Origin of the sequence: Psychrobacter glacincola (assembly GCF_965118485.1) — a bacterium.
Lineage (GTDB): Bacteria > Pseudomonadota > Gammaproteobacteria > Pseudomonadales > Moraxellaceae > Psychrobacter > Psychrobacter glacincola_D.
This window is the reverse complement of sequence record NZ_CBCPJH010000001.1, coordinates 115,343-173,013: the sequence shown is the minus strand read 5'-3', so window position 1 is coordinate 173,013 and position 57,671 is coordinate 115,343. Positions and strand designations below refer to the sequence as shown.

The following is a 57,671-nucleotide window of genomic DNA, read 5'->3' as shown; positions in this document are numbered from 1 at the left end:
TTAATTATGACTATTGTGCCTGATGCGCAAAACCCAATAATGATTTAATAGCAGCTTATAAAAACGAAAAAGCCAGCATCGTATGCTGACTTTTTGAATGAATATTTAAGTATCTAGAAAATTTTATCAGATAAAAGTAACCATAGTAAAGCTAAAACAATCAATCCACCCAATACCGTTTGGATTAAGAAGAAGGCTTGATGCTGCCCTACTACTTTACCCAATGTCAGACCTAAGGTGTTATATTTGATAGGTTGAGAGTCAGTATCCATAGTAGTCTCCTGCGCTTCATAGTAGCCTTGTAGAATATCTAAAAATCCCTGCCAATCGCCTGCCTGCCAGTTATCTGGTCTAAAAGGCATAAAGGCTTTTAGTTTAGGCTCATTCATCATCCAGCGCTCAAGGGTGATCGAACGTAATGACCATCCTTCAAAGCGGCGCTCATCAATAGCTGAAAAATCTAATATTTTGATATCTTTGTGACGGTCATCTATCAACAAGCGGTTTTTTAGATTGGTCAACGCTTGCTCAGTACCCTCTATATATTGAAAAAAGTAACCATTGCCATAGCAAAGTATACCCGTAACATTATCAATTTTATTCAACTTATTCGACACTTCTGCGATGTCGTTAAGCGTACTAGCGTTGGTCAGACCAGTAGAAGTAATGTGGCTCAGATATACAAACTGGCAGAGATCTGGCGTTACTGGATTTGTCGAATCAGTTATTGGTGACAATCAGCTTCTCCCTATATTTAGGTAAATGTAGCTAAGACAACCATACTCATTTTGAAAAAACATAGAAGCAAGACGGTTCCAAACAACAAATCGGCTCGGTATATTATTGATTTTATAAATGTTTATATTAATTGTATTAAGTTGGTTACATCATAGGTTGTTTTCGTCATCAAAGCAATATATCTTTATCTTGGATAACAAATTTTCAATATCCAACAATATTTTAGAAATATTTGACTGATAGTAGTAAGAATTAAGATTTTATAGAGAAAAATCAACGCCTATTTAATTAGAAAAAATAATCTAATATTCCTAGAAAAACTAGGCTATCTATACTTAGATACGACTAAATGACGTTAGCAGAGACTGCAATATATAAGCCTTTATTGTTTTTGCAGATGATTATAAACCCTGTGTGAGATTTTTTTCTCATCACAAAGCATCATATTAGAGCGTTATAGAGCACTTATAAATGTCGGGAGAATTGAGCATTAAGGATGGCGGTCAGTAACATCGCATCATCAGGATAAGTAAGTTTTATATTTTGACGACTGCCCGCTACCAATCGAATCGGTAATTCTAAGTATTCAAAGGCGCTGGCTTCATCAGTAATAACAAGATTATGCTCAGCAACATAGGTCAGTACATTTTTTAATTGCCCAAGCCTAAATACTTGCGGGGTCTGCGCTTGCCATATATCACTACGGTCGATTGTTTTTTGTGCATAAGCATGAAGTACATTACCGCTACTTCGAGAGTTTCTAGGCTCAATCTGCATATTTAGATGGTTGTTATTTTGAAGTACTTGATTAGGCAGTGCTGTCTTTGCTATATACGATTGCTTTAGTGTATCAGCGACGGGTGTCGCTAAGATAGCACCGTAAGGTTCTTGCATAGCTGCTTGAATCACTGCATCAATATCATGAACAGGTACAGCAGGACGCGCTGCATCATGAATAACTACCAAATCAGACTCATCTGCACCGGCATTGATAATAGCATCAACGCCAGCTTTTACCGACTGCCAACGCTCAGCACCGCCGATTGTATAATGTATAGGAAGCGAGAAATTGAGCGTGTTAGCAGTATTATCATCTGCTGCTATAACCAATAGACACTTATCGATATAAATGCTATCAGCCAGACGTGCCACACTGTGCTGTAATAAGGTTTGATCTTGAAGTATTGTATATTGCTTAGCAATAGATGCCCCAAAGCGACTACCGCGACCAGCAGCGACAATCATTGCATGGATATGAGGTTTATTATTCATAAGGCAGGATTCAGAATTCGGAATTTATAGTGTAGTACGTATGGTTGATATCCATGACAGTATTGCGAGGGAAATGAATAATAAGAGAAGTAATATATTTGATATGAATCATGTTCGTATTATCAATAATAAAAGACGATTATTTTAGAAAAATAAGAATCATTAATAACGGCTGTGCGTCGTTGGCGCGGTTGAAACTTGTACAAAGGTCTCATTTGGCTTAATTAGACCTAAGTCCAAACGAGCATGCTCTTCTACTGCTTCCAGACCCGTCTTTAGATCATGTACATCGGTACGTAATAAGTTATTTGCTGCGACTTGGTTATCATTTAAGCGCTGTTGCTCTTCAACTTCGGTCAGAAGCTTATTGTGCTCAACGTGCCCGTTTTCACCCAGCCAGTACTGATATTGCAGTCCTGACAGTACGGCAACGGCTAAAGCAAGAAGTATAAATTGGCTAAAGTATTTCATAAAATGATAACGCCAAACAATAGAGAAATAATGTGATAAAACTGCTAACAACCGTTAGACGATATAATAAACGATATATCGTCTAACGGTTGTTAGATACCTAGCTTATTAACCACGCAGTCCGATAAACTCTTCGCGACCACGATAGCTTGCACGTACTTGCTGCTCAATACGAAGCAATTGGTTATACTTTGCAACGCGATCTGAGCGACATAGTGAGCCAGTTTTAATTTGACCAGCAGCTGTACCAACCGCTAAATCAGCAATGGTGCTGTCTTCGGTTTCGCCTGAACGATGAGAAATAATCGTGGCGTAGCCATTTTTCTTCGCCAGATAAATCGCATCTAGCGTTTCTGATAAAGTACCGATTTGGTTAAACTTAATCAAAATTGCATTGGCAATATGCTTATCAATCCCTTCTTGCAAGATAGCAGGATTAGTCACAAACAAATCATCACCGACCAATTGGACTTTATCACCGATTTGCTCAGTTAAATACTTCCAACCATCCCAATCTGACTCATCAAGACCGTCTTCGATAGAGATAATAGGATATTGACGTGCAAGACCTACTAGATAGTCTGAGAAGCCTTGGCTATCAAAAGCTTTATTGCCTTCGCCTGCCAAGATATATTTACCATCTTTGTAAAACTCAGTAGCAGCGCAATCTAAGGCTAGGTGAATGTCTTCGCCTGCTTTGTAACCGACTTGCTCAATCGCTTGCATAATAACGGTAATAGCTTCTTCATTACTACGCAAATTTGGCGCAAAGCCGCCTTCATCACCTACCGAAGTACTTAAACCTTGAGACTTCAGTACTGACTTTAAGCTGTGGAAAATCTCAGTACCAGCGCGCAAGGCTTCTGAGAAGCTGGTAAAACCAACCGGCTCAATCATAAACTCTTGGATATCAACGGTGTTATCCGCATGCTCGCCACCATTTAAGATGTTCATCATTGGCACAGGCATGGTCAATGACGTCTGGTTGCGCAAATCAGCGATATACTGGTGTAATGGCAGATTTTTTGACTTAGCGGCTGCTTTGGCAACGGCAAGTGAAACGGCAAGTATGGCATTAGCGCCAAGATTGTCTTTGTTTTCTGTACCGTCTAACGCAATCATTGCGTCATCAATGCCTTGCTGTTCGGTAACGTCTTTATCCATTAAAGCACTACGGATTTGGCTATTAACATTGGCAACTGCTTTTCTAACGCCTTTGCCCATATAGCGATCTTTGTCACCATCACGAATCTCAACGGCTTCGCGCGAACCGGTTGATGCGCCACTGGGTACTGCAGCGCGTCCGATAGTGCCATCTGCTAAGATAACATCGGCTTCAATCGTTGGGTTGCCGCGCGAGTCTAAAATTTCACGAGCACGGATGTCTTTAATTGCGGTGACGTTGTTGGTTTCTTCAGCGTACATAATGTCTGTTAATTCCTTTGGTCATGCCAAGTTTATGGGATAAATAACGGCAACTAGAATACAAAAAAGGTAAAACAAAATATCGTATAGCAGTACATCAAAAGCAGATTCAATAATGGATATCACGGACTAATTTTAACCACGATTAAAGCATTATCGAACTCTTTAGCCGTTAACTATAGTGCTTGGCATCATAGCATAAATTTCGCCAAACTGCCCTTATCTTACATCGAATAGCGCTCGTAAAATAGCTCATCGATAGTCAAATGGGCAGTCATCGATTTAGCTCAGTATCCATTCAATAGCTATGCTACCAAGCCAGTACCTATGCTATCAAACACCACATAGCTGTTATGTTTCTATTACACGTTCCGCTTTAAGATGAGAGGCTGACACCGTATTATCAAGCTCAACCTTGGTCTTAAAACGGGTTAAGCGCAGTGCGTTCATCAATACTGAAATAGAGCTGAGCGCCATCGCAGCGGCAGCAATCATAGGGTTTAAAAAACCAAAAGCGGCGAGCGGAATACCTAGGCAATTATAAATAAAAGCAAAGAAAAGGTTTTGCTTAATATTGCGCACGGTCGCATTGGCAATTTTTTGTGCCGCATCGATATGCATCAGCGACTCACCCATCAATCGTGCAGAGGCACTATGCTGAGCAACGTCAGTACCTTCAAACATGGCAAAACTGGCATCGGCAGTTGCCATCGCTGGCGCATCATTGACACCATCCCCTGCCATAGCTACTTTATGACCCGCTGTTTGCAGTAGAGCAATTTGGCTTGCCTTGTCACGTGGACTCATTTTGCCATAAGCTTGCTCGATGCCCAGCTGCCCTGCGACATGATCGACGACAGATTGTTTGTCACCACTCATCAAAATGACATTAATACCCGCATCTTGGAGCGCAGTAATAGCCTGCGGTGTATCTGCTTTTAAGTCATCTGCTAACGCAAAAGCACCTAATGCTTCATCGTTAATACTTATCGCAACCGTACTAGCAATTTGCCATACTTTTGGCATCAACTTAGGCAAATTCAAGTTTGCAAACTCTGCAGTACCAACCTTTATTAGTCCTAGCCCTTCTATCGTTGCTTGAATACCTGCGCCTTTAATCACGCTAATATCAGACACATTAAATAGAGCTAAACCGCGCGCTGCTGCTGCATTGACCAAAGCAGTTGCGAGCGGGTGGCTGGCATGGGCTTCAACACTGGCTGCTATCTGCAAAACATCATCAACCACTATTGATTTATCGACCATCACTTCATCGACGATAGTCGGTCTACCAATCGTTAATGTGCCTGTCTTATCTAAAACGACAGTGTCGATATTACCTGCAGCCTCTAAGCTTTGCGCATCTTTAAACCAAACACCGTGACGCGCTGCAACGCCCATACCTGCCATAATAGCGGCTGGCGTCGCTAAGCCAAGCGCACACGGACAAGCAATGACCAAGACAGATACTGCATGCATCAAGGCCGTATCAACCATGCCCGTCAGCCACCATGTTAGCGCAAAAGTAACCAAAGCAATCGTCACCACGACTGGCACAAAAATAGCGGTAACTTTATCAGCAAGCCGCGCCAAATTAGCCTTTGAGCCTTGGGCGTCGCTGAGCGCTTGTACCATATCTCCTAGCTTAGTATCGCTGCCTTTGGCCTTTACACGGTATAGTAAGCTACCATTTTCAACCAAAGCACCCGCTAATAATCCATCGCCTACTTCTTTTTTGAGCGGTACGGATTCACCGGTTAAATGACTCTCTACACACCAGCTTGCACCATCGGTAACGATTCCATCAGTCGCAACACGGCTGCCTTGCTTAGCGCGCAAGATATCACCTACTTGCACCTCTTTAAGCGCAACATTATGAAAGTCACCATTTGGCTGCTGCTGCTCAACTTCATCTGGTGTCAATGATAATAATAAATCAATACTATTTAAACTGTGCTTTTTGGTACGCTCTTCAAGATATTTTCCCGTACGCACAAAAGCAATAACCATCACACCTGCTTCAAAATATACTGCAGGACCATTATGAACGCCGTGACCATCCGCATGACCACTTTGCAATAAGCTATTTAACGTCCCATCGCCATGCGTCAGCCATAGATAAGTAGAATATGCCCAAATAGTCACCGTACCAATGACGACCAGTACGTCCATATTAGCCAGACCGCCTTTAATAGATGCCCAAGCGCTCTTATAAAACGGCAATGCAAAACCAAATTGGACAACCGTCGCTAGGATAAACTGTATCCAAATCGGTGGCATCCACGTCATACCCTGACCGACAACCATGCCTGCCATACCTACCAAAAACGGTAGCAAAAAAATCCATAATCCAATCAAGCGCCATGGATACTGGGTGCTTGTATGCTCATCCGTCTGCTCAAACAAACTATCAGCTGCCTGTAAGTTAGCAACAAAACCTGTTTTGTTGACCCATTCCGTTACTTGCTCTGGTGTCGTCTGTGTCGGATCATAATCGACATTGGCGGTCTCGCCTGCAAAGTTCACACTGACCTCATATACCGACGGCTTTTTATTCAGTACCTTCTCAATTCGAGACGCACAAGCCTGACAGGTCATACCCTGAATGGCTAATTGCAAATGCGCGAGCTCAGGAGCAAGCGGCGTATTCGATTGAATATTAGTCTCAACCTCATAGGCATTTTGATTGTGATTGATGGTATCAGTATGGGTAGAATCATTCATAGATAAAACTCGATATTGCATTTATAAAAAATATAGGATGTGAAAAAAAGCTGGATAAAAAGGGAAAGTATTTACTGCTATTTTATTCTTCAATGATAAGCTTATTTATTATACTTAAAAATATATTGATAACGAATACTAATTATATATAGTTTAACATTACTTTAGCGCAGCAACTAATTAGCTACTACTAATAACAACTATCAGCCATTAAAAAACCAGCTATAGCAGCTGGTTTTATTATAATTTAATTAATTTATGCGTTAGCGACCGTGGCATCGAATCCCGCTTCATCAATGGCAGCAGCGATTGTCTCTACACTGGTTTTACTGTCATCAAAAGTGACGGTTGCTTGATTATCAGCAAGCTCGATACTGATGTCGTCTAACCCATCGATATCGGCAGTAGCATTATGAACACTTGCCACGCATCCGCCACAAGTCATACCATCAATTTTAATAACACGTGTTTGATTTGCCATGTTAGGCTCCTTACTTTTATTTATGAATAAACGGTTTCTTCTTTCTCTTTCTACTCATACTGATTACGACAGTATTCAGTTAATATAAATTTTTTTAGCGCTCATAACAACAACATCTGGTTATCAACTTTCTAACCAAATTTAATCCTCATAATGTGGATTTTGCGGCGAATCGATCGGAAAAGGCTGGGTGACATAATCAACCATGCTAATTGCCGCTGTAAACGCATGGATACTGGTATCAGTATCATCATAACGTACAAGCGCCGTATGGCTATCGGTATTTAGCTCAATTTCGGTGACACCTGTGATATTTTTTAGCGCTGTCATCACGCTCTCTAACCCTTCAGTATCATTGATATTTTCGATGCTTACCTGTGCAATTTTAATCGCCATCATTATGCTCCCATATTGTTGATGTCATTGCTTTAATAGTTGTCATTAATGAGTATCTAAAACATCAAACCCTTTGACCAACTCATCGAGCTGTTTAAGCTGACGTAAGAACGGCTCTAACTGGCTCATACGTAACGCACAAGGACCATCACATTTTGCTATCTCAGGATTTGGATGCGCTTCTAAAAATAGTCCTGACAATCCAGTTGCCATACCCGCACGGGCAAGCGTGGTAATCTGCTCACGGCGTCCGCCTGCACTGTCACTACGCGCACCCGGCTGCTGCAAGCTATGCGTCACATCGAAGAATACCGGAATATCCATCTGCTTCATGGTATCAAAACCCAGCATATCGACGACCAAATTATTATAACCAAAAGCACTACCACGCTCACAGAGAATAAGCTTATCGTTACCACCCTCAAGGCATTTATTGACGATATGACGCATCTCATGCGGCGCTAAAAACTGAGCTTTTTTGATATTAATAATGGCATCAGTCTTTGCCATCGCGTGGACCAAATCTGTCTGACGCGATAAAAACGCAGGCAGTTGGATAATATCAGCAACCTCGGCAACTGGTGCCGCTTGATAAGGTTCGTGCACATCGGTAATAATCGGTACTTGAAATTTTTCTTTGATTTGTCCAAGCCAGTCGATACCCTTCTCTAGTCCCGGACCACGATACGAAGTAAGACTTGAACGATTGGCCTTGTCAAAGCTGGCTTTAAACACATAGCCAATACCTAGTCGCTGGCAAATATCAACATATTGCTCAGCAATCTCAAATGCCATCTCTTTTGATTCTAAGACATTCATGCCACCAAATAAGACAAAGGGCTGATCGTTACCAATATTTATGATTTTATTATTAGGAGTATTCAGTTGAATATGTGATTGTGCTGTTAATAAGTTTTCCATCAATCGAGTATCCTGTTTATTGTTATCAATATCTCTAGCCTATATTGTAACCGATAGACTCATTAAAAAAAGAAGATAAGCGTAATAATAAATTAACCATAAAAAAAGACCAATCCGTAGATTAGTCTTTTTTATATCGAAAACGATTACAAATTAATAGTTATTTCGCTTCACTATAGTTCTTTGCCGCTTTTACAAAGCTATTAAACAATGGATGACCACCACGTGGTGAGCTAGTAAATTCAGGATGGAACTGTACCGCGACAAACCATGGATGGTCGCTAATCTCTACCGACTCAACCAAATGCTGCTTAGCTGAATAGCCTGATATGGTCATCCCTGCTTGCTCTAATGGCTCGATATAGCGGTTATTCATCTCATAGCGATGGCGATGACGCTCAGTGATATTGGTAGCGCCATAGATTTGCGCAAGCTTACTACCAGCAACCAGCTCCGCTTGCTGAGCGCCTAAACGCATCGTACCGCCAAGGTCTGAGTCATCACTACGAATCTGCAATTCGCCGCGCTCATCTAACCATTCGGTAATCAGACCAATAATAGGCTCAGCTGTTTTGCGATCAAACTCAGAAGAATTGGCATCGATATGTAGCACATTACGCGCGTATTCAATCACTGCTAACTGCATACCTAAGCAGATGCCTAGATAAGGCACCTTGTTTTCGCGAGCATAGGTAATGGCTTTGATTTTACCCATCGTGCCGCGCTCACCAAAACCACCTGGTACTAAGATAGCATCGGCATTATTTAACTGTGCCAATAAGCTGTCGTCATCTTCTAAACGCTCAGCATCGATATAATCAATCTTGACATCGGCTTTATGAGTGATACCCGCATGCAGCAATGCTTCATTGATCGATTTATAAGCATCTGGTAGCTCAACATACTTACCAACCATCGCTATCGTCACGCTCGACTCAGGATTTAGCTGCGCTTCTACTACTTTGTCCCAATCGCTTAAATCAGCTTCTGGCACATCAAGCCCAAAACGCTCACAAATTAAATCATCAAGATCTTGCTCATGTAGAGTACGCGGTATTTGATAAATACTTTGCGCATCTTCACACATGATAACTGCACGCTCTTCGACGTTGGTGAATAGTGCAATCTTGCGGCGGTTATCTTGTGAGATATGATGATCAGAGCGGCAGATCAAGATGTCAGGCTGCAAACCGATAGAACGCAGCTCTTTGACTGAATGCTGTGTTGGCTTGGTTTTGGTTTCGCCAGCACTAGCAATATACGGCACCAGTGTTAAATGCATCAGGATGGCGCGATTGCGACCAAGCTCTACTTGCATTTGACGTACTGCTTCCATAAATGGTAGCGACTCGATATCACCTACTGTACCACCAATCTCGATAATCGCGATATCGTAACCTTCGCCACTGGCAAGGATTTTACTCTTAATCTCATCAGTGATATGCGGAATAACCTGTACCGTACCGCCCAAATACTCGCCGCGGCGCTCTTTGTTCAGTACGTTCTGATAGATGCGACCACTGGTAAAGTTATTGCTTTTACTCATTTTTGAATGGCGTAAAAAGCGCTCATAATAGCCCAAGTCCAAATCCGTCTCGGCGCCATCTTCGGTGACGAATACTTCGCCATGCTGGAACGGGCTCATCGTCCCTGGATCGACGTTGATATACGGATCCATCTTGGTCATTGTGACGGTCACGCCACGTGCTTCTAGGACCGCAGCAAGAGAAGCAGCGGTGATACCTTTTCCTAGTGAGGACACTACCCCACCGGTCACAAATATAAACTTGGTCATAGTACTCTGTCGGTAATTGGTAAAGAAGGATTTTACTAAAAATACGTCAAAAAATATAGGGCAAAAGCATAAACTCTTTGAAACTCTGCATTTTTAGCGTTTGTCTGTTATAAACGTATAGCTATTATAGCTCACTAAACCTTTAAAAAGACCATAACAAAAAAACTCACCCCGAAGGATGAGTTTTTTATAATACGATTCTAATGATTAGATTAGAATTTGTATTCTAGACCAGTACCAACTACGAATACTTCTGCATCGCCATTTGTACTAGCAAATATGTCTTCGTTAGTAACAGGATTTTTTGTACCAGTGTTGTATGAATAGCCTACATTATCAGCTTTGTTCATACCAGCATAAAGATGAGCAATGATGTTGTCTTTATACATGTATTTGCCACCAACAACAATTTGATCTGAGTCAGAGTTGTCAAAACCATTTAGGTTTGATGTGTTGTTATACTGTGCATAGACAGATGCTGGACGGGCAAAGTTCGTTAGAGGCATTTCACCACTGATTACGAAACCTTTTTCTTTTGACTGGCCGCCATCATAATCAGCAACTTGATATAGCGCACCCAATCTTACTGGAGCTGCCATATACTTGCCTAGATCTACAGTTGCAGTACCACGGATGATATCACCAGCGATGTTTTGATCTTTGTCATAAGCTAGACCAGCAGTGAAACCAGTACCTTGGTCAAATAGTGCTGCAACACCAAAGCCTGCATTATCGTTACCATTGGCATCATCAGAGCTGTACATTGCAGAGATTTCTAATGGTAAGTTATTATATTTAGGCGCAGTCCAAATGATTGAACTTGGAATACGGTTACTGTCAGCCATGTTCAACGCTGAAACAATTTCTTTCTCATTTTGAGTCTGACCTAGGTTATCAAAATAACCTTGGTTCACAACAACGTTGTCAATACGAGCTAGGCTTGATTGGTTTTTACCAACACGGAACTCACCGAATTGCTTGTTTACAACACCTAGGAAAGTATCACGGTTTTTAAAGCCATTACTATCGCCATCGATGCTTGTGCCATACTCTAACTGATAGATAACATCAGTATTAGCAGTCATAGCTTCAGAACCTTTAAGACCGATACGTGAAGCATGAGAGTTAATCTCTACTGTATCTTCATCATACATGTTGCCAGTAGGACCATCCAACTCAGCATTAACATAGTCCATAGCTAAAAAAGCTTTACCATAAACAGTTGGAGCTGCGTTGGCTGCAGATACAGATAGGGCAGCGATTGCTGTAGCTAAAAGTAGTTTTTTCATGGGGGTATCTCCACTTTACAATTTTAGTAATGAGCGAGCTATTATTAGCCGGTGCCCAAAATGGTATCGTCACAAATCCTCAAAGATATAATGTGTAACTGGCTACCGAGATTAGTCAGAAACAAGTGTGGCGAAGTTCTATTACCGTAAGATGAAAAAAACCATGACTTACATAACTTGGATTAAAATCGTAACTGCCATGTAAACGTTGGTCTTTATCGCTCTGTTGCGTAACATACGTTACCAAACTCATACTTCAGCTACAAGCATAACAACTTTGACATAATTTGCAACATATTTTTGATGCTCTTATAGCGAAAATCTTAGAAAACGCCTTTCTATATAGGATAGATGTTGATAAAAATATAGACAAAAAAACACCCTTACTCGCTTAAAACGAATAAGGGTTAGGCTTCTAAAAACAATCAGAAATACTAAAATTATTGATAATCGGCTATGCTAAAACTTGACAGTCAGCTACTTCTCACAAAGTAGACTGATTACCAAGTTTAGTATTGTTTTAGCTTTCGCAAGTCATACTGGCTTTTAGATCCAGACGTGCTTGATGCAATAACGGCTCAGTATAACCACTTGGCTGCTCGCGACCTTTAAATACTAAATCACAGGCAGCTTTAAAGGCATAAGAGTTGTCAAGGTCCGTTGCCATTGGCTGATAATCGGCATCACCAGCGTTTTGCTCATCGACAATTTTTGCCATACGTTTCATAGCATCCATCACTTGCTGCTCACTAACGACGCCGTGATGCAACCAGTTAGCGAGATGTTGACTTGAAATACGTAGCGTTGCACGATCTTCCATTAAGCCGACATCATTGATATCAGGTACTTTAGAGCAACCAACGCCTTGGTTTACCCAGCGTACTACATAACCTAAGATACCCTGAGCATTGTTATCAATCTCTTGCTGTTTTTCTTCTTCAGTCCAATTGGTGTCTTTTGCCAATGGAATGGTCAAGATATCATCGATGCTAGCACGCTCACGTGACTTTAGACGGTCTTGAACTTCAGCAACATTGACTTGATGATAATGCATACTATGCAGAGTTGCACCCGTTGGTGACGGCACCCAGGCGGTATTGGCCCCTGCCTGTGGATGGGCAATCTTGGTGTCCATCATCTCTTTCATCTCGTCAGGTTTTGCCCACATGCCTTTACCAATCTGCGCATGACCTTGTAGACCCGTCTCAAGACCGATATCGACGTTCCACTGCTCATAAGCAGGTAGCCACGTTTGCGACTTCATATCGCCTTTACGGACAAATGGACCGGCATTCATACTGGTGTGCATCTCATCACCGGTACGATCTAAAAAGCCAGTATTAATAAAAATCACACGCTCTTTCGCTTGGCGAATGGCTTCTTTTAAGTTGACTGTCATACGGCGTTCTTCGTCCATAATACCGATTTTGATGGTATTACGCTCTAAACCTAACAAATCTTCTGAGGCGTTAAATAAGTCATTCGCCATTTTGACTTCGTCAGGACCATGCATTTTTGGTTTAACGATATACATTGAGCCTTTACGTGAGTTAGATAGCTCGGTTTTACCTTTTAAATCATTTAATGATAATAAAGGCGTAATAAGTGCATCCATCAGACCTTCAAAGATTTGCTCAGCACCATTACCCAAATCGACCATAATTGCTGGATTTTGCATCAAATGACCGACGTTACGGATGAGCAATAATGAGCGACCTGGCAAGGTTAAAATATCACCCTCTGGGGTGGTATATTCACGATCAGGATTTTGTTTACGGGTGCGAGTTTTACCGCCCTTCTCGAAGGTTTCTTGCAAATCGCCGTTCATTAAGCCAAACCAGTTGCGATACGCTTCAACCTTTTCTTCAGCATCGACCGCAGCGATTGAATCTTCAAAATCTTGAATTGCAGTAACCGCTGATTCTAATAAGACGTCTTTGATACTGGCAGGATCATCTTTACCGATTGGATGGTTACCATCAATTTGAATCTCAGCATGGAGGTTATTGTTCTTCAATAATATAGCACTCGGACTGCTCGCGTCGCCTACGAAACCTACGAACTGTGCAGCATCTTTTAATTGTGTGCTGCTATCGCCTTGCGCAATCTCAAGCTTACCATCGACGACTTTAAAACCTGTTACATCGCTATAAGAGCCTGACGCTAGGGCAAAGCTTTTATCTAAGAAATTTTTGGCATAAGCAACAACCGCTGCACCACGTGTCGGATTATAGCCGCCTTTCGCCTCTTGACCATTTTTATCACTGATAACATTGGTGCCGTATAAAGCATCGTATAAACTGCCCCAACGCGCATTATTGGCGTTCAACGCATAGCGGGCGTTACGTACAGGTACCACCAACTGCGGTCCTGCAATCACCGCAATCTCGTCATCGACATTTTCTGTACTGACGCTGAATGCTTCGCCTTCTGGTAAGAGATAGCCAATTTCTTGTAAAAATGCTTTGTACGCCGGATAGTCAATCTCACCATTTTTGGCAGGATGGTCCAGATGCCATTGATCAATCTGTCCTTGAAGCTCAGCGCGCGTTGCAAGCAACGCTTTATTACGCGGCGTAAACTCTTTAATGACCTTTTCAAAACCTGACCAATAACCGTCTGAATCAATACCGACTTTCGGCAGCACTTCATTTTCAATAAAATCGAACAGCTGCTGATCGATGGCAAGAATGCCTTTCTGAACGCGATTGGCATTAGAAGACTGGCTCATACTGTTATCCTTATCTATTTGTGAGATTTTGGTACTGCGCTGCTAAAACATACCCTATCCATGGAGACAGTCATGCACAAGGGTCTATAAAACAGTATTCAAAGTAGTAAATATTCGACCATAAGCGACAAACCATGTAAATCTGTTGCTACATTACATTGGTCATCATTTTTTAACGGTGTTGAGCGGTGTTTAACGTTTTATTATCAGATACTATCTAGATAGGTCTTCAGCAAAGACGAGCGACAAACCTTAGATTTTGAGACGCTATGGATAGTTGATATAATAGTGACTGCCTACTATCAGCAGACACGCAATAATAAGACAAAATATTCTAAAAGCAAAATATTATCCTACTATCAAACAATAGAATAAACAAGGAAACCTCATTTAGTAACTAAATGCTTAGGCTGTATATAAATGATACTCTATAAGCCATCAGCACTAGCAGCGAAAACTCTATTGTTTGTGTCTATCAACTTAACGGTAAGTATAAACTGTAAGTAATCATTACAGCATCCATTTATGCGTAACAGTTATCTATCATAGCAAAGCAGGTTGATTAATTTAAATAAATTTATTGCATTAACAGTCACTCTTTTTATAACTTATTCATTCACTCGCCAATAAAGCCCAAGCAAACTATGACTATAAACTCTCAAGACCCATCGCTATCTAAAAAAAATCCTAACTCCCCTTCTAAATCTCATACTGCTGCAAAAGATAGTGCTGTCATAAATGCGGCATTAGAAGTTAGTGATAATGACATTAGTAGTGAAAGTAGCAGTAATGAAGACAGTGTCGATATTGCTCAGCTTAGTCCGCCGTTAAAGGTAGATTTATCGCCTATTTATAATTTCTTGGGCGCGCGAACCTCACAAGCTTGGGTTAATGCTGCCATTGATAATTTACCGCTGATTATTCAAGACCATGCCAATTGTGAAAAAAAAGCCGCCGGTACCGCGATGAATCTCATTTTTCGCTATGAGTTCTCCTATGATTTGCAGCGTAAATTGGCACAGCTGATACGTGAGGAAATGCTACATTATGAGCAAGTACTAGGCATTATGCATGAGCGTGGTCAAGCGTGGAAATATCTAAGTGCTGGGCGCTATGCTAAAGGTATGCTGAAACACAAACGCAACTATGAGCCTGCCGCCATGATAGATGTGCTTATCATTGGGGCGTTTATTGAAGCGCGCTCTTGTGAGCGCTTTTCGGCACTTGCTGAGGTTATCGATGACGCGCGTTTGGCAAGATACTATCGCTATTTATTAAAATCAGAAAGTCGCCATTTTGAAGATTATTTGGCATTGGCGCAGTCATTGTCTGCTGACAACATCGATGAGCGTGTGGCATTCTTTAAAGAAGTAGAAGCAGAGCTGATAGCAACTCCAGATAGCGAGCTGCGCTTTCATAGCGGCGAGCCTGCTATTTTATAATTTATTGAAAAAAATCTGGATAAACAAAAAAAAGGTGCGGCAAGCAACGTATGAAACGTTATATCTTGTCGCACCTTTTTCTATTTTTAAATGTCTTATTTTTAATTATCCTAAGCTTTCAAGCCGATACTAAAAATCCTTTTCTTCAAGATTCAATACGCGGGTTTGTGCGTTATCAATATTTGCGTAGCGATTTAAATCATTTATCCCTTCGCTTTTAGCACCGTTCTCAGTAATGGTATGTTCATTGATACCGTCATCAAAAGCATTGCCCTCTTGATCGCGACGATCTGGCTGACGGGCAAGATGATCGCCATCATTGACATGCTCCGAGCCCACAACAGTTTCTTGAAAAGTAGCCGTTCCTTTATTAATAGTAGTATGATTTTCGATACTGTCATCAGTCGACATCACATTATAGCTATTATGATGGATACCTTCATGCGTATGGTCACCATGCTCATGATGCTCAGCGTCATCGCTCGCATATCTGGTGCCAATAACGGTCTCTTGAAACGTCTCTGTACTTTTATCTGCCCTATCATCATGATGCGCTACATGAGTGCTGGCTACGATACTATCAGCCATAGCATCATGTGTCTTAGCATTATGGATGTTATCACCGTCGATAGGCGTTTTAGTTAACGCTGGGTCTTTGGTTTGCATTGTCATATCCTTATGTTTTTAGTTAGAATTTCTTATTATATTGTTCGGTATTAAAAGTCTGATAGTTTGTGAATATGAGAAAAAAACTATTCATTGCCTTTTTGTGACAAATCATAAGCATTTAAATCGCCAACATTCTTACCGCCATCAGGTAGGTTTTCTTCTTTACGTGGATCAGCATATATCTCATCAGTCTCTTGAGACTTCTGCTGTGGTCCATCAATTTCAGGCTCGTATTTGCGACCTTCGTAGCTGTCTGCTGCATTGTCTGGGTGCAGTGCTGCTGGATCATCAATTAATACAGGCTCTTCATTATTTGGGCGCATATTGTTAGTTTGAATATTGTCTATCTGACTATCATGTGACATAGCGGATCCCTCGCGTTTATAAGTATTTTATTAGATGGTCTTTTAATTATTTATCGGTACGCAGCTCATCATCAATAAAAGGCGTTTTTTCTTTTTCGGTTAAAGACTCTGGTACATCAACGGGCTTACCATTTTGTAGATTTTGCTCGATTTGTTGACTGTCTGTTTGCTCAGCGGCTTTTTGAATATCTGAGGTATCGCTGTTTACTTGACTCATGATTGAATTCCTACTTTTTTATTGGTGTAATTTTATAGGGACTGGTTTTTATAGACAGACTGTTTATATACTTAACTTAACCAAGTATAAGTAAAAATTTCATACACTTACCAGTGTGCTGCCGTATCTATATGTGAATAAGTGTGAGCTTACTAGACGGTTTGTAACTAAAAAGTAAGTTGATAAGCATAAAAAAACCAAGCACAGAGCAGTCTCTATGCTTGGTATGTCTGATGATCAAAGATGTGGATAGTATCAAATAGTAGATGAAACTAATCAGCCTAATGACAGCTATTAAGCTATACCGACTCACCTACACCATTAATCATCTTTAACAAATACTCTTGAGCGATGTGTGGCGCCTCTCCTGCTACTGGCTGGTTTTGCTGCCAACTGCCATCACCGCTCAGCGTCCACGATTGCGTATTGTCTTGAAGGTAATTTAACAGTCCATCTTGATAAATCTGCTTGGACAATCTTTTATCTTCAATTGGAAACGCCACCTCTACACGGTGAAATAAGTTACGATCCATCCAATCAGCGCTGCCACAATACAAGCGCTCATTACCATCATTATGGAAATAGTAAATGCGGGTGTGTTCCAAAAAGCGACCAATAACAGAACGTACAGTAATATTTTCAGACAGCCCTTTTACTTGCGGGCGCAAGCAGCAAATAGAGCGCAAAATAAGCTCAATTTTGACCCCTGCTTGTGATGCATCATATAATTTATCAATCAGACGGCGCTCGGTTAAAGCGTTTACTTTTATAATAATGTGACCGCGCTTGCCAGCTTTGACATGAGCAATTTCGGCATCAATAAAATTCATCAACTTATCGTGTAAAGTAAAGGGTGCATGCAATAACTTTTTCAGATTTGCAGGTTTACCCATGCCGGTAAGCTCATTAAAAATCTTATGAACGTCTTCAGAAATATCAGGATCAGCGCTGAATAGCCCATAATCCGTATAAACTTTAGCATTAGCTGCGTGATAGTTGCCTGTGCCTAAGTGTACATAACGGCGGATTTTATCATCTTCACGGCGTACGATAAGCATTAGCTTAGCATGGGTTTTATAGCCAACAATACCATATACCACTACCGCGCCTGCCTCTTGCAAATAATTAGCCACTGCGATGTTTGACGCTTCATCAAAGCGCGCACGGAGCTCAATAACAGCTGTGACCTCTTTGCCATTAAGCGCAGCAGCAGCCAGTGCTTGCACAATCTCTGAATTGGTACCTGAACGATAAAGCGTTTGCTTAATAGCCAAAACCTTTGGATCGTTGGCAGCTTGCCATAACAAATTCACAACCGGTGAAAACGCATGGAAAGGATGATGCACTAAGACATCGCCTTTACGCATAGCAGCAAACATACTGGTGGTTTTATCAAACTTATCAAAATCACGGCGGAATGACTTGGGCACGATATGGGTAAATGGCTTATAGCGCAGCTCTGGTATATTAAAATCAAATAGCAATCGCGTTAAGTTAACCGGTCCGTTGACGCGGTATAATTGGTTGTCATGCAGCTCAAACTCATTAAGCAGATAATCACTAATCGGCGTCGGGCATTCAGTAGTGACTTCAAGCCGCACCTTATCACCAAAGCGGCGATTTTCAAGCTCACCTTCAAGTGCCTTAGCGATATCTTCAACATCATCTGCCAAATCTAAGTCAGCATTACGTGTGAGCCTAAATTGATGACAACCGGTAACATTGACTCCGGGGAATAGCTCACCGATATGCTCATGGATGATCGCTGAGAGCATCACGTGGTGCTCTTTGCCGCCAGTTAATTCATCAGGTAGACGGATAACACGCGGCAAGCTACGCGGCGCAGGGACGATAGCCAAATTGATATCGCGACCAAAGGCATCCTTGCCTTCTAAAGTCGCTATAAAGTTTAAGCTCTTATTCACCAAGCGCGGGAATGGATGCGCAGGATCAATACTAATAGGCGTCAATACTGGTGATACTTGCTCAATAAAATAGCGCTTCATCCATGCTGATTGTTCAGCGTTTAGCTCATCGCGTTTTAGGTAGCGAATATCCTCAAGCGCCAATGCCGGCAATATATCTTCATTCAAAATACGATATTGCTCAGCGATAGCATCATGAGTCACTACTGATATTTCATTCAGAATTTCGCTTGGGCGCATACCATGAACACTGGTCGATACGTCACCCAAATTGAGCTTTTGCATGATACCAGCAACGCGAATCTCAAAAAACTCGTCGATATTGGATGAAAAAATCATCAAGAAGAATAGACGCTCAAGCAAAGGATGGCGTGGATCTGCCGCTTGTGCCAAGACCCGCAGATGAAACTGCAATAGAGACAAGTCGCGATTAATATAGCTGCTTGGTGAATAATTGCCGTCTTCTGAACGTTGCCAGTCAACCTCGGTGAAGCTCTCTTTGCTATTTAAATGGTTAAGGCTGTCATCGGTAGGAGAGTTGCTATTATCAACGGTGCGGTCTGCGTTGCCTGCACCGCTCTTTCTATTAACATGATCATTTGCATCAATAATATCAGTCATCTTATTACCACTATTGTGCTTATTATCTATCTCTGCCACGTTATCACTCCTTTACCGTTATTAAGCTGCCATTATTTTTACATCAATCTTATTCTGTCATTACTTTTATACCATACTTTCTATTACTGTTATTTTAAAAACGAGGCTGTGTCGTGTTGATACTGTCTTATATTAACTGTATCAGTATTAAATATAGCTATAACTAAGCAGATTGCGGCAATACAGCATTTTTCATACGTTTTTTGATGATACGTTGTTTATTACGCAGGCGTTTATCGCTTTGATGACTTTCATAGTATTTTGGATTGGTTAGCATGGCAATCAATAAGGCTGACTGGTCACGATTGAGATTAGCAGCTGATTTATCAAAATAGTACTGCGCTGCCGCTTCAACACCATAAATACCCCTACCAAACTCTGCCACATTCAAATAAGCGGTCAAAATTCGCTGCTTATCCCACAACGTTTCAATCATGATGGTGAGAATAGCCTCTTCGGCTTTACGAGTATAAGAGCGATGTGAGGTTAAAAATAAATTTTTAGCCAATTGTTGGGTGATCGTTGAGCCGCCTGCTGACATCTTGCCAGTCGCTTCATTCTTTTTCTGTGCCGCCTTAATACCTTTCATATCAAAGCCATTATGCTGACTAAAGGTTGAATCCTCACTAACTATCGCTGCTTGTTTGGCAGACTTAGCAATGGCATCGTATTCAACCCAAGTTTGGCTAACATCGCCGCCCGTCAAACGATGGGTGAGCATAAACATGCTGTTATTAATCGGCTGCGTTTTCCAAATTAATAGCAGCCCTGCGACCAACACATGGAATGCGACGACCAACACGATAAGTGCCAGTAACAGTCGTTTGATAAATTTGCCAAAACTTGTCATGCGTGTTGTCCGAGTGATTGAATAGATAGTTAGAAAAAGTAAGGAGCGCTTAGCCTATCAATATAGGTTAGCAATTATAAATAGCAGTCATCTTACCTAATCTCACAATCGCTGTCATTATTTACCCCACTTCTTTATCATGTCACAGAGTACACGTAAAAAATTCAGCAAAAATGAACGTTGGATCTGTAAGTTTTGTATTAACGATTAACATAAGAGAGCAGCTATGTACGAGAATAATAATATCAGCACATTACGCGCCCGTATGATTACAGAAAAGCCTGAGCTTGGTTCTGCTGAAAATATAGCTAAATGGTGGTTGCTCGGTACTTCAGGCTGTCATTTATGTGACATCGCTGAACAGCTAATCACACAGTTGCAAGCAGTGCAGCGCATTACTTATGAGTATGTCGATATTGCTGACTTTTCTGAGCCACTGATAATGGAGTTTGCGACGACTATTCCAGTCATCTTGACACCGACAAAGCGCTTAAATTATCCGTTTTCAGTACTCGATTTACAGCAATTGCTAATAGGCTAATATTAATCATTTAGTAGCGAGAAGCTCATGAAAGATTTAAAGAAAATGACCGAAATTGAAGATCTACGACGGGTTGCTGAGCGCAAAGTGCCACGTATGTTTTATGATTATGTCGATTCAGGCTCATGGACTGAGACAACTTATCGCAGTAATGAAACTGACTTTGATCGTATCAAGCTACGTCAGCGCGTGCTGGTCGATATGGACGATCGCAGCCTTGCAACACAAATGATTGGCGAGCAAGTTAAAATGCCAGTTGCTATCGCGCCAACGGGATTTACGGGCATGATGTGGGCAGATGGCGAGATTCATGCCGCACGGGCAGCCGAAAAATTTGGCGTACCGTTTTCACTATCGACCATGAGTATATGCTCTATCGAAGATGTAGCCACCCATACCAGCAAGCCATTTTGGTTTCAGCTATATGTGATGCGTGACCATGAATACGTTGCCAATCTCATTCAACGGGCAAAAGACGCCAATTGCTCAGCGCTTATTTTAACAGCTGACTTGCAAGTCCTGGGTCAACGTCATAAAGACATCAAAAATGGCTTGTCTGCACCGCCGCGACCGACCTTTGCTAATATCGTTAACCTGATGACCAAGCCGCAATGGTGCATGAATATGCTCGGTACCAAACGTCATAGCTTTGGCAATATCGTCGGTCATGCCAAAGGTGTCGATGATTTGTCCTCACTAACTGCTTGGACAGAAGAGCAGTTTGATCCGCGTCTAAGCTGGGATGATGTTGCTCGCATCAAAGACATGTGGGGTGGTAAATTAATTATCAAAGGTATCATGGAGCCTGAAGATGCCATTATGGCAGCTCGTAGCGGCGCTGATGCGCTAGTAGTTTCAAACCATGGTGGCCGTCAATTAGACGGCGCGCTTTCCTCCATCTCCGCCCTCAGTGATATCGTACAAGCGGTACAAGCCGAAAATAGCGACATCGAAATATGGCTTGATAGCGGTATTCGCTCCGGTCAAGATGTGCTAAAAGCCATGGCGCTTGGGGCAAAAGGCACCATGATTGGACGGGCATTTTTATATGGTTTGGGCGCTTATGGTGAAGATGGCGTCCGCCGTGCGCTTGAGATTATTCATAGAGAATGCGATTTGACAATGGCATTCTGTGGTCATACCGATATCAATAAAGTTGCATCTGATATCTTGGTCAAAGGCACCTATGAGAGTCTCAAAATCAATGCTCATTAAAAAGCTAATACTCATTAGAAAATTAGCCTTTATTAAATATTCATAACAGCCTTATAGATGACATACCCTAACCCTAGCCTTTATACTGTACTGATAATTTTTTATTGATAATTAGATTTTATGACCATTCAACAATTATTAAAGACAGCACCTATCACCACCCTATTATTAGTCAGCTTTATCGGGCTATTTATCATACAGGTATTGACTGGTGTCGATGCTAATAATCCCTCAACTGAGGCGCTGGTAAAATGGGGTGCTAACGCCCTACCTTTTACCATGGATAATGAACCATGGCGCTTGGTAAGCAGTGCGTTTTTGCATATCGGACTGATGCATTTATTGTTTAATGGTTTTGCCATGTATTTTTTTGGGCAAATTGCCGAGCCGATGTTTGGCTCGGCTAAGTTCTTAGCGCTATTTTTACTCGCGGCAATCGGTGGCAGCTTACTCAATAATTACGTCACATGGCAAGGTATTGTAGATGGCACGGGACAAGCCGGACTATCGGCAGGTGCATCGGGCGGTATCATGGGTATTGGCGCAGCATTACTGATAGCCGCGCTATTTAAGATATCGGTCAATGGCATGGTGCTCAATCTTAAAAGCCTGATATTTATTATGGTCATCAATTTGGTCTATGGTTTTGCCGTACCGGGTATCGACAATGCTGGTCATATTGGTGGCGCGATTACCGGTCTTATCATTGCACTGGCGTTTGCGATTGCCTATCGTCAGCGCATGGCAGCAGTTATACAAAATACTGCTACTCATCAAAGTAATTATTTACCGCAGTATCAAAATGAGCAACAAGATAAATACCACACCACCTATATTAATACTGCCGTGACTAGCGAGATTGATTTTGCTAACCATATTAACTTAGACAGTACCGACTTAAATGATGCTCACTTAAATCATGCCAGCTTGCATAATGAGAGTCATGTCGATAATAATATTGGTGTAAACTCAAACCTTAACATCACCCCTAATTATCCGATTCTAAGCGAAGAAAAAGCATTGCCTAAATCTACGCTTATTTGGCAATTACTACCTTGGCTAGTAATGTTACTTCTCAGTCTTGGCTTTATGTGGTGGTGGCAAGATATCCATCAGCAATTGGTAGAAGTGCTAAATGCCATTGAGCAAAGCTCTATGTAGCCTATACTTCTTTTATTTTTAATTGATTTTAACTTGCAGAAAAGCTTACGCGTTTTATTATTTCCATCCCTTTGTTTCACCCACTTATGAGAGTAAATCATGTCTACATCATCAGCGTTATCTCCTGCTTTTAAGCGTGCTTTGCTTAGCACATTAACGGCGACTGCCATGCTTACAGCCGCTAGCATGTCAAATGCAGGACTGTTTAATAAAAACTTACCGACTGACAAAGACGCCGTCTTAAGCGTCGGCGTCAATGCCATGGCGGTCAACTCTGCTTATGATTTGGAAGACAGTTATGAGCTAAAGGTATTGCCAGGGGTGTTTTATGACAATAATAGAGTCTATGCACGCGGTGCCCAAGCGGGTGCTTATATCATCAATGATGGTGCTAATCAGCTGTCTGTTTATGCACAGCTTGCTGGTAATTCATTTGATCCTGATGACGCCACTGGCGCACTAAAAGGTTTGGATGAGCGTAAAGCCTCTGCTGCTGCAGGCTTAAGCTATATGCGCATTACCCCAGTTGGTGGCTTTCGCGCGCAATATGCCACTGATGTCTTAGATCGTAGCGGCGGTAATATTGCCCGCTTAAGCTATCTTGGTAAAATCACTAAAGACAAACTCACCGTCTATCCAAGCGTCGGCTTTGAATATCATGATGCTGACTACAACGAATACTATTATGGCGTCAGTGCTAAAGAATCGGCGAAAACAGGCGTTGCCGCTTATACTGCCAACTCAAGTTTAAATCCGTACATCAATATTAGTGCCAACTATGACTTTAACGAGCGCTGGGCAGGCTTTGCCAATCAGAGCTTAAGTTACCTACCAGCTGAGCAATATGACAGTCCAATGGTTGACTCACGTACTGACTCAACGACAACGCTTGGGTTGTTGTATAAGTTTTAATTAAGTTTAAATTTTAGATAAAAAAAGACTTTGCCACATTACATGACAAGGTCTTTTTTAACGATTAGATTTAATAAAACGAGTTGAGCTATCGCTACCTTAGATGACTGCTACAACTTGTTATTATTTTTCAGAGCTTTGAATATTAGGAAAAGATATTGGTATTTTTCTTTCTCCTTCCAAAACTTCTAATAATCCTCGGCGTAAAGCTGTGTTCTCATTTTCAGTTGCAGCATGAACTCTTGGAGCATAGGAGGAGTTTTTAATATGGGTTTTATCAAAATTATAGCCTAGCACTTTCGCCATTTTATGTAAAAGCTCAACAAACAGATCAACTCTTTTAGAGTCCCACTGTTCAGAATTCATTAAATTACTATGTAACAGGTCATGATATTCTTTCCATGCTTCAATAACAGCTTTCTCTTGCTTATCATTATTATCAAACTCTAAATCGATACGGTTAAGTGCTTCAACATGAGACCAAGATCCGTTATATGCTCTAGTAGCCATTAATGTTTTAAAAATTATTACCTTTCTTTCATTCTCATCTTTTTTATTATCAAGGTATCTAGTTAGTTGAACAGCTATTATTGGTCCAGTTAAAACTGCAAATATCATAAGCCAATCAGCTATGTTCATTTTTCAATTCCCTTTTTAATAATATGCAAGACTATCAATAAAATTATAATAGCATTACTCGTCTAATGATTTAGAAATATTGCAAAATAATAGCGAAAAGCAGAATTATCTTTAAAACTAAATTCATAATACAAAAAAAACCTTGCCATATGACAAGGTCTTTTTCTATTCTAAAAAAATATTAGATAGCTTAAGAAGGGTGCACCATATCAGCAGGCGTGACCCATTCATCAAACTGTGCTTCAGTTAATAGCTCTAGCTCAACCGCCACTTGCTTCAAGGTTTTGTTCTCTTTGTAAGCAGTCTTAGCGATTTTTGCTGCATTTTCATAACCAACATGACGGTTCAATGCGGTAACTAGCATTAAAGAGTTATGTAAGAAGTCATCGATTTTGTCTTTGACTGGCTCGATACCAACAGCACAGTTTTCATTGAAGCTGTTGCACGCATCACCAAGTAGCTTGATAGATTGCAATAGATTAAAAGCGATTACTGGCTTATAAACGTTGAGCTCAAAGTTACCTGACGCGCCAGCCATACTGATAGTGACATCGTTACCCATGACTTGAGCGACAACCATCGTCATTGCTTCTGACTGGGTTGGGTTTACTTTACCCGGCATGATAGAAGAACCTGGCTCATTTTCAGGAATGGTCAACTCGCCCAAACCACAACGAGGACCTGATGCCAACCAACGTACGTCGTTAGCGATTTTGTTTAAGCTACCTGCTAGCGTTTTTAAAGCGCCAGAAGCAAAGACTTCAGCATCACGAGCGGCTAGTGCTTCAAATTTATTTGGTGAAGTCACAAACGGTAGACCAGATAATGTCGCTAGTTGCTCAGCTGACTTTACGGCATAATCAGGATGGGCATTTAGACCCGTACCTACCGCAGTACCGCCTAGTGGCAATTCATATAAGCCTTGTAGCGCATTATCAATACGTACCAATGAATGATCCAGTTGGCTAACATAGCCACTGAACTCTTGACCTAGTGTCAAAGGCGTGGCGTCTTGTAAATGGGTACGACCGATTTTAACAATGCTATCGAATTCTTTTGCTTTAGCGTCTAAGGTATCGCGTAGGGCTTTTACCGCTGGAATCAATAAACCATTGATTTCACGAGCAGCGGCAACACGAATCGCCGTTGGGAAGCTGTCATTGGTAGATTGAGCGTGGTTGACATGGTCATTTGGGTGAATTGGCGTGTAGCTACCGCGAGCGTTCCCTGCGATTTCATTGGCACGGTTCGCCAATACTTCGTTCATGTTCATATTTGACTGGGTGCCAGAACCTGTCTGCCAAACCACTAGCGGGAATTGATCCGTTAGACCACCGTTGATGACTTCATCAGCCGCTTGGACGATAAGGTTGCGCTTGTCTGCATCAATACGCTCAAGGCTAGCATTGGTAATCGCAGCGGCTTTTTTGACCAGTGCCATCGCTTCAATCATCGGGCGTGGCAAGGTCTCGCCACCGATTTTGAAGTTTTCGCGGCTACGCTGAGTTTGTGCACCCCAATAAGCATCGGCTGGCACTTCTACGTTGCCCATGGTGTCTTTTTCGGTACGAGTTGCCTGATTCTGTGTCGACATAACTACCCTCTTTGATGGTTTGGTAATGAACGGTTGTCATAAAAAGTGCAACAGCGGCTGCACACAAAGAAAAATACGATACAAAGTGGCGTTATGATAGCATGACTTATGACAAATTTCTTCAAGTCCGTGAGGCTAACTTATGTCTAAGAACACCAGCCAACAACAATCTGCTACTTCATTATCTGATTCGCTATCTGAGTTATTGACCAATGGTATTCACTCCAAAAACACTGCCCAAATAGCTGAGAGTTTTAGCAATCCACCCAGACGCCATTTTACTCGCCAGCGTCGCCAGTTAAGTGAAAGCGAACGTAGACAATTATCAAATTTAGCAAGCTTGCATCTAATTAAATTACAGCAGCATTTGCCACCGCGTGCGCGCATTGGCTTATATTATGATGGCTTTGGTGAGCTCCCGACTCAGCCAATACTAGATTGGATTACACACTTAAATTATCAGCCGTATTTACCCGTGGTTGGCTCGCTCGGTCGTGATAATAAGGGGAATGATGACAAACGTCTGCGCTTTGTGCCTATCTATCATTCGAAATTATTAAATATACCAACGCGTATCCATAGCTTAGGTATGAAGCAAAACCATCATCGTAGATTACTCTGGGCGCGCGAGTTGGATGTAATTATCTGTCCATTAACGGCAGTAGATTTAAGCGGAAATCGTATGGGAATGGGTGGCGGGTTTTATGATACGACGCTTGGCAAAAGCTACCAGTCAGGGGCTAAAAGGCCATTAAAAATTGGCTGGTGTTATGACTTTCAGGTGGTTGAGCAACTAGAGTGTCAACCGTGGGATGTACCGTTAGATGGTTTGATTACCCAAAGTGGCTTGAGGTGGTTTTGATGAAAGATGGTACACAATCTATCGACGCTAATTCGAGCGCAGAGAACGTAGAACAACATTTGCAAGAGTTAGAAAAAGCGGATTATGAGCTACTATATTATAGCCAAGAGCAGACTTTTAACGCTGATGAGTTATCACAGCTTATTAATGAGGAACGCTTAAACAAATTAATGACGCAGAGTGATGAGTTTTTGAGCAGCTTGGATGGTGAGATTAAGGATTTTAATGATTAGTATTAAGAAGGGTATAACTCACAATATAATAAAAAGTTAAAAAGGCGAATGATTATAAAATCTCTCGCCTTTTTTGTATCAACTTTAAGAGTCTATATAATTAATTAAAGCACCATCGCCGCAATCCAACCAAACAGTAGTAACGGTATATTGTAGTGCAAAAAAGTCGGCACCACGCTGTCTTTGATATGGTCATGCTGCCCATCAACGTTGAGACCAGATGTCGGTCCAAGGGTTGAGTCTGACGCAGGCGAACCCGCATCACCAAGCGCGCCAGCCGTACCAATAATCGCAACTGTAGCTAGTGGTGAAAAGCCTAACGAGATACATAGCGGCACGTAAATAGCGGCAATAATTGGAATGGTTGAGAACGATGAACCAATACCCATCGTAACTACTAGACCTATGCTTAACATGACTAAAGCAGCAATGGCTTTATTACCAGCAAACAAGTTCGTCGCTCCGTCGATAAGGGGTGCGATTTCACCTGTCGCTTTCATCACTTCAGCAAAGCCCTGTGCGGTAATCATAATAAAGCCTATCATCGCCATCAGTTTGATACCATCATTAAAGACCGTATCCGCCTCACTCCACTTCACTACACCGGTTGCCATAAAGACACCAAAGCCAAACATCGAGCCGAGCAAGAGCGAATCAGTATAAAGCTGTACCACAAAGGCAGTGACAATTGCAGCAAGCGCCACCAGTATCTTCATTTTACTTTGCGTTTGTGCTTCAGCTGCGGTTTTGCTTAAAGAATCATTTTCTACGACCCCATCGCGAGCGTCTTTATCAATGGCTAATTGGGCATACTGGCGCGGTTTACGATAGCTGATAAATACGGCAACTAATAAACCCACGAACATACCCAACGCTGGAATCGCCATCGCTTTGGTCACTGAGATATTGCTGATATCAATACCCGCTTCACCGACGTTTTTGAGCATGATTTGATTAAGGTAAATATCACCAAAACCATACGGGATAAACATATAAGTCGTGACAAGTCCAAAAGTAATCAGGCACGCAATCAGGCGTCTATCAATTTGCATACGGTTAAAGGCTAATAGTAACGGCGGTACCAGCAGCGGAATAAAGGCGATATGAATCGGAATTAAGTTTTGGCTAAAGCAGCTCATGGTGACGAGTCCGGCAAATAGCATATACTTAATCATGCCACTGGTGCCACCCGCATCAATACGTTTAATAACCGCACCTGCTAGAGATTGTGGTAATCCAGAATGGGCAATCGCCACCGCAAAAGCGCCAAGTAACGCATAAGACAGCGCAATTTGCGCGCCATTACGTATACCTTCTTGAAAAGCATTCAAGGTATCCGTCACACCCAAACCAGCGATAAGCCCACCTGCCAGCGCACCGATTAACAAACTAAGTACCACGTGTACTCGCGCCAAAGACAATCCTAGCATGATGACGACTGCCAGTAGCACCGCATTGATGGTCATATTCTCTTACCTTATATTTTATAGCTTGTTATTTTAGATCCTACGACCGACGCATTTTTAATATGTTGCCGACTTATATATTTCGCCCGAATCTTTAAATCCATCCAGCCTTTATTTAGGCGTAGCGGTTAAGACGCGCGCCATTTTACCTGATTTTACCTCTAAAGCCCACGCGCAGAACCTAACAGACATAACCAAATACTCAAATAAAACAGCAATATTCTTTCTACTGTTGTTCATAGAGCCTTGCAATTTTATATAGCAGCACCATTTATCTAATCATGAACCACTAACTTGACTTTACAAGTCTGGTGAACGAGGAAGAATATATGATTGAACATAAAATTGCCCAAGACAATATCGACATCGATGTCGACGTTTCATCTAGCGTTGCTGATGATAATGAATTAGAAAACGAACTTGATGCCACGTCTGATAATTCGGTAGAAAACGAGTTAGAATCAGCGTCTAATGATGCTCAAGAAGATGACGATAAAGACAGTCAAGACAATGCTGTTGAAGACTATCTACCGTTACTAGCATTGCGTGATGTTGTTGTTTATCCGCATATGCAAATCGCCTTGTTCGTCGGTCGTGAACCTTCAGTCAAAGCGGTTGAATTGGCGCAAGCTGAGTACGGCAATAAAGTACTGGTCGTTGCGCAAAAAGACTCGCTGACCGAAGATATTGATCAAGATAACTTGTATCAATACGGTACTGTGTGCCGCATCGTTAGCACCATGCCGCATGATAGCGATGAAAATTGCATCAAAGTATTGATTGAAGGTCAATATCGCGCTCGTGTTGACTCGATAGAGAATCATGATGAGCTGTTGATGGCAAGCTTTGAGCGTGCAGACCTTGATGTCAGTATGGATGAAAGCCAGCAGAAGAATACCATTCAGGCATTAACCACTCTATTTGAAAGCTACGCGGATGCGCGCCTACGTAATGCCCGCGAGCTCACTCGTGTGGCGAAACGTATCGATGATTTGCTGGAGTTGGTTTATTTTATCTCCACCCGCGTGTCAATGGATTTAGATATTAAGCAATCATTCTTAGAGAATGATGACCTTAAAACCCATATTAATACGTTGACTGAATATCTCGTTAAACAAAGTGCTGAACAAAATATCGAACAGGATATTCAAGAAGCGGTTCGTCAGCAAATGGAAGACAATCAGCGCGAATACTTCTTAAATGAGAAGATGAAAGCCATCAAAAATGAGCTGTCAGATATGAATGACGGTGCCTTTGATGGTGAAGATGATGTGGCTGAGCTTGAACAACGTCTAGATGAAGCTGACTTGCCAGAAGATGTGCGCAAAAAAGCCGAGCAAGAGATGAAAAAGCTCAAAATGATGCCACCAGCATCAAGCGAGTCTTCAGTGGTGCGCAACTATATTGAGTGGATTTTGGACACGCCGTGGAATGCGACGACTAAAGTTTCTATCAACTTAGACAAAGCTAAAACTGTTTTGGATGAAGATCATTATGGCTTGCAAGATGTGAAAGATCGCATCTTAGAATACCTCGCTGTACAGTCACGCGTGAAAAAACTTCGTGGTCCTATTCTATGTCTTGTCGGTCCTCCTGGTGTTGGTAAAACCTCATTAGGCGAATCAATTGCTCGTGCCACCGGTCGTAAGTTTGTGCGTATGGCGCTTGGCGGCGTACGTGATGAAGCTGAGATTCGTGGTCACCGCCGTACCTATATCGGTGCAATGCCGGGTAAAATCGTCCAGTCGTTGGCAAAAGTTGAAGTCAAAAACCCACTATTCTTATTAGATGAAATCGATAAGATGGCGCAAGATTTCCGTGGCGATCCAGCATCAGCGTTGCTTGAGGTGCTAGACCCTTCACAGAACGATACTTTTAATGACCATTATTTAGATATGGACTTAGACTTATCGCAAGTGATGTTTATCTGTACCGCCAACAGCATGGATATTCCGCCAGCGCTGCTTGACCGTATGGAAGTGATTCGTCTACCGGGTTATACCGAAGCAGAAAAAGTGAATATCGCGCAGAAGTATCTGGTGCCAAAAGCCATTAAAAATAATGGTCTCAAAGAAGGCGAGATTGAGATTGTTGAAGCGGCGTTGCATAGCATCGTCCGTAGTTATACCCGTGAAGCAGGTGTGCGTAACCTTGAGCGTGAAGTTAATAAGATCTGCCGCAAAGTCGTTCGTGGTTCGGTTGAAAATCATGGTGCTCGCGCTCCGAAAAAAGCAGAACGTCAACTGGTTGTGGTCGATGACAAAAATATCGATGACTATCTAGGTGTGCATCAATATGACTATGGTCTGGCGGAAGAAGAGCCTGAAATTGGTCGTATTACTGGTCTGGCTTGGACACAAGTCGGTGGCGAGCTACTCACTATCGAAGCAGTAGCCATGAAAGGTAAAGGTGAGCTTATCTTTACCGGTTCACTCGGCGATGTGATGAAAGAGTCAATTCGCGCTGCCATGAGCGTGGTACGTGCCCGCGGTGACAGCTTAGGGATTGACTACGAAACCTTTAAAACCACTGACGTCCACGTGCATATGCCAGAAGGTGCGACGCCAAAAGACGGTCCCTCTGCTGGTGGCGCGCTAACCACAGCGCTGGTATCGGCATTGACTGGTATTGCGATTCGTCCAGATATTGCCATGACAGGTGAGATTACCTTACGTGGTAAAATCCTACGTATCGGCGGTCTTAAAGAGAAGCTGCTAGCTGCTCATCGTGGTGGTATCAAGCATGTCTTGATTCCAGATACCAACGAGCGCGACTTGGCTGATATCCCTGATAACGTCAAAGCAGGCTTAACCATTCAGCCAGTGGCGACAATTGATGAGATATTAAAAGTGGCTTTGGTCAGTATGCCAATACCGATTAAACCTGCCAAAGTAACGGTTGATAAAACCAAAGGCAAAGCGCTACACAACTAAGTGTAACTGATAAAAGTCAATATTTAAAAAGCCGCTCATCATTACGATGAGCGGCTTTTTTTGACAAAAATAAACAACAATCTTCTTAAAATCCCGTGCTATATTTTAGACAAATGTTTATTTGGTAATAACCATGATGTTAAACCATCTGATTTTAAATCGCTCAACTCTATCTTTATTGCTCGCTATCTCTCTTCCAGTTGCGTTAGTAGGCTGTCAGTCTACTTCTGCTCTAAATTCGCAGCAGACCACTGCTATCAGCGCTACTTCTATTAACGATAAATCGAAACTTATTGATGAGCTGCTAGTACCAGAATCGCAAGTGATGCAATGGTCAGCTCATTATAATTGGCACTTAGTACAAGTGATCAATCAAAACGGTAATATCGTCGATATCGCAGACTTTACGCCAATTACTTTACAAGTAGCACCCAGCTCAATTAGCCTTTATCAAGGTTGTGAGCAGTATAGGATGGATTTTCATTCGATGTCCGCCCCACCTTATCCCTATTATTCTCATCTTGGTAAAGTTCCAACGACTTGTAGCGATGACAATAATCCTAATAATACTGCAATTAAAGAAGATAAGAATATCCAATCTTTATTTGCCAAACATGCTCCCATTAAACTTAATTTTGAGTTATTGCCAACTTCAAATTCAACATCAGAAACAGTATCAATGGATACACAATCTGCCCCTAAACGTTTGGCGCTTAATATCGAAAATGGTAATCGCTTCATTTTTATCGGTTTAACCAAGCCACTAATCGCTCCCACTGGATTGCCCATTACTAATGAATTATTGGAACAATACGATTGGCAACTAGTTAGTGCCGTTAGTAATGCTCATGATAATAAAGATCAATTAATCAGAAAATCTTTAGGCAACTTTTATCATCCTGACCATCCTATTTCAGCGAGCTTTGAGAGTTGGTCTGACAATCAGTACGCCTCCTTTAGTTCAGGCTGTAATGGTTCGCGCGCGCCTTATTTTTTACTCAATGATAGTACCCTTAAAGTTGGCATCATCATTAGTACCGTAATGGGCTGCGGTGAAACAGGCAATCGTATTGAGACTGCTCTATTCAAGTTAATGCAAGATAGCAGCAGTAAACTAACCTTAAGCTTGCAACCTCCAGAACAAGTATCAACCTCATCAAAAAACCAAGCTGATTTCCCACGTTACAACCTATTGCAAACAATGGCGTCAGGCGAAACTTTAGTATGGCAAAACGTGACAAAAGAAACACCTTAACGATATCTAAACCATTTATACGGATCTACATTTAATATAAAAACGGACAAGCATTATGACCCTTTCATGCCATTTATTAATACCAGCTCGTACGCTTACTTTAATAAGCATGTTTGGCGTGACAGGCTTAGTCGGCTGCCAGACTGTAGATAATAGCGTAATTGAACCGATAACCGCTAAAGCGCCAAAACCAGTAGATACCGGTGAAAGAATCATCACGTTTCCACAAAATGATGATAATGAATATATTGGCTCATGGAAACTGCCTGAGCTGCCCGTTGAAAGCCTAAATCGTTTTGATTGGAAGCTGGTGCGCTGGATAGATAATCAAGATGTGGTCACTCATATTGACCCTAATGGGTATGCTGGAGGCGATACTGTGCCGCCATTAATGCTTGATGTGCGACCTAGCAATATAGTGTTTAAATATGACTGTCAACGTTATAGCCTGCATCATGACGGCTATCATGATTATACTTATAGCTCCTATGGAGTCACGACTACCACGCCAGTATCTTGCTTAATAAACAATACACAAGCAGCGAGCGATATTGCGGATTATTTAACTCAGCTATTCCCCAAATATGGCAGAGGTCGCTTTAACCTTAAAGTCATCTCAGTACCAGAGCAGACGCCTTTAAAACAATCATCGTCAAAACCTTCATCTTCCTTAAAACCAATCCCTTATGAATTGGCATTAAATGCCCAAGATAAACAGTTTATCTTTGAAGGTACTCCGAAGAAATCACAGCCGATATCTGGGCTTCCAATTACCTATGAGCTGTTAAAAAACTATCAATGGCGACTCGTTAGCGCCGTCGATAGCAATGGTGAAGCTATCATTGAGATCAGCCGTCCAGGATTTCCAGTCAGCGGCTACTTTGGTTATCCTATATATAATGAAGAACATCAAGTGGGGTTTGGCTCAGACTGTAATGGCGTTGGTGGCCCCTACATTTTAATGCCTGATAACATACTTTTAATCGGTTCAGGGGCACAATCGATGATGGGTTGTGGTCCGAAACGTGAAGCCGCCGAAGATAAAATCCGTGAGCTTGAGCAATTAAGTAAAAGCCGACTGACCTTAGAGCAACTCTCAAATACCAATGTCGACGACCAAAGCTTGCCCTATTATTTACTCACGCAAAAGCTTGATACCGGTGAAACCTTAATCTGGAAAAATACAACCAAGAAAATACCGTAAATAAATCTCGACCCCATCAGTGACTTACATTTATTAACCGATTGTTGCGCATTCATTGAATAACTATGTACAAGGCTTGGCTATACTAATTACGTCAATAAGATAATAATATCTATGAATACAAATAAAACTTTAAATACAAACGGAGAGAATAATGAATAAGACAATGCTTGTAAGTGCACTGGTATGTGGTTCTGCTTTAGCAATGACGGGCTGCCAAACGCAAACGGTAGAAGGTCAGATGCAAACAGGCAATCCTTTAAACCAACCTGTTTTGAAGTCGACCATTCATGCCGTTACTGGTGATAAAAACGAAGTCGGTCAAATGTTTTTGCGCCCCGTTGATGGCGGTGTACAAGTATATGGTAAGCTGATGAACTTGCAGCCGGGTCAGACCGTGTCGCTACACATCCATGAAACAGGCAGCTGTGGCAATATGGGTAAAGCAGCCGGTGGGCATTTTAATCCAGATAACAAACCACACTCTAATCCTGACGATATGAATGGTCATGCAGGCGATTTACCTAATCTGACGGCTAATGCGGATGGCATCGCCACTATCAACTATGTCAATAAGAAAATCTCTGCCGCTGATGCCGGTAAATACAGCGTCAATCGTCTAGCCTTTATCGTGCATAACGGTGTTGATGATTACACCAGTCAGCCAGCGGGTAACGCAGGTGACCGCGTCGCTTGTGGTATCATCGAAAAAAGATAATTACAGTTTAGATTTCAATCAATAATAAAAAAACCTCTTAGATACTCTGAGAGGTTTTTTTATGGCTTAACACTATTTACGACTTAAAGGTAAAAGAGACTTACTCCTCTACCCATTCGCCTTTACGCCAGTAAACGCCCCAACGTGTGGCCTTGCCGTTTTTCTCAGAGCCAATATACTGCTCTTTTTTCTTACGTGACCAGCGCAGAATCGTCGGATTACCATCTGGATCCTCATCTGGTCCTGCAAACAGATACTGGAACTTGTCTTCCATCTTATCTTTAATCTCTCGCAGCTCAGCAAGTTTTGGTGGACGTGTTTCGCGCACTTTTGGAAACTTGGATGCTGCTAAGAACATACCAGCGGCACCTTCACGTAAGATAAAATAATCCTCATGCTTAACAGATTTTAGCTCCGGCAGATGAATAGGATCCATGCGCGGCGGTGCTGCTTCGCCTGTTTTCAGCACTTTACGCGTGTTATCGCATTGCTGGCAAGCAAAGTAAGGACCAAAACGTCCCGTCTTTAGCTCCATCTGCCCATCGCACTTATTACAGTCAATGGTTGGAGAATCAGAGCCAGGAACTTCGAACTTACCTTCTTCTAAGATATAACCATCACAATCAGGATTGTTACCACACACATGCAGCTTCAGACCGCCATCAACGATATAACCATTCATTGCCGTGCCGCATTTCGGGCAACGCTTTTTCTCCATCAAATCTCGGACTTCTGCCGCTTCATCATCACTTTCTGCATCATCAAGATTGGCAAAAGCTTCGACTGGCATTAAGTTCTTGGTGCCTTTACAGCGCTCTTTCGGCGGTAAGTTGTAGCCTGTACAACCTAAGAAAACACCCGTTGAACCGGTACGCAGCTGCATTGGGCGATCACAAATATCACAATGGACATCTGGTACATCGGTCGGATCATTGGGGCGCATACCGTCTTTTTCTTTGGCACGATCGAGGGTCGTCTTGAAATCTCCATAGAAATTATCAAGGACATCTTTCCAGTCGGTATCACCTTCAGCGACATGGTCAAGCTTGTCCTCTAACGCGGCAGTAAAGGTATAATCCATTAAATCTGGGAAACTTGCCGTCAGTCTATCGGTGACGATATCACCCATTTTTTCGGCAAATAAACGCTTATTTTCCAGTTTCACATAACCACGATCTTGAATGGTCGAGATGATAGAAGCATAGGTCGATGGACGACCGATGCCTTTTTTCTCAAGCTCTTTGACCAAGCTTGCTTCAGTAAAACGCGGTGGCGGCTTGGTAAAGTGCTGACTGGGATCAAGCTTATCCACTACTAATTTATCGCCTTTTTTGACATCAGGTAATAAGTTGTCGTCGGTCTTGGCTGGTGGCATAACTTTGGTAAAGCCGTCAAATACCAAGGTACGACCGCGCGCTTTTAGCTCAACGTCATCCGCAGCAACGAATAAATTCACGGATAAATATTTTGCTGGCAACATCTGACAGGCGACAAACTGACGCCAGATTAGCTCATACAAACGTATCGCATCACGCTCAACACCTTTCAGCTGCGTTGACTTCATATTGACGTTAGACGGACGTATCGCCTCATGCGCTTCTTGTGCGCCTTGCTTATTACCATAAAAGGTTGGAGCGTCTGGTACGTACTTCGCACCATAGCTGTCTTCGATATAGCCACGTACCGCAGCAAGCGCGTCCCCTGATAAAAAGGTCGAATCGGTACGCATATAAGTGATATGCCCCGCTTCGTACAAGCGCTGCGCTAAAATCATAGTCTTTTTAACAGAAAAGCCCAGACGCGTGCTGGCTGCTTGTTGCAAAGTCGAGGTAATAAAAGGCGCGCTTGGACGTGATTGTGTTGGCTTTTCTTCACGCTCTTTGACGATAAAGTCGTTTGCCTTGAGAACTTCTAATACTTTATCGGTCTGCTCTTTATTGACCAGCTTTAGCGTTTTACCACCTTGCTTGATGGCTTCTAAACGAATCGCCATTTGCTCAGCGTCTGTGGCTTTTTTGGCTTTGCTATCAGCAATATGGGTATCAGCATGAATCTGCCAATACTCTTCTGGAATAAAGGCACGGATTTCATGCTCACGCTCAACGACCAAGCGCATGGCAACGGACTGCACACGACCTGCGGATAAACCACGAGCGACTTTTTGCCATAGTAACGGCGACACCATAAAGCCAACAACACGGTCTAAAAAACGACGCGCTTGCTGTGCATTAACTCGGTCAATATCCAGCTTCGATGGCTGCTTAAAAGCATTTTGAATGGCAGATTTGGTAATCTCGTTAAAGACCACACGCTCATATTTACTGTCTGGACCGCCGATAACTTCTTTTAGATGCCAAGCAATCGCCTCTCCCTCTCTATCCATATCGGTTGCGAGATAGATTTTGTCAGCATCTTTTGCTAAGGCTTTTAGCTCTTTAATGACCTTGGTCTTATTTGGCAGCACTTCATATACTGCCGCCCAATCATGCTCAGGATCGACACCCATGCGCCGTACCAATGCTTGCTGGGTTTTTTCTTCTTTGCTTAGACTGTCATCTTTTTTGCTCGTAGCTGGTTTCTTTGCGCTTTTGCTCGCACCAACGGGCAAATCTCGGACATGACCGATACTTGAGCGCACGATAAAATCATCACCCAAGTATTTATTGATGGTTTTTGCTTTGGCGGGTGATTCTACAATCACCAAAGATTTACCTTTTGGACTGGCTTTTGGGCTAGCTTTGGCTTTATCAGCAGCAGGCGCTGCGCTTTTTTTGGTTGTGGGTTTGGTCATAGGTGACGACACCATAATAAGTAAATTAAAATAAGAGTTATCTAGCAGCGTGCCATTTATAGGTTTGGTTATAAAGGTATGGCAAATTATTGTAGTAATGGCTGCTAGTAAAATCGGTTATAAAACAAACAATAACCATAACGAAAGGTTTCAGTTATAAAGACGTTACACTGCTAAGGCTTAAAATGTCAACTGCAAATGACTGAGCGTCTGTCAAAAGCACTTGCATATCGTGTGTTTATGGAGACGAAAAAACAATTTGCTACCTTGTATCACTTTTATAAGCTGTTTTGCATCTGTAGCGCCCATGCTTCAAGCTTTTGTTTAAGCAATAATAAATCGCTCTCAATCAGTTTTTGCTGATAAGTAGGATTGGTCGCAGGGCGCACGTAAGCAATATCTTCCCAATAAATCACAATGCTATTTGCCTTAGTCAGTAGCCCTTTTACATAAGGCGCAATACTGACTGGCAAATCAAGCGCCACCTTATCCAAGCTAACATTTATCTTTTTTACAGTCGTATCAACATTACTCTGATTGGTACGCATAGCAGTCGGCACGATAAGCTTGTTATCATCATTGGTCGTATCGACAAAGCTGCTATCTGGTCGCCATTGTCCATCAATCACTTGATAGCGGGTAAACGGCAGATTGGTATTGTCTAATATTAAGCAATACTGACCCATCATGCCGCGACCAAACTCATTGTCCTTACCTTTGATCCAGTCAGGACAAGTCACTAGCTTTGGGTTGAGCTGCAAGCGGCGTGCAGTCATACGCAGCTTATCTAAACGCTGATCGATAGCACTCGGTTTGAGCGCCATCATACTCCCTAATACGAATAGTACAATGAGAATAGCAATCCACATACCCATGACAACCTGACCTTTTAGCTAATGAATTCGCTTATAACAGCACTTATTTTTATATATGAGTGTCTCTGATAATTGTATTTATAATGCGTGTGAGCTCTCAAAAATCAAGAACAATAGAAAGCACTTACATAAATTACCGTTTGCTATACTCTCTATTATCGTGAGGTAAGCAAACAGACAACCTACAAAGTCGCTGATATTTATAGTGGTATATCAAATACTTAGTACAGAAAATATCTCGCTCAATGACAAGATACAAAAAGTCGTACCTATAAAAAGGTGCTATGATAAACCATAATTTTAAACGCGCGCAGGTTTATTATGAATAATCTTATTAAGCGAAACTCATTAAGTACTGATGTCACTCAAAAATCGAGCACCTCATTGACTTCATCGATGAGCCAATCTAGCGTTGCTCTAACGCTGATGGGCGTTGCCTTATTTACCTTGGCGGGCTGTGCCACTACTCAGAAAAGCCTGACACCGCAGCAGTGTCAAAGCAGCAACTGGCAAGAAGTCGGCTATGCTGATGGCATCAATGGGCGCTCAGGTGATTACTTTGGGCATTATGCCAATAGTTGTGCAAAGGCTGGTGGTCCTATGCCAGACCGTATTCAGTGGGAACAAGGTAGGCAATTAGGGCTTAAAAATTACTGTACTGAGCTAAATGCTTATAAGCGTGGTCGTGAAGGCTATGATTGGCAGCCTGTCTGCTCGCTTGAAGGTATCGAAAAGCTTGAAGAAGCTTACTCACAAGGACGCTATTATTATATCCGCCAACGTGATCTTGATTACTTACGTTCGCCCTATCCGTTTGGTTATGGTCCTAGCCGCTTCGGTTATGGCGGCTACGGCTATCGCCCGTTTGGCTATGGTTGGTAAGTATTTACCCAGAATAAAAGCTTGATAGCATGTTGATAATCCATATATTGATAGCTCTCATATTAATAGCATAAAGGAAACCTCACTAGGTTACCTTAATGAGGTCAGAGAGAAGTTTTATTATTTTAATGGTTGTTATTGTTATTCTGCTAATTTTTCTATTAATAAGCTTGCTGATATTTTTAGCAGGCTTATGGCTTTAACAATTATTCATTAACAAAGGCTATTTTGCTTAGCCCTGCTTGACTCGCCGCTGCTAAGACTTGAGCGACGGTATCATACTTACTGTCCTTATCGGCACGTAGCTGTATAGAAGGGTCTTTACCAGTGGCACTTTGCTGCTGCAAGCGCACCTCTAATTCCTCCATACTGATGGGATCGCTGTCCCAAAATATCCCGGCATCTTTATCAATACTGATTTGAATCGCCTCGGGCGGTGTGTCATTCAACGCCGCACTGGTCTTTGGCAAATCCAGTGGTACCGTCGGATTCAGTACGGTCGCCGTCAATAAAAAGATAATCATCAATACCAGCATGATATCAATCAGCGGAATGAGGTTCATCTCACTCATGCTTTGACTATCATCGTCACCCAATTGAAATGCCATAATTATTCTCAATATCTTACTGCGTTTGATTGGTGCTTAGTTTGGGTACTGCTCGCTTTTTAACTCGATAGCACGCTTAAATTTATAAGTGCTATAACAGCTATGAACGTTATGGCTGCGATACTGCCGAGTTACGATAATGTTTGCTTGATTCGCTATCATCAGTCATAGAGCCAGTATCAGCTGTTGTTTGAGCATGAGTAACTGTGCTGTTATTGGCGGTTGACGACTGCTGCGGCAGATTTGCTTCAAAAGAATTTGCCAATAGATCATGCGCACGGTCATTAGCATGGTACATAACACGGCGATTAATACGCACCGCAAGGTTATAAAATACCACTGCTGGAATCGCTACTGCGATGCCTAAACCTGTCATGATAAGCGCTTCACCAACAGGTCCTGCCACTTGCCCTAAGCCTGCCTGGCCACTGACACCGATATTATGCAGCGCATGAAAGATACCCCATACCGTACCAAACAGACCGATAAATGGTGCAATTGCTGCCGTGGTGCCTAATATTGGCAAACCACGCTCGCTAGCAAAACGATAACGGCCGATGTGCTGCAGCAAGGTTTGCTCGATAATCAAGCGCCGTGTCGTTGTATCTTTGCCATTCAAATCTGAGCGCTTTGCCTGAATCTTCTGACTTAAATCATCGGCAACCACAGCTGCCAATTTGCGACTTTGGAGTACACGGACAATGCCTGTAACCCAAGAGAGGATAGATAAAGCGAGCAGCAAAAAGAACAAGGTTCTGGTCACCATGTCGCTATATTGCCAGTAAGTTGTAAAGTCCATGTCAGACTCCTTGTGTTATTGCATGACTTGCTAATGGATGATGGATGACAGCATTTTATTAATAATATTTATATTGATAATATTTTTGCTGATAGTACTTGTACCAAGAATAGTGTAAAGACTGATGCCTTACATCATTTAGACTTTATGGCACGTTATAAGAAACTGGTAGTGTGACATTGCCGACCACTGGCGTGCCATTTTTCATAAAGGGCTTAAACTTCCCAGAGCGCACTTGCCGCGCCGCTTCTTTGTCCAATGCCGCATTACCTGAAGATTGAGCGATGCGCACATTATCAATCCCGCCTTGTTTATTGACTCTTAATACCAACACCACATTTAAAGTATCGCCTGAACGGGCACGACGGGCGGCGCGCTCAGGAAAGCTAAAGTTAGGTGCTGCAGCCCAGTTTGCATTGCTTGCGGTAAAGTTTACAGGCTCATTGCTGGCAGCAGCAGCTTCTTTTGCTCGGGCAGCCGCCTCTGCTTCTTGTTGAGCTGCCATTGCTGCCGCTTTTTTAGCAGACTCATTTGCCGCTTTAGCATCTGCCTGCGCTTGTGCATCACGAGCAGCTTTTGCATTTGCTTTTTGGATGTCTTCTTGCAGCGCTCGAGCTTGGTTTGCAGCTTCTTGCGCGGCTTTTTCTGCTTGCGCTGCTACGAGTCGGCGCTGTTCAGCTTGTTGGTTTTTAGCTTGCTGCTCGTCAACGGCTTTATCGATATTGGGGTGTTGTTTCTTTTGCTGAACAGGTTTTTTTGTTGGTAATTCTTGACTAACTTTCTCTTTAGCAATTGGCTTGGATTTTTCTACTTTAACTGGCGGTACAACCTCAGACTGCTGTTTCTGCAGCACTGGTTTTTTGGGCGTTTCGGCAGTCTGCAGTTTTGTTAGCGACGCCGTTTTCTCTACTTCAACTTTAGCAGTATTTTTTTCAACAGGTTTGGCAACTTCAAGCGTCTCTTGCGGTAACGCAGCAGGCAATGACACCAGCTCTATTTCTATAGGCGGCGTTGGCTTAGGTAATGGAATTTTGGCTGTAGACGGCTTCATTGCCACCAATGCTACTGCTGTAAGCACATGAAGCCCTAGCACGACTACAATAGCTATCAATATTGACTTAAGTGGAGGCGCGTCTAAATCCGTTGAACTCATAATACTCTAGCATTTAACCGTCATAGAATGGGGGTGATAATAATGCAAACGATAATTATTATCAATAGTAAATTACTAATATTTCGCGACGGTTTGTGAATTTTTCGCTTAATGATAGATTCAAGGCACGCTTGATAAAGACCTAACACCACATTGTTAATAAAAACCATTATCATTAATATTGATAATAAGTCTCAATTACTTTATGATGGCAGCTTACTTATTTGTACCACTTATAATAAAACACCGACTCATTTAACCTAATATTAAATGAAACCTTTTATCTAGCAGAGTATATAAAAAACTGCCAAAACCTGTCTTATACCGAGTTATCTATGTCTACTACCTTATTCTCTAGCCACAGCGCTACTCCTATTTTTAAACGTCCTTTACTAGCTGCGCTCATGACTGCACTGCTTGCTAGCATTACCGTGACTGGCTGTAGCAGCCCTGAATCGAATGACTCAGAACCAGCAGATAGTAGCACTGAAAATAAAACGGCTGATAAAGCTGAAAATGTCGCCACTAACGATGCTGTTTCTGTTAGCACCATTAGCATCGATACCGTCAAAGGAGCGGTTGATTTGGCAATCAACCCATCACCACTCGTAGTCTATGACATGACCTTGATGCAAGATTTGGCAGCGCTTGATGTCGCTGTCGATGGCATGCCAAGCGGTCTAAAACTGGATAATCTACATTCAAAAACTCAGCCTGAGCCAAAAGAAGTCGGCACCGTGTTTGAGCCTGACCTTGAAGCCCTAAACGCGATGCAACCGCAAGCTATCTTGGTCGGTTCGCGGATGGCTGAGAAATATAATGCGCTATCAAGCATCGCCCCAACGCTCGATATGAGTATTGATACGGCCAATATTTATGAGTCTAGCAAGCAGCGTTTACATGATTTGGGCGCATTATTCGGTAAAAGCGATCAAGCCGCTAAGCTCCAAGGTAACATTGATGGTCTTATTGATGAGACGAAAACGGCAACCAAAAATAAAGGCAATGGCTTAGTCATCATGGTTAATGGCAATAAGCTATCAGCATATGGTGACAAATCGCGCTTTGGCTTTATCCATACCGTACTAGGTGTACCGATGGTGGATAATCAAATTAAAGACGCTAGTCATGGTCAGCCTGTATCCTTTGAATATTTGCAAAAAACCAATCCTGACTGGCTATTCGTAATTGACCGTAGCGCTGCTATCGGTGAAGAAAGCGCTGGTGCTAAAGCCGTCTTGGACAATCCGTTGGTTGCGCAAACGACAGCTTGGAAAAAAGACCAAGTGGTTTATCTTAGCCCAGATTCTTATTTAGCCTTTGGTGGTTATCAGCAGTGGATGCAGGATTTAACAGCGATTAAAACGGCATTTGTGAACGCCAAGTAACAGGTATTGCCTTATAAACTCTGAATTTTTTGAGTAATCAATATCAGGTAAGAAAAGTTAAATCACCATTTGCACGCCAGTAATAAGCTATCAGCCGTTATGTCACTACTTTCTAATCATACTACTGTCGATACTGAAAACCCTAGCAACTCGTTGCCCACTTCTCCAACGCAGTGGCAGCGGAGTGTTAAGGGTTATCCTAATCCTAAGAAGCCCCATACAAAAATCCCACCTTGGTTAATAAATACAGCAAGCCTCATAGTTATGGGACTGTTGGTGTTATTAAGTTTATCAATTGGCGTGGCGGATTTTTCGTGGTCAGGGATTTTTCATAGCCTTATCAATCACAGCGCTAATTCTGACAGCTCATTGATGTTGGTCAGCCGTTTACCACGGACGATTGCCATTATTCTAACCGGTATTGCCATGGCGGTTGCGGGCATGATTATCCAAGTAGTGCTCAAAAACCGCTTTGTTGAGCCATCAATGGTGGGTGCAACCCAAAGCGCTGCATTGGGTTTATTAGTAGTGAGTTTGTTTTTTCCTGCCAGTGCCTTGATTATCAAAATGGGCGTAGCAACCATCGCTGCGGTATTTGGCATGATGCTATTTATGCTGCTCATTCATCGTATTCCACCGACTGATTTTTTGATGATTCCGCTGATTGGTATTGTGTTTGGCGGGATTATTGATGCCATAACCACCTTTATTGCTTATCAAACGGAAACGTTACAGATGCTGAGCGTTTGGCAATTTGGTGATTTTTCAGCAGTATTAGCGGGGCGTTACGAGCTGCTGTGGTTTACTGGTGTGCTCTGCATTATTGCTTATATTATTGCTGATAAGCTGACTATCATTGGCTTAGGCGATAATATCGCCTTGAATTTAGGTATCAGTAAACGTCATGTGACCTGGATTGGCGTGGGTATGGTCGCTATGATGAGCGCGGTGGTGGTAGTTACGGTTGGGGTCATTCCTTTTATCGGTCTGATTGTCCCTAATATTGTCAGTCGCATTATGGGCGACAAACTCAGACGCAGCTTGCCAGCAGTTGCCTTGCTTGGCGCTTCAGCGGTTTTGCTGTGCGACATTATTGGGCGTTCTATTCGTTATCCCTTTGAAGTGCCAGTCGCAACCGTGTTTGGCGTGGTCGGTACGGTGATATTTTTATGGCTGCTATTACGTGCACCTGCCGAATCATGACTTTTATAACCGGCTTATCATTCGTAACTTGATTATTTTACCTGCCATTCTCTTTGATAAGATTAGCATATGCATTCACATTCCGCCTCAACCACAGCCGATATAGACTCGCCTCCGTCGTCCTCTTCTACCAAACCATCAAGGTTATGGTCAGTGATTGCTCAGCATCCCAAATCCATCGCTACGATCATTTTACTCATTTCAGCCATTTTGTTTTTGACGGTTAATGTTCATGGGCATTGGGATTTTGCCTTGCCACTGCGCAGTAAAAAACTATTGGCGCTCATGGTGGTCGGCTATGCAATTGGGGTGTCTACCCTTTTGTTCCAAACCTTAACGCACAATCCTATTTTAACGCCATCGTTATTGGGCTTTGACTCGCTGTATGTATTGCTCCAAAGCTTATTAGTGTTCTTCTTGGGCGCGATTAGCTTTACCAGTCTTAATCCGATTGCTAAATTTTCACTTGAGATTGTACTGATGTTTGGCGCGTCGTTACTGCTGTTTAAATTACTATTTTCCAAAAGTAGTCAGGATTTAACACGGCTGATATTGGTAGGCGTTATTTTTGGCGTTTTGTTTCGTAGCTTATCGGCACTGATTGCACGATTGATTAATCCGGATGATTTTGTAGTGGTGCAATCGGCAAGTTATGCGCAGTTTAATACCGTTAATCCGCAGCTCCTTGGCATCAGTCTGTTTATTTGTGTAATAAGTGCGCTATTTATTTGGCGCTGGCGTTTTCACTGTGATGTGCTCATGTTAGGTAAAGCGCAGGCGATTAATCTAGGGATCAACTATCAACGTTTGGCATTTGGCTTGTTAACCGTTATCGCCGTCTTGGTAGCAACCGCCACCGCATTGGTTGGTCCAGTAACCTTTTTTGGACTGTTAGTGTGTGCCTTGACCAATCGACTAGCGCGCCATATGTATCATAGCGAACGTCTCATTTTAATGAGTTTAGTAGCGATGATTTGCTTGGTACTGGGTCAAACCATATTTGAGCAAGTATTAGGCATGGCTGGCGTATTGTCAGTGGTTATTGAATTGGCCGGTGGCGTGGTATTTTTAGCATTGATATTCATGTCCCAACGCCGTTAAGACTTAGATTTTATTACCCATTTAGCTAAAAATAAGAACAATTATGATTAAAATAACTGGCGTATCGCATCATATTGGTAAACAAAAAATCTTACATGACATTAGCTTATCTTTGCCAAGCTCGCAAGTCATTGCCTTAATTGGTCCAAATGGCGCAGGGAAATCTACGCTATTTTCGGTAATGGCACGCCTGCAACCTTTGCAAAGTGGACAAGTTAGTTTTGCTGTAGATAATGAGGAACGTGATATTGTCCAATGCGACGTGCGAACGCTTGCCACGACAGTAGCGATGCTCAGTCAAGACAATCAAGTTCAAGGGCGCCTGCGGGTGAATGAGCTGCTGATGTTCGGGCGCTATCCTTATCATCAAGGACGACCAACGGCAAACGATCATCAAAAAGTCATTGAAATTATCGAGCGCTTTGAGCTTGAGCCATTAGCCGATCGTTTCTTATCCGCGCTCTCTGGTGGACAGCGTCAGCGCGTGCTGATTGCCATGATTGTCTGCCAAGATACGCCGTATTTATTACTAGATGAGCCGTTAAATAATCTCGACATGTATCATTCTGGACGCTTGATGCGTGAGCTACGTGAGTTAAGCCACACTCAGCAAAAAACCGTGGTCATCGTCTTACATGATATCAATCAAGCCGCGCAATTTGCCGATACTGTAGTAACGATGAAAGAAGGTCAAGTACAAGCTATTGGAAGTCCAGTCGATGTGATTACTCAACAGACTATGAAAAACCTATATAACGTGGATGTTACCGTACTTAACCATCAAGGTCGTCCAGTGATTGTTGATACGGTGTAATGCTTATCAGCTCTAAAGATTGACGCTTATACTTCTTCGCGGCTTTTAAGCGTTGTTGTCTTCCTTTGTACCATAAATATACACCCGTACCAGACAATATCGCGACCGCTAGCCCAATCAATGCTAAAAATATCTGATAAAGCAGATGACCTGCACCTTGACTGATATGTCCCATGTGCAAGGTTGACAACCATTGGTCGGTTTTACTACCAAATGACGCGCTTTGATAGCTAAAATTCACGCGCTCAACGCTACCACCGCTTGCATTTACGGTAATCGATGACGCACCGCCTTTTTTACCAATATCTTTATTGGTGGTAAAACGCAGTTGCCATTGATTGTCTTCCTCTACCCAACGCATACCCAATAATTGCGTGACGCTTAACCCATTTTGTTGCGCAGCGATATCCGCTTGCTTACTTAAATAGTCAATACTGTTGGCTTTATTAACCACATCAACGTCATTCTCATTGCTAAGCGTTTTAGACGCTGTCAAAGGCTGCACAGCTGATTTACCAGACGGATTAGATTTGTTCGTCTTACCTTCTCTGCCCTCAAGCCCTACTACGGCTTGCATCACTGGTTTATAAACTTGCTGTAAATTAAAGCCCACACTTGACCATGCAATAACGAAAAACATCAGCCACAGCCATAAACCAAACGCATGATGTACATCATAATTGAGCTTAAATGTATTGGTATTGCGGCGGATTTTCCATGCCGGTAGCCAACGTTTTAATAAAGAGGCGCGTTTTTTAGCAGGTTCTTGGCGCGATACATAATTCTTTTTGACGGTGCGTGGCAAGGTCAAATAAAAGCCAATAAAACAATTAATCGTCCAAACTAGCGCCACAATACCTAATATCAGTTTGCCAATGTCACCAAGCAACAATTCACGGTGCAACCAAAACACTTTCCACATGGTATTACGCCATGCCCATTCGTCTTTATCACGCGCCCCAATGATATCCGCAGTATAGGGATTGATATAAATCTCTTGGAACAAGGGTTTAGGTTCTACTTTTATATCGCCTTTATATTTATCAATCGCAAAAATTACAGCGCGGTTTGGCTCGATTACCGCTGGCATGGTCGAAAAACCATATTCTGGATAGCGTTTAATAACTTTGTCATGAAGGGTGGCGATAGACAATGGTGGTGTCTGCGCTTGCTCAACAACCGCTAGGCGCTGATTAAATATATCGTCTAATTCATCATGAAACGCCAATAGAGCGCCAGTTATGCCAGCCATGATTAAAAAAGCGGCCATCACAAGCCCAGTGTAACGGTGAATCCATAGACAAGTTTGGCGCGGGTTAAATAAAATCATTAGTTATTATTCTTTATGAATGTAGATAAATGGTCGTGATACAACCGAGGTCTTATTACCTATAATTTGTGAAAAATTTGAAATAAAAAGCCAGCTCTTTTCTATAGAGAGCTGGCTTTATTCATTAACTTATTATTTATCAGTCAGTAGTGATTTAGAACTGATAGCTTAAAGACGCTTTGATATTACGACCGGATTCAAAGTCTGTAGTAGCAGCATCAGCGGCATTTAAGCGCGATGAGTGGCTAGCATAAGCTTCATCAAAGATATTATATACCCCAACCGTTGCTTTTACATTATCAAGTTGGCGTGGTGAGTAGTTCATATACACATCGTGCACATCATAATTCGGCTTGGTATTTTGCTTATTGTCTGTAATTGACGCGACATAAGTACTGCGCCAGCCTAAACCAACGACATCATTTGGTTCATAGTTCAAGTTCACCATGTAACGATCGCCTGAGTTCGAACCACTGCCAGTCACTGACGGAATGCTATCGCCTGTTTTGTCACCTTTACTACGAGCGCGCGTATAGCCCAAACCCATACTAAAATTATCCATTTTGTAATCAGCAGCAAGCTCAAAACCTTTAATTTTAAAGTCTTCATCTTTATTTACCGCGCCTTGACAAGCACCACCAGATTGTCCAGTTGCGCAGTCTAAGCCAACACGAGTGCCGCCAGAACGTACAAATTCAATAAAGTTTTCAATATTGGTTTCAAAGTATTTACCACTCAGTTGCAGCGCATCGCCCGCTACCGTTAGGTCGCGCAACGTTTTGGCGATACCAATTTCAGCATTAGAGCCTTCTTCTACTTTTAAGTTGTTATTGACGTAAGTGTTGGCACCGTCTGAATTAAAGATTGCTTGGCTCAAATCAGGACCGTTAAATAACTGCGTATAACTGGCAAATACTTGCGTCATTGGCGCAATCTCGTAGCTCGCTGCCAGCGCACCGACGACATTATCATAAGTCTTGCCACCAGCCACAAATTCAGGTGATTCATAACGGTCATAACGCACACCCGGCGTTAGCGTGAGCTTGCCGTTTTGCCATTGGTCTTCTAAATATACAGAGGTGTTTTTTGCCGAATCACTGCCACTTTTAATAAAGTCTCGCGACATCTCTGATTCTTTTTTATAGTGCTCAACACCAGCAATCAGCTTATGTGTGCCAAAACTACTATCAATGGTACTAGTATTTTGAATTTTACCACCGATGGTTTTAACCTGCGCATCAAACTCAAATCCTGGATTCGTGACATAGTCAGAATCACGTAAAATTCGGGTTTTGGTTTGATAAACATTGGCATCAACATCAATCAACTTGCTTGCCGGATTATAAGTGTAATCTAGCCCATAAGTGTCGCGCTTCACTTGTTGCGGTATTGGAGCGTCGTTACGACTAGGAAAGTCTGGGCGGAATGGGAAAATACCTTTCTTTTCAGTACTGCTAAAGCTTGCGCCAATATGATGATCATCAGCAATATAAGCACCTGCTTTTAATAAGATGTTTTCGCCTTTGCTGTCTTCAAACAGCTCACGACCGTTACCATCCTCGCCCGAACTGGCATCACGCTTGCCATAATAAGCCAATAAATCAATATTATCGGTTGGTGCGCCAAACACTGTGGCTGAGGTGAGCAATTCATCATTATTGCTGGCATAACCTGCGTGTAACTTGGCACCGATTTTCTGACCCGGTTTCAGTAAATCAGCGGCATCGACCGTTTTAAAAGCCACTGCACCGCCCAATGCATCATTACCAAGCGTCACCGAATTATTACCCACAGAGACTTCAGATTGCTTTAATAAATCAGGATCAATCGTCACATCACCCATATGATAAAACAGCGTCCCTTCTTGACGTGCGCCATCAATCGTTACTTTTAAATTGGTATCATCTAGCCCACGTATGCGGATACGCTGATTGACCGTTGATGTACCGCCCACCGTGACACCTGGTATCACATTCAAAAAATCACTTAAATGATCAGCTTGCTGCGCTGGCGTATAGTCTTCTGTATGCACAGAACCCTCTTGTACTTTGTCTCGTACTGAGCTATTTGCCGTGACTGTGATGGTTTGTAAAGTGGTAGTCGGCATATCTGCTGAGGGGGCGGCACTAGCTGCTTGTGCGCCTAATACCGCTGCTACGCCCATAGACAATACCGTCAATCGACTAGAGAATCTTGATAATTTTACTTCGCGCATAACACACTCACTTTATTTACTATTAGAATTTTAAAAGTTACTTTTGCACAGGGTGACTAAAACGATCTTTGACATTTATTTAACAAATTAATCAGAATAACTTTTGCCCAAAACCATCCTTAATAAACATGATGTCCTAACGACGATCATGATTGCACGCATATAGGCTCAATATACGAATCACATTATTAATGTTAATGATAATTATTAGCGTTTAATTATTTAGGGGCATGATAACGAAGTATTAACATTTTGGCAATAATTAATATGAGAAATTTTCACTCAGATATTTTATTGGCTTTTATCAGTATTATCAGCTTTCTAAGACCTCTCTAATATAGGGTCTTCCAGTAGATTTTGATAAGTAAAAGTTATCGATTACTTCTAACTCAATGCCAATTTGTAAACGCTAGATATTAAAAAAACTATTGCAATACCCTGCCGCTTGCCTATACCCTAAGACAGTTGACTAATTGGTCAGGTTTTAATTAAGAATGCTAGTCGAACTGCTTAAAATATTTTATTTGCTTACATTTACCAGCACAAGGACACGTGCGACTTTGCGTTAGATATGGTGCTAGATAAAGAAGCAAGATAAACCCTTAGAAAACGCTTAGAACAACACACTTTAGGAGAAAAAAATGAGTGAGCATACTCAAGGAAACCCCGATTTATTGTATGGACTGCATGATCGCCCTGGCCCTACAAAAGCATTTTTAGGAGCGGTGCAGCACGTACTTGCCGCTTTTGTCGGTGTCATCACTCCCTCATTAATCATCGGCGGCGCGTTAGGCTTAGGGGAACATATTCCCTACCTGATTAGTATGGCGCTCATGGTATCGGGGGTTGCAACTTTTATTCAAACCCGTAAGTTTGGTCCAGTAGGATCAGGTCTTATGGCGTTGCAAGGAACCAGTTTTGGTTTCTTAGCAGCAGTACTGGCTGCAGGTTTTGTAGTCAAAAATAAAGGTGGCAGTCCTGAGGAAATCCTCTCCGTTATCTTTACTATCACCTTCCTCGCCGCCTTCGTTGAAATTTTCTTAAGTCAGTTCATTACAAGACTTAAGTCCCTCATGAGCCCTATTGTGACGGGTTGCGTTATTGTTACTATCGGTTTGTCTTTGACCAAAACTGGTCTGACTGATTTGGCAGGTGGTTTTGGTGCTGAAGATTTCGGCAGCATACCGAACTTGATGTTGGGTGGCGGTGTACTAGTCAGTGTGGTACTAATCAGTATCGTTAATAATAAAGTTATTCGCTCCAGTGCTATCTTTATCGGCTTGATGTTAGGTTTGATAGTAGCCGCCTTTATGGGTCGTATTGATTTCTCATTGGTCTCAGAAGCACCACTACTGACAGTACCAGTGCCGTTTAAGTTTGGTTTTGGTTTTGATTGGCAAGCATTTATTCCGATTGCTTTTATGTATATCATTACCAGTATCGAGACCGCAGGTGATTTAACAGCGACTTCGATGATTTCAGGTGAGCCTATTAAAGGTCCTGTCTATGAGAAACGCATCAAAGGCGGCGTATTAGCCGATGGTGTCAACTCCGCTATTGCTGGTATATTTAACAGTTTCCCAGTAACCACCTTTAGCCAAAATAACGGTGTCATCCAAATGACTGGTATCGCCAGTCGCTATGTTGGTTTTTATGTCGCAGGTATCTTGTTTGTAATGGGACTGTTCCCTGTACTGGGTGCTATCTTTACTCAGCTGCCAAAGCCGGTGGTTGGCGGGGTGACGCTATTGATGTTTGCAACAGTAGCGACTGCGGGTATTCGTATCTTATCGACGGTAAACTTTACCCATCGTAATGTCTTGATCATTGCCACTTCATTGGGTCTTGGCTTGGGCGTTGCTTTCGTGCCTGATGTCTTTGCGCAAATGCCACAACTGTTCCGCAATATCTTTGGCTCAGCCGTGACCATGTCAGGTGTCATCGCCATTACGCTTGATGTGATTTTACCGAAGAACTTCGGTGTCGAATATGATACCGCTGAGCAACATGCTGACGATGATATCAAAGTTATTGATAAAGCGGCTTAACAATCAGATTTGATGAGCTTTGATAAAAGCATAAGACAATTTAAAAAATTCTATCTAGCAAAAAATAAAGCATCGCTTTAATGATAAGACGCTGATATACAGCTATTATCGTTAAGGCAATGCTTTAGTTAAATCGATGTAATATGGCTAATGACTGTTGTTTAATCCAATAACTAATCTAGCCCGCAACCGCGCAGTATAAAAGGTACTAGGAAATCAGCGGCGCGTGCCTCATCTGTTTCGTCATAGGCGCTCTTTTGTAGTAAGCCGACGATTTCTGTTTCAAACTCTGCATAACGCTGGGTAGTTGCCCAAATCAAAATCAAGAGCTGTAATGGATCGGCGATAGCAATTTTGCCTTGCTCATGCCATATTTTCATCACTTGCGTTTTATCCAGCGCCCAGTCTTTCATCACCGTTGACATAAAATCATGTAAATGGGTCGCGCCGCCGATAACTTCTAGCGCAAATAACTTATGGCGATTTGGATGCGCAAACGCTTGATGCAGTTTAGTACGGACAAATTTTTCAATGACAGTTTTGGGGTCACTATCCACTGTCATCGTTACCAAGCCCTCATTCCACTCTTGAATGATGGCGCGCAGCACCACTTTGTATAGATTGGTCTTACTCTTAAAGTAGTAATGCACATTGGCTTTTGGTAGCCCTGCTCGATCAGCAATGCCTTGCATGGTGGCACCGCGATAGCTTTTTAGCACAAACTCTTCTTCAGCAGCGGTTAAAATTACTGCTTGATTTTGGGCACGAATATCCTGCTGATTGCGATGAACCACGCTCTCAGAGGCAGATGAGGCATTTATTTTAGCGCTTTGAGTCATAGTGTGCACCGTGAGACATCCATATAAATAAGTAATCATATTCCAGCGTAAACATAGGATAAACTGTTCATAACGATGCTGATTTTTATGATATATAATAAAAAATAAAAATATTTTTCATAAAGTAGTTGACCATTTGGTCAGGTTTAAGCAGAATGGATAATATTAAACCAATTACGACTCAACAGATACTACTTTCATATGAGTTTTTCCCTGAGTTATGTAATCAAGACATCAATATCAGCAAACGATATTGTCTACGCCTTATAAATTCATATCACTCAAATGATAAATTTGTATCCATCAAAATTTTTGTGTCAACAGATAAGGATATCACTGTGAGCTTATCACTATCGAAACTGAACGCCCTCTCGCAAACCGATGCGACCTCAGAATTTCTAACTTGCTGCACCAGTAGCCAATGGGCGCAAACCTTGGCAGACGCCCGTCCGTTTGCAGATACAGAAGCGCTACTAAACGCAAGCGATACCGCATGGCAACAAGCCCAAACCGATGAAGCCAACTTGATAGAAGCATTTGATGGCCATCCACAGATTGGTAATGTCGATTCATTAAAAGAGAAATATCGCAATACGCAAGGTAGCGCCGCTCATGAGCAATCAGGTGCCAATGACGCTGAAGACGCGGTACTTGAAGCGTTAGCACAAGGCAATCAAGATTACCTTGATAAATTTGGTTTTATCTTTATTGTCTTTGCCACCGGCAAAAGCGCGCAGCAAATGCTTGATTTGTTACAAGCACGTCTGCCGAATGATCGCGATACTGAACTGCTTAACGCCGCCGCTGAACAAAATAAAATCACGCGTTTGCGTTTACAAAAACTGTTGGGCGAAGCCTAAACCTTTCTCAATTAGACCAACATATATAAAAGGAATTATCATGTCAGGTACTCTTTCATCACATATTTTAGATACTCATCTTGGCAAGCCTGCCGCTGATATCGCCGTAACGCTACATCGCGTGAGCGCCAGTGGCGAGCCGTCATTATTGGCCAATGGTATTACCAACGCGGATGGTCGCGTGACTACCGACGGTTGGGTATTTAATCCAGAAATTGATATTGCCGAGTATCATTTAGATATCGGTCGTTATACGCTAACCTTTGATACCCAAGCGTATTTTGATACACAGAAACTAACGGTATTTTATCCGCAAGTGGTCATCGATTTTATGATACAAGATAACGGTCACTATCATGTGCCGCTACTGCTTAGCGCACACGGCTACGGCACTTATCGCGGATCATAATTTTATAGCTTTATTACTCGAAGCCTTATAAATATAAGGCTCAGCGAGCGCTGGAAACTTTAAACGTCTGACAGCAAGGTCAGTGCTTTAAAACCCAATAAATAATGCTGGTATCGCTACGTTGTATCACAATCTTTTATAATAACGAAGGTGAGCAAAAGTCGTTACGAGTTACCAAGATATAATAATATAAAAGGACATTGACAACATGGGTGCATATCTTCTCGATTGGCTATCTTTATTCTTCCGCTGGTTCCACGTAATCGCTGGTGTGGCGTGGATTGGCGCATCATTTTACTTTGTATGGCTAGACATGAGTCTTCAGAAGCCACCAGAATGGAAAGCCAAAAAAGGCATTTCAGGTGACCTCTGGGCAGTACATGGTGGTGGTTTCTATGAAATTGCCAAATACAAGCTCGAACCTGAAGAGATGCCAAAAACACTGCATTGGTTTAAGTGGGAAGCCTATACTACTTGGCTGACCGGTATGACGATGCTCATCATCGTTTACTATATCAATGCAACAGCTTACTTGATTGATCCAAGCAAAGTTGATTTTGGCAGCAACGTTGGTGCTATCTCGACCAGCCTACTGTTTTTATTCGGTAGTTACTTTATTTACGAAGTTATTGTACGCAGCAATGTCGGCAAAAACAAACTTGCTTTTAGTGTCACTATCTTTGTACTAATGATTATTGCCACTTGGGGTTCATATCAGTTATTTAGTGATCGTGCCTCATTTATCCATGTTGGTGCCATTTTAGGTACAATCATGGCAGGTAACGTTTTCTTTGGTATTATGCCGGCTCAGCGCGCACTCGTAGATTGTGTACGCCGTGGTGTAAAACCAGGTCCAGAAGTGGCAGATTTGGCATTGATGGCAAGAAACCGCTCATTGATGAATAACTACTTTACCCTACCGCTCATCTTTATTATGATTAGTAATCACTATCCAATGATGTATTCACATGCGCATGGTTGGTTGGTATTGGTATTCGTTGGTGTCATCACGGCAACGGCTCGTCATTTCTTCAACGAAAAACACTTGGGTCGCAATAGACCAAAATTCTTAGTGATTCCTGCGATAGCAACCGTATTACTAATTATCTGGATGCGTCCAGAACCTATTAAGCCTTTACCAGTTCCTGTGATACCTGTAGCAACTGCAGCTCCTGCAGCGGATGCAGCACCAGCACCGACAGATACACCACCTGCTGCTGCAACCGGAGATACAGCTGCCGTAGCACCTGCTGCTGGTACTGCTCCTAGTACAGATACGACTACTGCAGTGGTACCTGTTGCATCATCAGCTGACGACGCTATGATGGAAATTGTACATACAAAATGTAGTGTTTGTCATGCGGCACAGCCTACTCAACCCGGTTTTTCAGCGCCACCACTCGGTTTTATTGTACAAACGCCAGAAGATATAAAAGTCAATAAGGCAAAAATAGTGACTGCATTGCAGACTAACTATATGCCACTGGGTAATATCACTAAGCTAAGCGATGAAGAGCGTCAGCAGCTTATCGCTTATGCTTCTGGTTTATAATAGAGTATCAATGTTTAAAGCAGTGATTGTAAAACGATGGTTATGATTGTTATAAAAATAAGGTTCTAATTATTGGTAACGCTGGGATTTCTATACAATTCAGCGTTACCAACATTCAATTTTATCAAGACATATCACTCACTGATTCCTGCTCAAACAACATCTATATCCCCTGCCCGAGCTTCACCTTATTTCATTTCAGCTTTATTTTATCTAGGACAATGACAATGACAAAAAAAATAACCAGCGATTTTGATCAAGCGGGCTATCCGCGTGATTTAAAAGGCTATGGCGACAATCCTCCAAAAGCTAATTGGCCGGGCGGCGCTAAGATTGCTGTACAGTTTGTGCTAAATATTGAAGAAGGCGCAGAAAACAGTGTCTTGCATGGCGATGGTCAATCAGAGCGTTTTTTATCAGACGTTTTAGGTACACCAGAATTTACTAACCGTCACCAGTCGATCGAATCAGCCTTTGAATATGGTAGTCGTGTTGGCGTTTGGCGCGTCTTAGACGCTTTTAAAGAGTATGGTTTACCTATCACTACCTTTACTTGTGCAGCCGCAGCTGAAAAAACACCACATATCGTCGAGCGCATACTAGAAGACGGTCATGAGATTGCCAGTCACGGTCTGCGCTGGATTACTTATCAATATATGTACCGCGAAACTGAGCGTGAGCATGTACGCCGCGCCACTGAGATTTTCGAGAGTATGGTCGGTAATCAGCCACTTGGCTGGTATACCGGTCGCGATAGCCCAAATACTCGCGAGCTGGTCGCTGAACAAGGCGGCTACATTTATGACTCTGACTCTTATGCCGATGAGCTTCCTTATTGGCTGAATGTTAAAGTAGAAGAAGGCAATAAAATTGCGCGCAAACCGCATCTAGTCATTCCTTATACGCTTGAGACCAATGACATGCGTTTTTCTTCAAGTCCTGGGTTTACCAATGCCGAACCTTTTTATCAATACTTAAAAGACAGCTTCGATACTTTGTATGAAGAAGGTCAAGACACACCAAAAATGCTAACGATTGGTTTGCATTGCCGCATTATCGGTCGTGCTGGTCGCATTAAAGCGCTAAAACAATTTCTACAATACATCACCAGTAAGCCTGACGTTTGGATATGCCGCCGCGATGAAATCGCCAAGCACTGGTATGAAAATCATCCAGCAACGGCTGATAACACCGCCAACTGGATGTAACTATACTGGATGTAACAATAATCATAAAACGTATCATCATATCAATCAGCGCGTACGTAGTAGCAACTACGTAAGCTAAGTGATGATACAATCAAGGCAGTTTATTACCTCAGCTATTTCATTGCGTAAGAATCATATCTTGTGTCCTGTATTTGCCTCGTTTAAATAAGTAAGTGCTAGCGACACTGGGTTTGATTGTTTGTTAATATAAATAACAAACTACGCATAAATTGCCTACCTAATTAACGATAACCATCGTGTAGTACTAGAAAAATCTCTGAATCAAAACCTAATACCGCTATTGACCATTAACGGTCAGGTCTATCATTCAATAAGTTGCTAAAACAACTCAATACATATCATTGTTAATTAATCTAAAGGTGAACTCATGAAAACCACAATAATTGCGCAACCTTTAACTAAAGCTGCTTTTGCTCCTTATGGCTCAGTGATTGAGCCTTATGACGACCAAGAAAAGTGTCCTGAAAACAG

The 57,671-nt window shown here is 42.2% G+C and carries 49 protein-coding genes (1 of these 49 cut by a window edge); 22 read left to right on the top strand and 27 right to left on the bottom strand.

All coding sequences use genetic code 11. From position 1 onward, the window contains the following. Positions 1 to 113: 113 nt before the first annotated feature. The 11 genes from ACMHKH_RS00780 to ACMHKH_RS00730 all read right to left on the bottom strand — a co-directional run bounded on the left by ACMHKH_RS00780 (position 114) and on the right by ACMHKH_RS00730 (position 14,243). Entirely contained in the window at positions 114 to 737 is a 624-nt protein-coding gene (locus tag ACMHKH_RS00780; protein ID WP_413518778.1) for a BLUF domain-containing protein, read from the bottom strand. Positions 738 to 1,203: 466 nt separating this feature from the next. Then, positions 1,204 to 2,010, bottom strand: coding sequence for an IspD/TarI family cytidylyltransferase (locus ACMHKH_RS00775; RefSeq protein ID WP_413518777.1), 807 nt, complete (start codon positions 2,008 to 2,010; stop codon positions 1,204 to 1,206). A 162-nt stretch (positions 2,011 to 2,172) separates the two neighbouring features. Then, a complete protein-coding gene (locus ACMHKH_RS00770; RefSeq protein WP_413518776.1) occupies positions 2,173 to 2,481 on the bottom strand; it encodes an FtsB family cell division protein in 309 nt (102 codons plus the stop codon). Between the two features lie 108 nt (positions 2,482 to 2,589). Continuing rightward, complete coding sequence (gene eno / locus ACMHKH_RS00765; RefSeq protein ID WP_413518775.1) at positions 2,590 to 3,906, bottom strand: phosphopyruvate hydratase; 1,317 nt, start codon at positions 3,904 to 3,906, stop codon at positions 2,590 to 2,592. Between the two features lie 351 nt (positions 3,907 to 4,257). After that, entirely contained in the window at positions 4,258 to 6,630 is a 2,373-nt protein-coding gene (locus ACMHKH_RS00760; RefSeq protein WP_413518774.1) for a heavy metal translocating P-type ATPase, read from the bottom strand. 256 nt (positions 6,631 to 6,886) lie between these two features. After that, entirely contained in the window at positions 6,887 to 7,111 is a 225-nt protein-coding gene (locus ACMHKH_RS00755; protein ID WP_413518773.1) for a heavy-metal-associated domain-containing protein, read from the bottom strand. A gap of 141 nt (positions 7,112 to 7,252) precedes the next feature. Continuing rightward, positions 7,253 to 7,507 carry a cation transporter gene (locus tag ACMHKH_RS00750; RefSeq protein ID WP_413518772.1) on the bottom strand — a complete coding sequence of 85 codons (255 nt, stop codon included), beginning with the start codon at positions 7,505 to 7,507 and terminating at the stop codon, positions 7,253 to 7,255. Positions 7,508 to 7,552: 45 nt separating this feature from the next. Then, the gene (kdsA, locus tag ACMHKH_RS00745) at positions 7,553 to 8,428 is read right to left on the bottom strand and encodes a 3-deoxy-8-phosphooctulonate synthase (RefSeq protein WP_413518771.1); all 876 of its coding nucleotides are present in this window, start codon (positions 8,426 to 8,428) and stop codon (positions 7,553 to 7,555) included. Between the two features lie 160 nt (positions 8,429 to 8,588). Then, positions 8,589 to 10,223 carry a CTP synthase gene (locus ACMHKH_RS00740; RefSeq protein ID WP_413518770.1) on the bottom strand — a complete coding sequence of 545 codons (1,635 nt, stop codon included), beginning with the start codon at positions 10,221 to 10,223 and terminating at the stop codon, positions 8,589 to 8,591. Positions 10,224 to 10,435: 212 nt separating this feature from the next. After that, positions 10,436 to 11,512 carry a porin gene (locus ACMHKH_RS00735; RefSeq protein ID WP_413518769.1) on the bottom strand — a complete coding sequence of 359 codons (1,077 nt, stop codon included), beginning with the start codon at positions 11,510 to 11,512 and terminating at the stop codon, positions 10,436 to 10,438. A 520-nt stretch (positions 11,513 to 12,032) separates the two neighbouring features. Then, a complete protein-coding gene (locus ACMHKH_RS00730; protein ID WP_413518768.1) occupies positions 12,033 to 14,243 on the bottom strand; it encodes a malate synthase G in 2,211 nt (736 codons plus the stop codon). A gap of 644 nt (positions 14,244 to 14,887) precedes the next feature. Between ACMHKH_RS00730 and ACMHKH_RS00725 the strand changes: the two genes are divergently transcribed. Further along, positions 14,888 to 15,685, top strand: a complete 798-nt coding sequence (locus tag ACMHKH_RS00725; protein ID WP_413518767.1) for a tRNA-(ms[2]io[6]A)-hydroxylase — start codon at positions 14,888 to 14,890, stop codon at positions 15,683 to 15,685. 129 nt (positions 15,686 to 15,814) lie between these two features. Here the strand turns inward: ACMHKH_RS00725 and ACMHKH_RS00720 are convergent, their stop codons facing one another. The 5 genes from ACMHKH_RS00720 to mtgA form a co-directional block, all read right to left on the bottom strand. After that, a complete protein-coding gene (locus ACMHKH_RS00720; RefSeq protein WP_413518766.1) occupies positions 15,815 to 16,351 on the bottom strand; it encodes a hypothetical protein in 537 nt (178 codons plus the stop codon). Between the two features lie 86 nt (positions 16,352 to 16,437). Continuing rightward, the gene (locus ACMHKH_RS00715) at positions 16,438 to 16,719 is read right to left on the bottom strand and encodes a hypothetical protein (protein WP_413518765.1); all 282 of its coding nucleotides are present in this window, start codon (positions 16,717 to 16,719) and stop codon (positions 16,438 to 16,440) included. A 46-nt stretch (positions 16,720 to 16,765) separates the two neighbouring features. Then, complete coding sequence (locus ACMHKH_RS00710; RefSeq protein WP_413518764.1) at positions 16,766 to 16,936, bottom strand: hypothetical protein; 171 nt, start codon at positions 16,934 to 16,936, stop codon at positions 16,766 to 16,768. Between the two features lie 299 nt (positions 16,937 to 17,235). Then, complete coding sequence (gene ppk1 / locus ACMHKH_RS00705) at positions 17,236 to 19,521, bottom strand: polyphosphate kinase 1 (protein WP_413518763.1); 2,286 nt, start codon at positions 19,519 to 19,521, stop codon at positions 17,236 to 17,238. A gap of 163 nt (positions 19,522 to 19,684) precedes the next feature. Then, a complete protein-coding gene (mtgA, locus tag ACMHKH_RS00700) occupies positions 19,685 to 20,371 on the bottom strand; it encodes a monofunctional biosynthetic peptidoglycan transglycosylase (RefSeq protein WP_413518762.1) in 687 nt (228 codons plus the stop codon). 226 nt (positions 20,372 to 20,597) lie between these two features. Between mtgA and ACMHKH_RS00695 the strand changes: the two genes are divergently transcribed. The 4 genes from ACMHKH_RS00695 (at position 20,598) to ACMHKH_RS00680 (ending at position 24,200) form a co-directional block, all read left to right on the top strand. Continuing rightward, the gene (locus ACMHKH_RS00695; protein ID WP_413518761.1) at positions 20,598 to 20,912 is read left to right on the top strand and encodes a glutaredoxin family protein; all 315 of its coding nucleotides are present in this window, start codon (positions 20,598 to 20,600) and stop codon (positions 20,910 to 20,912) included. A 27-nt stretch (positions 20,913 to 20,939) separates the two neighbouring features. Continuing rightward, positions 20,940 to 22,127 (top strand): L-lactate dehydrogenase, encoded by a 1,188-nt coding sequence (locus ACMHKH_RS00690; protein WP_413518760.1) that lies wholly within the window; start codon positions 20,940 to 20,942, stop codon positions 22,125 to 22,127. Positions 22,128 to 22,247: 120 nt separating this feature from the next. Beyond that, the gene (locus tag ACMHKH_RS00685; protein ID WP_413518759.1) at positions 22,248 to 23,288 is read left to right on the top strand and encodes a rhomboid family intramembrane serine protease; all 1,041 of its coding nucleotides are present in this window, start codon (positions 22,248 to 22,250) and stop codon (positions 23,286 to 23,288) included. Between the two features lie 99 nt (positions 23,289 to 23,387). Continuing rightward, positions 23,388 to 24,200 (top strand): MipA/OmpV family protein, encoded by an 813-nt coding sequence (locus ACMHKH_RS00680; RefSeq protein ID WP_413518758.1) that lies wholly within the window; start codon positions 23,388 to 23,390, stop codon positions 24,198 to 24,200. Between the two features lie 123 nt (positions 24,201 to 24,323). Here the strand turns inward: ACMHKH_RS00680 and ACMHKH_RS00675 are convergent, their stop codons facing one another. Further along, positions 24,324 to 24,839, bottom strand: coding sequence for a DUF6680 family protein (locus ACMHKH_RS00675; RefSeq protein WP_413518757.1), 516 nt, complete (start codon positions 24,837 to 24,839; stop codon positions 24,324 to 24,326). Positions 24,840 to 25,029: 190 nt separating this feature from the next. Beyond that, the gene (gene fumC, locus ACMHKH_RS00670; protein ID WP_413518756.1) at positions 25,030 to 26,433 is read right to left on the bottom strand and encodes a class II fumarate hydratase; all 1,404 of its coding nucleotides are present in this window, start codon (positions 26,431 to 26,433) and stop codon (positions 25,030 to 25,032) included. Between the two features lie 142 nt (positions 26,434 to 26,575). Between fumC and ACMHKH_RS00665 the strand changes: the two genes are divergently transcribed. Beyond that, entirely contained in the window at positions 26,576 to 27,295 is a 720-nt protein-coding gene (locus ACMHKH_RS00665) for a 5-formyltetrahydrofolate cyclo-ligase (RefSeq protein WP_413518755.1), read from the top strand. Next, positions 27,295 to 27,528, top strand: a complete 234-nt coding sequence (locus ACMHKH_RS00660; RefSeq protein WP_413518754.1) for a hypothetical protein — start codon at positions 27,295 to 27,297, stop codon at positions 27,526 to 27,528. The genes ACMHKH_RS00665 and ACMHKH_RS00660 overlap by 1 nt, the downstream gene beginning before the upstream one ends. Positions 27,529 to 27,632: 104 nt before the next feature. Here the strand turns inward: ACMHKH_RS00660 and ACMHKH_RS00655 are convergent, their stop codons facing one another. Beyond that, complete coding sequence (locus tag ACMHKH_RS00655) at positions 27,633 to 28,994, bottom strand: Na+/H+ antiporter family protein (RefSeq protein ID WP_413518753.1); 1,362 nt, start codon at positions 28,992 to 28,994, stop codon at positions 27,633 to 27,635. 329 nt (positions 28,995 to 29,323) lie between these two features. Between ACMHKH_RS00655 and lon the strand changes: the two genes are divergently transcribed. From lon to ACMHKH_RS00635, 4 genes are all read left to right on the top strand, one after another. Next, positions 29,324 to 31,927: an endopeptidase La gene (lon, locus tag ACMHKH_RS00650; RefSeq protein ID WP_413518752.1), complete on the top strand. Its 2,604-nt coding sequence runs from the start codon at positions 29,324 to 29,326 to the stop codon at positions 31,925 to 31,927. A gap of 133 nt (positions 31,928 to 32,060) precedes the next feature. After that, on the top strand, positions 32,061 to 33,182 hold the full coding sequence (locus ACMHKH_RS00645; RefSeq protein ID WP_413518751.1) for an META domain-containing protein: 1,122 nt from the start codon (positions 32,061 to 32,063) through the stop codon (positions 33,180 to 33,182). A 55-nt stretch (positions 33,183 to 33,237) separates the two neighbouring features. Further along, the gene (locus ACMHKH_RS00640; protein ID WP_413518750.1) at positions 33,238 to 34,386 is read left to right on the top strand and encodes an META domain-containing protein; all 1,149 of its coding nucleotides are present in this window, start codon (positions 33,238 to 33,240) and stop codon (positions 34,384 to 34,386) included. Between the two features lie 154 nt (positions 34,387 to 34,540). After that, positions 34,541 to 35,104 carry a superoxide dismutase family protein gene (locus ACMHKH_RS00635; protein ID WP_201561800.1) on the top strand — a complete coding sequence of 188 codons (564 nt, stop codon included), beginning with the start codon at positions 34,541 to 34,543 and terminating at the stop codon, positions 35,102 to 35,104. 100 nt (positions 35,105 to 35,204) lie between these two features. Here the strand turns inward: ACMHKH_RS00635 and topA are convergent, their stop codons facing one another. Next, positions 35,205 to 37,895 (bottom strand): type I DNA topoisomerase, encoded by a 2,691-nt coding sequence (topA, locus tag ACMHKH_RS00630; protein ID WP_413518749.1) that lies wholly within the window; start codon positions 37,893 to 37,895, stop codon positions 35,205 to 35,207. 278 nt (positions 37,896 to 38,173) lie between these two features. Next, the gene (locus ACMHKH_RS00625) at positions 38,174 to 38,770 is read right to left on the bottom strand and encodes a hypothetical protein (RefSeq protein ID WP_413518748.1); all 597 of its coding nucleotides are present in this window, start codon (positions 38,768 to 38,770) and stop codon (positions 38,174 to 38,176) included. Between the two features lie 321 nt (positions 38,771 to 39,091). On the opposite strand from ACMHKH_RS00625, the gene ACMHKH_RS00620 reads away from it, so the two are divergent. Beyond that, a complete protein-coding gene (locus ACMHKH_RS00620) occupies positions 39,092 to 39,652 on the top strand; it encodes a DUF2799 domain-containing protein (RefSeq protein ID WP_413518747.1) in 561 nt (186 codons plus the stop codon). Between the two features lie 206 nt (positions 39,653 to 39,858). Here the strand turns inward: ACMHKH_RS00620 and ACMHKH_RS00615 are convergent, their stop codons facing one another. The 3 genes from ACMHKH_RS00615 to ACMHKH_RS00605 form a co-directional block, all read right to left on the bottom strand. Continuing rightward, complete coding sequence (locus tag ACMHKH_RS00615) at positions 39,859 to 40,260, bottom strand: ExbD/TolR family protein (protein WP_413518746.1); 402 nt, start codon at positions 40,258 to 40,260, stop codon at positions 39,859 to 39,861. Positions 40,261 to 40,369: 109 nt separating this feature from the next. Beyond that, complete coding sequence (locus ACMHKH_RS00610; RefSeq protein ID WP_413518745.1) at positions 40,370 to 41,059, bottom strand: MotA/TolQ/ExbB proton channel family protein; 690 nt, start codon at positions 41,057 to 41,059, stop codon at positions 40,370 to 40,372. 145 nt (positions 41,060 to 41,204) lie between these two features. After that, complete coding sequence (locus ACMHKH_RS00605; protein ID WP_413518744.1) at positions 41,205 to 42,212, bottom strand: energy transducer TonB; 1,008 nt, start codon at positions 42,210 to 42,212, stop codon at positions 41,205 to 41,207. 335 nt (positions 42,213 to 42,547) lie between these two features. Between ACMHKH_RS00605 and ACMHKH_RS00600 the strand changes: the two genes are divergently transcribed. The 4 genes from ACMHKH_RS00600 (at position 42,548) to ACMHKH_RS00585 (ending at position 46,718) form a co-directional block, all read left to right on the top strand. Continuing rightward, complete coding sequence (locus tag ACMHKH_RS00600) at positions 42,548 to 43,600, top strand: siderophore ABC transporter substrate-binding protein (RefSeq protein ID WP_413518743.1); 1,053 nt, start codon at positions 42,548 to 42,550, stop codon at positions 43,598 to 43,600. Between the two features lie 99 nt (positions 43,601 to 43,699). Further along, complete coding sequence (locus ACMHKH_RS00595; protein ID WP_413518742.1) at positions 43,700 to 44,803, top strand: ABC transporter permease; 1,104 nt, start codon at positions 43,700 to 43,702, stop codon at positions 44,801 to 44,803. Between the two features lie 69 nt (positions 44,804 to 44,872). Then, positions 44,873 to 45,904: an iron chelate uptake ABC transporter family permease subunit gene (locus ACMHKH_RS00590; RefSeq protein ID WP_413518741.1), complete on the top strand. Its 1,032-nt coding sequence runs from the start codon at positions 44,873 to 44,875 to the stop codon at positions 45,902 to 45,904. Positions 45,905 to 45,947: 43 nt separating this feature from the next. Further along, positions 45,948 to 46,718, top strand: coding sequence for an ABC transporter ATP-binding protein (locus ACMHKH_RS00585; RefSeq protein ID WP_413518740.1), 771 nt, complete (start codon positions 45,948 to 45,950; stop codon positions 46,716 to 46,718). On the opposite strand, the gene ACMHKH_RS00580 is transcribed toward ACMHKH_RS00585, so the two are convergent. After that, the gene (locus ACMHKH_RS00580) at positions 46,678 to 48,048 is read right to left on the bottom strand and encodes a PepSY-associated TM helix domain-containing protein (protein ID WP_413518739.1); all 1,371 of its coding nucleotides are present in this window, start codon (positions 48,046 to 48,048) and stop codon (positions 46,678 to 46,680) included. The two genes, ACMHKH_RS00585 and ACMHKH_RS00580, sit on opposite strands and share 41 nt — an antisense overlap. A 154-nt stretch (positions 48,049 to 48,202) precedes the next feature. Continuing rightward, positions 48,203 to 50,263, bottom strand: a complete 2,061-nt coding sequence (locus ACMHKH_RS00575) for a TonB-dependent receptor domain-containing protein (protein WP_413518738.1) — start codon at positions 50,261 to 50,263, stop codon at positions 48,203 to 48,205. A gap of 641 nt (positions 50,264 to 50,904) precedes the next feature. Here ACMHKH_RS00575 and ACMHKH_RS00570 point away from each other — a divergent pair. After that, positions 50,905 to 52,311, top strand: a complete 1,407-nt coding sequence (locus ACMHKH_RS00570; protein WP_413518737.1) for a uracil-xanthine permease family protein — start codon at positions 50,905 to 50,907, stop codon at positions 52,309 to 52,311. Between the two features lie 173 nt (positions 52,312 to 52,484). Here the strand turns inward: ACMHKH_RS00570 and ACMHKH_RS00565 are convergent, their stop codons facing one another. Further along, a complete protein-coding gene (locus tag ACMHKH_RS00565) occupies positions 52,485 to 53,150 on the bottom strand; it encodes a TetR/AcrR family transcriptional regulator (RefSeq protein ID WP_413518736.1) in 666 nt (221 codons plus the stop codon). Between the two features lie 338 nt (positions 53,151 to 53,488). On the opposite strand from ACMHKH_RS00565, the gene uraD reads away from it, so the two are divergent. From uraD to ACMHKH_RS00540, 5 genes are all read left to right on the top strand, one after another. After that, positions 53,489 to 54,010, top strand: a complete 522-nt coding sequence (gene uraD / locus ACMHKH_RS00560) for a 2-oxo-4-hydroxy-4-carboxy-5-ureidoimidazoline decarboxylase (RefSeq protein WP_413518735.1) — start codon at positions 53,489 to 53,491, stop codon at positions 54,008 to 54,010. Positions 54,011 to 54,050: 40 nt separating this feature from the next. Continuing rightward, positions 54,051 to 54,419, top strand: coding sequence for a hydroxyisourate hydrolase (uraH, locus tag ACMHKH_RS00555; RefSeq protein WP_413518734.1), 369 nt, complete (start codon positions 54,051 to 54,053; stop codon positions 54,417 to 54,419). A 208-nt stretch (positions 54,420 to 54,627) separates the two neighbouring features. Beyond that, complete coding sequence (locus ACMHKH_RS00550; RefSeq protein WP_413518733.1) at positions 54,628 to 55,971, top strand: urate hydroxylase PuuD; 1,344 nt, start codon at positions 54,628 to 54,630, stop codon at positions 55,969 to 55,971. Positions 55,972 to 56,198: 227 nt separating this feature from the next. Continuing rightward, positions 56,199 to 57,179, top strand: coding sequence for an allantoinase PuuE (gene puuE / locus ACMHKH_RS00545; protein ID WP_413518732.1), 981 nt, complete (start codon positions 56,199 to 56,201; stop codon positions 57,177 to 57,179). 388 nt (positions 57,180 to 57,567) lie between these two features. Further along, positions 57,568 to 57,671: the start of an ureidoglycolate lyase gene (locus tag ACMHKH_RS00540; protein WP_413518731.1), read on the top strand. Its footprint extends 457 nt past the window's final position; 104 of the gene's 561 nt are visible here — the first part of the coding sequence; its start codon is at positions 57,568 to 57,570; its stop codon lies beyond the right edge, outside the window.

What these genes read in the sequence shown, in the direction of transcription:
- mtgA (WP_413518762.1), bottom strand. Translation starts at nt 20,371, where the DNA reads ATGACAAGTTTTGGCAAATTTATCAAACGACTGTTACTGGCACTTATC.
- ACMHKH_RS00590 (WP_413518741.1), top strand. Translation starts at nt 44,873, where the DNA reads ATGCATTCACATTCCGCCTCAACCACAGCCGATATAGACTCGCCTCCG.
- ACMHKH_RS00685 (WP_413518759.1), top strand. Translation starts at nt 22,248, where the DNA reads ATGACCATTCAACAATTATTAAAGACAGCACCTATCACCACCCTATTA.
- ACMHKH_RS00615 (WP_413518746.1), bottom strand. Translation starts at nt 40,260, where the DNA reads ATGGCATTTCAATTGGGTGACGATGATAGTCAAAGCATGAGTGAGATG.
- ACMHKH_RS00580 (WP_413518739.1), bottom strand. Translation starts at nt 48,048, where the DNA reads ATGATTTTATTTAACCCGCGCCAAACTTGTCTATGGATTCACCGTTAC.
- ACMHKH_RS00625 (WP_413518748.1), bottom strand. Translation starts at nt 38,770, where the DNA reads ATGGGTATGTGGATTGCTATTCTCATTGTACTATTCGTATTAGGGAGT.
- ACMHKH_RS00725 (WP_413518767.1), top strand. Translation starts at nt 14,888, where the DNA reads ATGACTATAAACTCTCAAGACCCATCGCTATCTAAAAAAAATCCTAAC.
- fumC (WP_413518756.1), bottom strand. Translation starts at nt 26,433, where the DNA reads ATGTCGACACAGAATCAGGCAACTCGTACCGAAAAAGACACCATGGGC.
- ACMHKH_RS00600 (WP_413518743.1), top strand. Translation starts at nt 42,548, where the DNA reads ATGTCTACTACCTTATTCTCTAGCCACAGCGCTACTCCTATTTTTAAA.
- ACMHKH_RS00575 (WP_413518738.1), bottom strand. Translation starts at nt 50,263, where the DNA reads ATGCGCGAAGTAAAATTATCAAGATTCTCTAGTCGATTGACGGTATTG.
- ACMHKH_RS00665 (WP_413518755.1), top strand. Translation starts at nt 26,576, where the DNA reads ATGTCTAAGAACACCAGCCAACAACAATCTGCTACTTCATTATCTGAT.
- ACMHKH_RS00730 (WP_413518768.1), bottom strand. Translation starts at nt 14,243, where the DNA reads ATGAGCCAGTCTTCTAATGCCAATCGCGTTCAGAAAGGCATTCTTGCC.
- ACMHKH_RS00550 (WP_413518733.1), top strand. Translation starts at nt 54,628, where the DNA reads ATGGGTGCATATCTTCTCGATTGGCTATCTTTATTCTTCCGCTGGTTC.
- puuE (WP_413518732.1), top strand. Translation starts at nt 56,199, where the DNA reads ATGACAAAAAAAATAACCAGCGATTTTGATCAAGCGGGCTATCCGCGT.
- ACMHKH_RS00690 (WP_413518760.1), top strand. Translation starts at nt 20,940, where the DNA reads ATGAAAGATTTAAAGAAAATGACCGAAATTGAAGATCTACGACGGGTT.
- ACMHKH_RS00710 (WP_413518764.1), bottom strand. Translation starts at nt 16,936, where the DNA reads ATGAGTCAAGTAAACAGCGATACCTCAGATATTCAAAAAGCCGCTGAG.
- ACMHKH_RS00570 (WP_413518737.1), top strand. Translation starts at nt 50,905, where the DNA reads ATGAGTGAGCATACTCAAGGAAACCCCGATTTATTGTATGGACTGCAT.
- uraH (WP_413518734.1), top strand. Translation starts at nt 54,051, where the DNA reads ATGTCAGGTACTCTTTCATCACATATTTTAGATACTCATCTTGGCAAG.
- ACMHKH_RS00680 (WP_413518758.1), top strand. Translation starts at nt 23,388, where the DNA reads ATGTCTACATCATCAGCGTTATCTCCTGCTTTTAAGCGTGCTTTGCTT.
- ACMHKH_RS00695 (WP_413518761.1), top strand. Translation starts at nt 20,598, where the DNA reads ATGTACGAGAATAATAATATCAGCACATTACGCGCCCGTATGATTACA.
- ACMHKH_RS00655 (WP_413518753.1), bottom strand. Translation starts at nt 28,994, where the DNA reads ATGACCATCAATGCGGTGCTACTGGCAGTCGTCATCATGCTAGGATTG.
- ACMHKH_RS00715 (WP_413518765.1), bottom strand. Translation starts at nt 16,719, where the DNA reads ATGTCACATGATAGTCAGATAGACAATATTCAAACTAACAATATGCGC.
- ACMHKH_RS00740 (WP_413518770.1), bottom strand. Translation starts at nt 10,223, where the DNA reads ATGACCAAGTTTATATTTGTGACCGGTGGGGTAGTGTCCTCACTAGGA.
- ACMHKH_RS00760 (WP_413518774.1), bottom strand. Translation starts at nt 6,630, where the DNA reads ATGAATGATTCTACCCATACTGATACCATCAATCACAATCAAAATGCC.
- topA (WP_413518749.1), bottom strand. Translation starts at nt 37,895, where the DNA reads ATGACCAAACCCACAACCAAAAAAAGCGCAGCGCCTGCTGCTGATAAA.
- kdsA (WP_413518771.1), bottom strand. Translation starts at nt 8,428, where the DNA reads ATGGAAAACTTATTAACAGCACAATCACATATTCAACTGAATACTCCT.
- ACMHKH_RS00675 (WP_413518757.1), bottom strand. Translation starts at nt 24,839, where the DNA reads ATGAACATAGCTGATTGGCTTATGATATTTGCAGTTTTAACTGGACCA.
- ACMHKH_RS00660 (WP_413518754.1), top strand. Translation starts at nt 27,295, where the DNA reads ATGAAAGATGGTACACAATCTATCGACGCTAATTCGAGCGCAGAGAAC.
- ACMHKH_RS00640 (WP_413518750.1), top strand. Translation starts at nt 33,238, where the DNA reads ATGACCCTTTCATGCCATTTATTAATACCAGCTCGTACGCTTACTTTA.
- ACMHKH_RS00645 (WP_413518751.1), top strand. Translation starts at nt 32,061, where the DNA reads ATGATGTTAAACCATCTGATTTTAAATCGCTCAACTCTATCTTTATTG.
- ACMHKH_RS00610 (WP_413518745.1), bottom strand. Translation starts at nt 41,059, where the DNA reads ATGGACTTTACAACTTACTGGCAATATAGCGACATGGTGACCAGAACC.
- ACMHKH_RS00770 (WP_413518776.1), bottom strand. Translation starts at nt 2,481, where the DNA reads ATGAAATACTTTAGCCAATTTATACTTCTTGCTTTAGCCGTTGCCGTA.
- ACMHKH_RS00595 (WP_413518742.1), top strand. Translation starts at nt 43,700, where the DNA reads ATGTCACTACTTTCTAATCATACTACTGTCGATACTGAAAACCCTAGC.
- ACMHKH_RS00620 (WP_413518747.1), top strand. Translation starts at nt 39,092, where the DNA reads ATGAATAATCTTATTAAGCGAAACTCATTAAGTACTGATGTCACTCAA.
- ACMHKH_RS00750 (WP_413518772.1), bottom strand. Translation starts at nt 7,507, where the DNA reads ATGGCGATTAAAATTGCACAGGTAAGCATCGAAAATATCAATGATACT.
- ACMHKH_RS00720 (WP_413518766.1), bottom strand. Translation starts at nt 16,351, where the DNA reads ATGCAAACCAAAGACCCAGCGTTAACTAAAACGCCTATCGACGGTGAT.
- ACMHKH_RS00565 (WP_413518736.1), bottom strand. Translation starts at nt 53,150, where the DNA reads ATGACTCAAAGCGCTAAAATAAATGCCTCATCTGCCTCTGAGAGCGTG.
- ACMHKH_RS00635 (WP_201561800.1), top strand. Translation starts at nt 34,541, where the DNA reads ATGAATAAGACAATGCTTGTAAGTGCACTGGTATGTGGTTCTGCTTTA.
- ACMHKH_RS00735 (WP_413518769.1), bottom strand. Translation starts at nt 11,512, where the DNA reads ATGAAAAAACTACTTTTAGCTACAGCAATCGCTGCCCTATCTGTATCT.
- eno (WP_413518775.1), bottom strand. Translation starts at nt 3,906, where the DNA reads ATGTACGCTGAAGAAACCAACAACGTCACCGCAATTAAAGACATCCGT.
- lon (WP_413518752.1), top strand. Translation starts at nt 29,324, where the DNA reads ATGATTGAACATAAAATTGCCCAAGACAATATCGACATCGATGTCGAC.
- ACMHKH_RS00605 (WP_413518744.1), bottom strand. Translation starts at nt 42,212, where the DNA reads ATGAGTTCAACGGATTTAGACGCGCCTCCACTTAAGTCAATATTGATA.
- ACMHKH_RS00755 (WP_413518773.1), bottom strand. Translation starts at nt 7,111, where the DNA reads ATGGCAAATCAAACACGTGTTATTAAAATTGATGGTATGACTTGTGGC.
- ACMHKH_RS00775 (WP_413518777.1), bottom strand. Translation starts at nt 2,010, where the DNA reads ATGAATAATAAACCTCATATCCATGCAATGATTGTCGCTGCTGGTCGC.
- ACMHKH_RS00585 (WP_413518740.1), top strand. Translation starts at nt 45,948, where the DNA reads ATGATTAAAATAACTGGCGTATCGCATCATATTGGTAAACAAAAAATC.